39 protein-coding genes, 1 rRNA gene and 1 other RNA gene are annotated in these 45,590 nt (G+C 48.7%); 25 read left to right on the top strand and 16 right to left on the bottom strand.

The window, feature by feature from the left end; translation table 11 throughout:
- Both GX659_00750 and GX659_00745 read right to left on the bottom strand, forming a co-directional pair.
- Positions 1-433: ribosomal RNA gene (locus GX659_00750) — 16S ribosomal RNA — on the bottom strand; the annotation flags it as partial.
- A 380-nt stretch (positions 434-813) separates the two neighbouring features.
- Positions 814-2,016, bottom strand: coding sequence for a tyrosine--tRNA ligase (locus GX659_00745; GenBank protein ID NLD27319.1), 1,203 nt, complete (start codon positions 2,014-2,016; stop codon positions 814-816).
- Between the two features lie 301 nt (positions 2,017-2,317).
- Here GX659_00745 and GX659_00740 point away from each other — a divergent pair, with 301 nt between their 5' ends.
- Positions 2,318-4,006, top strand: coding sequence for a hypothetical protein (locus tag GX659_00740; protein NLD27318.1), 1,689 nt, complete (start codon positions 2,318-2,320; stop codon positions 4,004-4,006).
- 5 nt (positions 4,007-4,011) lie between these two features.
- Here GX659_00740 and GX659_00735 read toward each other — a convergent pair whose 3' ends face one another.
- The 12 genes from GX659_00735 to GX659_00680 form a co-directional block, all read right to left on the bottom strand.
- A complete protein-coding gene (locus GX659_00735; protein ID NLD27317.1) occupies positions 4,012-4,800 on the bottom strand; it encodes a TIGR00282 family metallophosphoesterase in 789 nt (262 codons plus the stop codon).
- Between the two features lie 24 nt (positions 4,801-4,824).
- The gene (gene rny / locus GX659_00730) at positions 4,825-6,393 is read right to left on the bottom strand and encodes a ribonuclease Y (protein ID NLD27316.1); all 1,569 of its coding nucleotides are present in this window, start codon (positions 6,391-6,393) and stop codon (positions 4,825-4,827) included.
- 78 nt (positions 6,394-6,471) lie between these two features.
- Positions 6,472-7,041, bottom strand: a complete 570-nt coding sequence (locus tag GX659_00725; GenBank protein NLD27315.1) for a 5-formyltetrahydrofolate cyclo-ligase — start codon at positions 7,039-7,041, stop codon at positions 6,472-6,474.
- Positions 7,042-7,264: 223 nt separating this feature from the next.
- Positions 7,265-7,456: non-coding RNA, 6S RNA (ssrS, locus tag GX659_00720), on the bottom strand.
- 27 nt (positions 7,457-7,483) lie between these two features.
- Positions 7,484-7,762, bottom strand: coding sequence for a cell division protein ZapA (locus tag GX659_00715; protein NLD27314.1), 279 nt, complete (start codon positions 7,760-7,762; stop codon positions 7,484-7,486).
- A 180-nt stretch (positions 7,763-7,942) separates the two neighbouring features.
- The gene (rnr, locus tag GX659_00710; protein ID NLD27313.1) at positions 7,943-9,949 is read right to left on the bottom strand and encodes a ribonuclease R; all 2,007 of its coding nucleotides are present in this window, start codon (positions 9,947-9,949) and stop codon (positions 7,943-7,945) included.
- A 273-nt stretch (positions 9,950-10,222) separates the two neighbouring features.
- Positions 10,223-11,602 carry a sigma-54-dependent Fis family transcriptional regulator gene (locus GX659_00705; protein NLD27312.1) on the bottom strand — a complete coding sequence of 460 codons (1,380 nt, stop codon included), beginning with the start codon at positions 11,600-11,602 and terminating at the stop codon, positions 10,223-10,225.
- Positions 11,603-11,835: 233 nt separating this feature from the next.
- Complete coding sequence (gene clpB, locus GX659_00700; GenBank protein ID NLD27311.1) at positions 11,836-14,415, bottom strand: ATP-dependent chaperone ClpB; 2,580 nt, start codon at positions 14,413-14,415, stop codon at positions 11,836-11,838.
- Between the two features lie 65 nt (positions 14,416-14,480).
- Positions 14,481-15,509, bottom strand: coding sequence for a DNA polymerase III subunit delta (gene holA, locus GX659_00695; protein ID NLD27310.1), 1,029 nt, complete (start codon positions 15,507-15,509; stop codon positions 14,481-14,483).
- Positions 15,510-15,511: 2 nt separating this feature from the next.
- The gene (locus GX659_00690; protein NLD27309.1) at positions 15,512-17,944 is read right to left on the bottom strand and encodes a leucine--tRNA ligase; all 2,433 of its coding nucleotides are present in this window, start codon (positions 17,942-17,944) and stop codon (positions 15,512-15,514) included.
- A 14-nt stretch (positions 17,945-17,958) separates the two neighbouring features.
- Positions 17,959-19,854 (bottom strand): asparagine synthase (glutamine-hydrolyzing), encoded by a 1,896-nt coding sequence (gene asnB, locus GX659_00685; protein NLD27308.1) that lies wholly within the window; start codon positions 19,852-19,854, stop codon positions 17,959-17,961.
- A gap of 4 nt (positions 19,855-19,858) precedes the next feature.
- Complete coding sequence (locus GX659_00680; GenBank protein ID NLD27307.1) at positions 19,859-20,848, bottom strand: glycosyltransferase family 2 protein; 990 nt, start codon at positions 20,846-20,848, stop codon at positions 19,859-19,861.
- 155 nt (positions 20,849-21,003) lie between these two features.
- Between GX659_00680 and GX659_00675 the strand changes: the two genes are divergently transcribed.
- A complete protein-coding gene (locus GX659_00675; GenBank protein ID NLD27306.1) occupies positions 21,004-21,780 on the top strand; it encodes a hypothetical protein in 777 nt (258 codons plus the stop codon).
- 6 nt (positions 21,781-21,786) lie between these two features.
- Here GX659_00675 and GX659_00670 read toward each other — a convergent pair whose 3' ends face one another.
- Entirely contained in the window at positions 21,787-22,479 is a 693-nt protein-coding gene (locus tag GX659_00670; GenBank protein NLD27305.1) for a hypothetical protein, read from the bottom strand.
- Between the two features lie 112 nt (positions 22,480-22,591).
- Here GX659_00670 and GX659_00665 point away from each other — a divergent pair, with 112 nt between their 5' ends.
- From GX659_00665 to GX659_00555, 23 genes are all read left to right on the top strand, one after another.
- A complete protein-coding gene (locus GX659_00665; GenBank protein ID NLD27304.1) occupies positions 22,592-23,452 on the top strand; it encodes a methyltransferase domain-containing protein in 861 nt (286 codons plus the stop codon).
- Positions 23,452-24,192 (top strand): 16S rRNA (uracil(1498)-N(3))-methyltransferase, encoded by a 741-nt coding sequence (locus tag GX659_00660; GenBank protein NLD27303.1) that lies wholly within the window; start codon positions 23,452-23,454, stop codon positions 24,190-24,192. Before GX659_00665 ends, GX659_00660 begins: the two co-directional genes overlap by 1 nt.
- 3 nt (positions 24,193-24,195) lie before the next feature.
- Positions 24,196-24,951, top strand: coding sequence for a hypothetical protein (locus GX659_00655; protein ID NLD27302.1), 756 nt, complete (start codon positions 24,196-24,198; stop codon positions 24,949-24,951).
- Positions 24,941-26,635, top strand: a complete 1,695-nt coding sequence (locus GX659_00650; protein ID NLD27301.1) for a hypothetical protein — start codon at positions 24,941-24,943, stop codon at positions 26,633-26,635. The genes GX659_00655 and GX659_00650 overlap by 11 nt, the downstream gene beginning before the upstream one ends.
- Positions 26,636-26,728: 93 nt before the next feature.
- The gene (locus tag GX659_00645; GenBank protein NLD27300.1) at positions 26,729-27,406 is read left to right on the top strand and encodes a lytic transglycosylase domain-containing protein; all 678 of its coding nucleotides are present in this window, start codon (positions 26,729-26,731) and stop codon (positions 27,404-27,406) included.
- A 118-nt stretch (positions 27,407-27,524) separates the two neighbouring features.
- A complete protein-coding gene (locus GX659_00640; GenBank protein NLD27299.1) occupies positions 27,525-28,031 on the top strand; it encodes a MerR family transcriptional regulator in 507 nt (168 codons plus the stop codon).
- A 3-nt stretch (positions 28,032-28,034) separates the two neighbouring features.
- Positions 28,035-28,901 (top strand): Fe-S cluster assembly protein NifU, encoded by an 867-nt coding sequence (nifU, locus tag GX659_00635; protein ID NLD27298.1) that lies wholly within the window; start codon positions 28,035-28,037, stop codon positions 28,899-28,901.
- Positions 28,898-30,052 carry a cysteine desulfurase NifS gene (nifS, locus tag GX659_00630; protein ID NLD27297.1) on the top strand — a complete coding sequence of 385 codons (1,155 nt, stop codon included), beginning with the start codon at positions 28,898-28,900 and terminating at the stop codon, positions 30,050-30,052. Before nifU ends, nifS begins: the two co-directional genes overlap by 4 nt.
- A gap of 150 nt (positions 30,053-30,202) precedes the next feature.
- Complete coding sequence (rplM, locus tag GX659_00625; GenBank protein ID NLD27296.1) at positions 30,203-30,619, top strand: 50S ribosomal protein L13; 417 nt, start codon at positions 30,203-30,205, stop codon at positions 30,617-30,619.
- 17 nt (positions 30,620-30,636) lie between these two features.
- Positions 30,637-31,062, top strand: a complete 426-nt coding sequence (gene rpsI / locus GX659_00620) for a 30S ribosomal protein S9 (GenBank protein ID NLD27295.1) — start codon at positions 30,637-30,639, stop codon at positions 31,060-31,062.
- A gap of 404 nt (positions 31,063-31,466) precedes the next feature.
- Positions 31,467-32,945, top strand: coding sequence for an RNA polymerase factor sigma-54 (gene rpoN / locus GX659_00615; protein ID NLD27294.1), 1,479 nt, complete (start codon positions 31,467-31,469; stop codon positions 32,943-32,945).
- Positions 32,946-32,962: 17 nt separating this feature from the next.
- Entirely contained in the window at positions 32,963-33,271 is a 309-nt protein-coding gene (raiA, locus tag GX659_00610; protein ID NLD27293.1) for a ribosome-associated translation inhibitor RaiA, read from the top strand.
- Positions 33,272-33,356: 85 nt separating this feature from the next.
- Positions 33,357-33,818, top strand: coding sequence for a PTS sugar transporter subunit IIA (locus GX659_00605; GenBank protein NLD27292.1), 462 nt, complete (start codon positions 33,357-33,359; stop codon positions 33,816-33,818).
- Positions 33,818-34,783 carry an HPr(Ser) kinase/phosphatase gene (hprK, locus tag GX659_00600; GenBank protein NLD27291.1) on the top strand — a complete coding sequence of 322 codons (966 nt, stop codon included), beginning with the start codon at positions 33,818-33,820 and terminating at the stop codon, positions 34,781-34,783. Before GX659_00605 ends, hprK begins: the two co-directional genes overlap by 1 nt.
- 1 nt (position 34,784) lies before the next feature.
- Positions 34,785-35,219, top strand: coding sequence for a PTS sugar transporter subunit IIA (locus GX659_00595; protein NLD27290.1), 435 nt, complete (start codon positions 34,785-34,787; stop codon positions 35,217-35,219).
- A 9-nt stretch (positions 35,220-35,228) separates the two neighbouring features.
- Entirely contained in the window at positions 35,229-35,492 is a 264-nt protein-coding gene (locus GX659_00590) for an HPr family phosphocarrier protein (protein ID NLD27289.1), read from the top strand.
- A 14-nt stretch (positions 35,493-35,506) separates the two neighbouring features.
- Positions 35,507-37,279 carry a phosphoenolpyruvate--protein phosphotransferase gene (gene ptsP / locus GX659_00585; protein ID NLD27288.1) on the top strand — a complete coding sequence of 591 codons (1,773 nt, stop codon included), beginning with the start codon at positions 35,507-35,509 and terminating at the stop codon, positions 37,277-37,279.
- 147 nt (positions 37,280-37,426) lie between these two features.
- On the top strand, positions 37,427-38,596 hold the full coding sequence (locus GX659_00580; GenBank protein NLD27287.1) for a methionine adenosyltransferase: 1,170 nt from the start codon (positions 37,427-37,429) through the stop codon (positions 38,594-38,596).
- Positions 38,597-38,612: 16 nt separating this feature from the next.
- Positions 38,613-39,236: a response regulator gene (locus tag GX659_00575; protein NLD27286.1), complete on the top strand. Its 624-nt coding sequence runs from the start codon at positions 38,613-38,615 to the stop codon at positions 39,234-39,236.
- A gap of 180 nt (positions 39,237-39,416) precedes the next feature.
- The gene (locus GX659_00570; protein ID NLD27285.1) at positions 39,417-39,686 is read left to right on the top strand and encodes a hypothetical protein; all 270 of its coding nucleotides are present in this window, start codon (positions 39,417-39,419) and stop codon (positions 39,684-39,686) included.
- Positions 39,687-39,699: 13 nt separating this feature from the next.
- Positions 39,700-40,263 carry a hypothetical protein gene (locus GX659_00565; GenBank protein NLD27284.1) on the top strand — a complete coding sequence of 188 codons (564 nt, stop codon included), beginning with the start codon at positions 39,700-39,702 and terminating at the stop codon, positions 40,261-40,263.
- Positions 40,264-40,458: 195 nt separating this feature from the next.
- The gene (locus tag GX659_00560) at positions 40,459-42,879 is read left to right on the top strand and encodes a hypothetical protein (GenBank protein NLD27283.1); all 2,421 of its coding nucleotides are present in this window, start codon (positions 40,459-40,461) and stop codon (positions 42,877-42,879) included.
- 15 nt (positions 42,880-42,894) lie between these two features.
- Positions 42,895-44,865, top strand: coding sequence for a calcium-binding protein (locus tag GX659_00555; GenBank protein NLD27282.1), 1,971 nt, complete (start codon positions 42,895-42,897; stop codon positions 44,863-44,865).
- A 308-nt stretch (positions 44,866-45,173) separates the two neighbouring features.
- Here the strand turns inward: GX659_00555 and GX659_00550 are convergent, their stop codons facing one another.
- Positions 45,174-45,509: a four helix bundle protein gene (locus tag GX659_00550; GenBank protein NLD27281.1), complete on the bottom strand. Its 336-nt coding sequence runs from the start codon at positions 45,507-45,509 to the stop codon at positions 45,174-45,176.
- Positions 45,510-45,590 lie beyond the last annotated feature (81 nt).

The following is a 45,590-nucleotide window of genomic DNA, read 5'->3' as shown; positions in this document are numbered from 1 at the left end:
GAAGGCCTTCATCACTCACGCGGCGTTGCTGCGTCAGGCTTTCGCCCATTGCGCAATATTCCCCACTGCTGCCTCCCGTAGGAGTCTGGACCGTGTCTCAGTTCCAGTGTGGCTGATCATCCTCTCAGACCAGCTAACCATCGTAGCCTTGGTAGGCCATTACCCTACCAACTAGCTAATGGTGCGCAGGCCCATCTATCGCCGATAGCTTCCATGGAGAGGCCATCTTTCCCCGGCACAATGAAGTGTAGGGCGTATGCGGTATTAGCTCCGGTTTCCCGGAGTTATTCCCCAGCGAAAGGCAGGTCACCTACGTATTACTCACCCGTGCGCCACGGTACTAGTTCCCCGAAGGAAACATTCCCGTTCGACTTGCATGTGTTAGGCACGCCGCCAGCGTTCGTTCTGAGCCAGAATCAAACTCTCCAGTTAAATTCTGTTAATAAAGACGCTTCATTTTTCAATGATGCGTTTGTTATCTTGATACTTCCCATCTCGAAAGATGGGAGCCCATTTAAACGGTATAATTCAACGTTTGCCATTTATGACTCGCTATTCAGTTTTCAAAGAGCAGACCGCAGAAAGGAACATTCCCTAGTCGGGAACTGCCTTAACTTCTTGATATTTCAGGCTTTTTAACTAGTCCCTCTGGGGATGCCTTAAAAGCGTGAGGCGTCTTCTACAGAATATGTTCCCCTGTGTCAACAAACATTTCATAAAAAAAACATTTTTTTCAAAAAAACGAAGGAAGCGGGCGACAGCTAAGACATCCATGTAAATCAAATAGTTACAAACACTCTCCAAAAATAAAAATCAGCTTACGATCAGCCTGGCGAACTTTCTCTTGCCGATCTGTAAAATGCAGGGTCCTTTTTTCGTCATCTTGAAATCGATTGCGTCTATTTTAGCGTCATCGAGCCTCACGGCTCCCTGGGAGATCATCCTCCGAGCATCCGATTTGCTCGAACAGAGTCCGAGCTCGGAAAGAATTTCGACGAGTGAAGAATGGCGGGAGATGGAAAATTCTTCCATCTCATCCGGCTTGCCCTTCTTGCCGAAAATCTCTTCGAATTCATCTCGCGCTTTGATCGCCAGCTCTTCAGAATGAAATCTAGCGACGATCTCCATCGCAAAATTTTCTTTAACAACTTTTGGATGAATTTTTCCGAGCGCCAACTCGCTTTTGAGTTCCTCTATCTCATTCATTGAAAGATTGGAAAGAAGTTCGTAGTAACGCCACATGAGCTCATCTGAAATAGACATGAGCTTGCCGAAAATTTCGCGCGGAGCCTCGTTGATACCTACATAATTACCATAGCTCTTGCTCATCTTCTGCACGCCGTCCGTGCCGACAAGAAGCGGCATGGTGAGCACAATCTGCGAACTCTGCCCCTCTTCCTTCTGAAGTTCACGACCCACCAACAAGTTGAATATCTGATCAGTGCCACCGATCTCGATATCGGCTTTCAGTACCACAGAATCATGACCTTGAAGCAAAGGATAGATGAACTCGTGAATACGAATAGGATGCCCCTGCGTATATCGCTTTTTGAAGTCATCTCTTTCCATCATGCGTGCTATTGTATATTTGGACGAAAGCCTAAGAAAGTCCGGCCCGCTCATCTTTCCAAGCCACTCTGAATTGAAACGCACCTCGGCATCCTCAATATTCAATATCTTAGAAGCCTGCTTCACGTATGTCTGGGCATTTTTTTTCACGACTTCTTCAGAGAGGGTCGGGCGCGTTTCATCTCTCCCGGATGGATCGCCGATCATCGCAGTATAATCACCCAGAAGAAAAATAACTTTATGCCCCAAATCCTGAAACTGCCGAAGCTTCTGCATTACCACCGTATGGCCCAGATGCAGATCAGGGGCGGTAGGGTCAAATCCGATCTTGACTCGCAAGGGGGTTCCCTTTTCAAGCCTTTTGATGAGTTCTTCTTCGCCGATCAGGTCGATAGCCCCTCTCTTTATGACCTTCAGCTGTTCCTCTACGCTGTGTTTTATCTTCATAGCTGGCGCAATCTACAGAAGATGGTGGGGCATGTCCAGAGGGAGATGATCGATGGCAGTAAGAGCTTGTCAATCGACCCTTTGCTGGCTTTAAAACTGTTCAAAGCGCTCCAACTTCACATTTTGAGAAGCTGCCGTCATTTTTCCGTCACCAGTATATGGATCAGCAACTTTATTCTGAAACGGAGAGGGATAAAAAATCATTATACCTTTTAATATTAATAGGTTATAGTTGGCAGCGAGGACAAGATCGATGGCATCGATCTTGCAAAATACTCTTCCAGCGATAAAGGGAGGGATCATGAGATATTCACCGATAAAAATTCTTGTGGCGCTTCTTGTGCTAGGGCTTAGCCAATCATGTCAGCTGATTTCCGGAATTTCATCTCCGAACACCATAGAAAATGCACAGATGACCTCGTACAGCTTCGATCAGCTGGTGACCTCCTTCATGCCATCGGATGGCTCCATCCTCACGCTCGACGGACATATGGTAATCACATTCACACCGATAGTTACCCTTCTCGATCATTCCTCGGAAGGGATTAAAATTACCAAAAAGAGCAATGGCGAGGAGATCCCATTTAGGAGTGGGATAGACTACAGAGAGGAACTTGGGGCCTATCAGATGACGATCGAAACCCTCTCTCTTCTCGAACCATATCGCGAATACGATTTGCAAATGACATCCGATTTTCTCTTCATTGCCGACGGGATCTATCAAAAACTTGGAGAACAGAAAAATACTCTAAGCTTCAGAGCTGCAAAGGCGGGAGCGTTGACCATATCAAATCACTTTCTGCCTGTGGTCAGTTCAATAGGTGATAAATTCGTAGTTGCCGGAAACAATGCTGATAGAGATCCTGAAGAGCTCACCCCAATGATAGGGATAGTTGGATTCGACGAGAATTCATTCAAGTGGAAGCTTGAGCAACTGATCCAACCGGAAAATACCACTGGCGGACCTGCTATCGCGCCGGGCCCTATTAACTATGAATTTAACTCAATTACGTCAATCGTGGTAGATAAGGACAGCGCTATCTATGCACTCGGTCATCAGAGAGAGAAAGGCGGCGATGAGTCTAGTTACTACTTGCACAAGCTTGAGTATGATGGCAACGCTCTCCAATTCAAAAAAACACTTCCAGTTGTTGGTATGAACCATTCCTACGCCCCCTGGAATGATAAAGGATTCGTAGGCCTACCAAATATGCGAATATTCGGAGATAAGCTCTACATCCCAATGACCGTCGAAATGCCTGATGATCCTGCTGGAACAAAGCGCAACGGTGCTTACATCCTAGTCGCCGATCTCGACCTTAATAATGAGGTTGAGGTAAAACCAGTTTGTGGGACTCACGATGGTGATAATAGCTGCGGAATAATGGATCTGCAATACTGCGATGGCACGTACTACGCAGCAGCTGCGAGCTACGACACTGATAATGGTTACATGTCCTTCATAATCCCTGTAGAAGGTCCAGATAATATCGGAGAGCCAGATCTCATCAACAACGCCGTTGACCTTCTGCGCTCGAAAGATCATCCCTCCGTTATCAACTCCCTTGAGTGCCTTAATGACAATATCATAGCTACATACCTTGAGGAAGAGGTCTCGTTGAGCGTGTCCAGCCTTAGCCCCGACGGTATGATTCTATGGGACCTTCCTATGACATGGGCTACATTTCCAATCAAGATAAATAGTAGAGGGTTGCCAACCTCCATCCCGTTTGGTTTGACAACAAACGGTAGTGACAAAATCTATGTTTCTGCACCCATACACCGGGGAACTACCCTGGATGTGGTGGATGCAAATGACGGAACTGTGATCAATCACTTTCTAGAGTTTTCCCCGCTCACATTCAATTACAATCTCTCTTATGGTGACAAGGTGCTCGCCACATCAATGCCCAACCTTGCTATGATCAACCACGATGGGAAAAAAACAAGAATAATCTTTTTTGATGAACGCGGAAATACCACTGAATGATGGTTCTAGTTTGTAGCCCTGACTCTCTCTATGGAGAGGGCCTTGCCTGTTTGGATGGAAAATTCACATAGCACAGCATTGAGTGCCAGACCTTCCTCCGCAACCTTGAACTTCTTCTTCTCACCGGTGAGGAATTTCAAAATTGCTACCTCTTTGGCAAGCCCTATCACAGAGGCGTGCGGCCCCGTCATGCCGATATCGGATATATAGGCGGTCCCGTTCGGGAGGATCTCTTCATCGGCGGTCTGGACGTGGGTATGAGTTCCGAGCAAGGCGCTTACCCTTCCATCGAGATGCCAAGCAAGCGCCCTTTTTTCGCTTGTCGCCTCGGCATGAAAGTCAACTATGATGATGTCTGAAATCGGCGAAATTTCCTTTAACAAGGTATCCATAGATTGAAATGGATTCATCGCCTTCATCCCCTTGTCATCCATGAATACGCATCCCTGCAGGCTGACGACGCAGACCCTGCAGCCTGAGGATGAAGTAAAGACCCCCCATCCCTTACCAGGGAGCGCACTATCGACATTATGCGGACGAAGTATCGGATGGGTTTCAAAATACGGCTTGATAGAATCATGCTCCCATATGTGGTTGCCAGTAGTCAGAACGTTAACAGGGCTCTGCAATATTTCATCGGCGTTTTTTGACGTGATACCTCGCCCGCCTGACGCGTTTTCGCCATTGGCAATGACAAAGTCCACACGGTGTTGATGAATAAGGCCGGGAAGCAAATCGTGAAAGATCTGCCGCCCCGGTCTTCCGAATATATCTCCTACAACAAGAATCCTGATCTTAGACATTGATTAAGCTCAAACTTATTTTGCGAACTCGGTCGCCCTCGTTTCACGTATGACTGTGACCTTTATCTGCCCTGGATAGGTCATCTCCGATTCAATCTTCTTGGCGATATCCTTAGAAAGCACAACAGCCTCGGCATCGCTGACCTGATCGTTGACGACCATTACTCGAACTTCGCGACCGGCCTGAATAGCATAGGCCTTGCTTACGCCCTTGAAGGACTGAGAAATTTTCTCAAGATCCTCGACCCTCTTAACGTAGGCCTCCAGAACCTCTCTTCTCGCCCCTGGCCTAGCCCCTGAAAGAGCATCCGCTGCGTCGATGACAAGGTCCAAGACCGTATTCTGCTCTATATCCTCATGGTGCGCACCTATTGCGTGAACCACTTCCTGATCCTCGCGATATTTCTTTGCGTATTCCATGCCGATCAAGGCGTGGCTTCCCTCGACCTCATGGCTCACAGCCTTGCCTATGTCGTGCAAAAGCCCCGCCCTTCTCGCCTTCGCTTCATCTATGCCCAGCTCCGAGGCCATCATACCCGCGATATAAGCGACCTCCTTGGTATGTTGAAGGACATTCTGAGCAAAGCTGTAGCGATACTTAAGCGAACCAAGAAGCTTCACCAATTCAGGATGCAGGTTCGGAACGTTCAATTCCAGGCAGAGCTGTTCACCAGCCTCCTTGATGGTGGCGTCAACCTCTTTTTCGGCCTTCTCAACCATTTCCTCGATGCGCGTAGGATGAATCCTGCCGTCGGCTATGAGATTCGATACTGCGATTCGGGCGACCTCTCTTCTGACCGGATTGAAGCCCGAGAGTATTACCGCCTCGGGGGTATCATCGATCACGACATCGATGCCGGTGGCCGCTTCAAGTGCGCGAATATTTCTTCCCTCGCGACCGATTATTCGTCCCTTCATCTCATCGTTAGGAAGCTGGACCACCGATATCGCCCTTTCGGCGACATAATCGGATGCCATCCTCTCCATCGCCGTAGCGATGATGTGTCTGGATTTTTTCTGTGCATCCTCCTTCGACCTCTCCTCGATCTCCAGTATGAAGCGTGCGGCGTTCTGTTTCGCCTCTTCAACCATCGAATCGATGAGCTGACGTTTCGCCTCTTCCGAGGATATCCCAGCAATCTGCTCAAGCTGTTTTCTCGTCTCCGTGACAAGTTCCATGTAGCGTTTCTCAAGGGCCTCGGCATGCTTTTTGCGATCGACATTCGACTGCTCAGCCCTATGAAGTTCCTCCTCTTTCTTCTCAAGAAGATTGAACTTCTTTTCGAGATTGTCCTCCTTGAGCTGAAGGCGTTTTTCCATCGCCTGCAACTCTTTGAGTTTTTCCTGACTTTCCCGCTCAAGCTCGCTTCTGGCCTTTAGCTTGATATCCTTGGCTTCAAGCTCCGCATCCTTCTTTATGTTTTCGGCGGAATATGAAGCTTCTTTAACCAACGCTGAGGCCTTCGCCTCGGCTTCCTCCATCTTACGTTTGCTAAACCTTCTTCTTATCAGCGAACCAACCAGCAGCCCTAAAACCACCGCTGCTACGACAAACATAATAAATTGCCAAAGTTCTACAGTCACAGGTACCTCCTATATGTGAATGCACGCCGAGCCCTCATGACTACCAGAAGGGATGCGCAGCGCGCTGTCCGTACAATTTCAGTCAATACGGATCATCCTCTTCTCAGTGATGATCCAGTCGACCCTGCCCTTGCCGGAGAGATGCGGAAGCTTTGAAACGATTTGAAAATCGTAGGCAAGCGCTATCCTCTCACCGCAAAATTCGTTCAAGCAGGTATCATAAAAACCCTTTCCAAAACCGATCCGGGCGCCGGCGAGGTCGTAGGCAACACCCGGTATCACTATCATATCCAGGGTATTTATATCCCTGAGAGAACTCTGTTTGCCTGTCGGCTCCATGGAACCATTTTCACGTCTCTCCAGCTCTTTTAGATCCTGAATGCGATAATATTTGACGGCATCGGCAACTCCCCTCGCAGCCGGAAAATAGAGCTCTTTCCTATTCCTATCGCTCTCCTCAAAAATTAAGGAGGTTCTTACCTCGTTTTGATAAGGGGCATAAAGGCCTATTCGCCTGGAAAGGCGGTACTCCTCTAGAATAAAAAACTTTTTTTGAATTTCCTTGCTGGCGGATTCAACAAAATCAGAGGAAAGCTCGTCGCGCGTGGAAAGCATTCTGTTGTAAAGCTGAAGCCTCGTTTCCATCACAACTCCCCCTTATCCAGTCTAAGCTCAAAAATCGAAGGGTTGATATAGCGGGGGATGGACTATTCGTAAATCGCAAATTATCCTATATAAATCAGCCAATTACGGCCGCAGCAACCCGCCATCAAACCATTTTCAACGCAAAAAACAAAACAGCAGGGTATCCTATAGTGGATGAAATAAAATTTTTCAACCAAGATCGGCGAAGAGTTTGAAAAACATAAAAAAATCCCCCGCATGAACCGTGTGGCATCGGTATTTATGAACCCGACCTTTACAGGTGGGTGATCATATCGCTGCTTTAGGCTTCCTCCAAACCATACGGTGGAGGCATGCACACCGCAGCAAGGGATAATCCCCTATTTTAAAATATCGGTTCTAAAATAGCGGATACCAAGCACAAATCCCGCAGGGGAAACTCTTGGCCATCTTGTAAAAGATCAAGTTATATCTGAAGGTCGATCAATTCTATCAGATCCTCTATCTTCTTTTCAACCTTGTTGAATCGCTCCTTCTTATCTCTTTGAAATTTAAAGTATTCGTCCGCAATATTCATGGCTGCCAATATAGCTACGTTCAGAGAAGCGACGGACTTGGTGTTCTGGAGGACCTCGTTGATCTTCTGATCGACGTATTTCGCAACATGCGTCACGTAATCATCGTCAGAATCGCTTTTGATCATGAACTTCTGGCCCATGATCGATATTTCCATAGTTCTTTTCACTGTATCGGCCTCCTCATTGAAAATTCGAGTCCATAATAATTCTTCATCTCTATTTGAGTCAAGCTAATTAAAACCCTAAACCCGTTTAAAAAAGGGATGTTGCAATGAAGTTCTGGAATTAAATTTAGGAATTTCATGATATAGGGCTTTAACTATGCTAGGGGAATGCTAGGCAAAATTTTAGACTGGAAGAGCTACTAACTCAAAATTTACTTCTCTGGCGGGTATATCTACACCGGCAACTTCGATCCGGACCTTATCACCTATGCGAAGTCTGCTTCCCCTCTTTTTCCCCACCAACTCCATCCTCTTTTCATCGAAATAAAATTGATCGTCAAAAAGTGAGGTTATATGGACGAGCCCCTCGACATAAAAATCCATTAGTTCGACAAAAAAGCCGAATTTCGTGACATGGCTTATTATCCCGTCGAACTCCTCCCCCACCTTTTCTCTCATGAAAAATGCGGAGAATAGCTTCGTCATCTCACGTTCAGCCTCCATGGCCCTCCTCTCGTTCAGCGAAGAAGTCTCAGAGATAGATATAAGCCTGGAAGATTTTATCCCTCTTTTCGCAGAAGTCAGAAGTCTATGAACCTCTAAATCTGGATATCGCCTGATCGGAGAGGTAAAATGACAATAGCATTCGGATGCCAGTCCAAAATGACCCAGGTTCTCACTGTTGTATGCCGCCTGCGCCATGGACCTCAGTATGAAATGATTGACCAGCCTCTCTTCAGGGCGCCCGCGCGCAGCCCGAATCACGCTGGCAAAGTGGCCAGCCTTTACAGTCTTTGAGAAAGGAAATTTATATCCAAGGTTGTAGAGAAAGAGAGAGAGCTCTTTTAGTTTGTCGGGCGGAGGAGGTTGATGAACGCGATATATACACCCTCTTTCATTCTCAGTTAGGAATCTGGCGACCGCCTCGTTCGCAACGACCATAAATTCCTCTATCATCATGTGACCGACATGACGCTCCGCCTTGACGATAGAGGATATCCCGCCATCCATGCCCATGACTATATCGGCCTCGGGCAGGTCGAAATCAACCGAGCCTCTCGCAAGCCTTGCAGCTCTTAAGGAATCGTGACAGTCCTTCATAAGGGATATCATCCGGTACAAATTCCCGTACTTAAAAATAGACTGCTCATCCTTATCGATCAGAATCTTCCTGATATCAGTATAGGTCATTCTAGCCCTGCTCTTGATAAGGCTCCTGTAAAATTTCTCCCGGCTGACGCGCCCGTCATTGGAAACTAACAGCTCGGCCGTTACCGTGGCTCGCGGTTCATCCGGGTTCAGACTGCATTTCTCATTTGACAATATCTCCGGAAGCATGGGGATGCACTGATCCGGAAAATATACGGAGGTCCCCCTTCTAAAAGCCTCCTGATCCACTTCGGAGCCCGGACGAACATAGAGTGAAACATCCGCAATGGAAACATAAAGCCTGTAGCCTCCGTCTGCCCTTTCAACATAGACGGCATCATCGAAGTCTCTGGCGTTCTCGCCATCTATCGTCACAAAGGGAAGATGAAGGAGATTAGCACGATCCTCGGATTCGAGCAGGGTTGATCTCTCTATCTCCCTGCATGTTCTTTCCGCCTCCTTTTCAACTGAGAGGGGGAAACTGCGAGGCAGCGAATGCCTGATGATAAGGGCGAGCTTCTCCGTTTTGTATTCCCCTCGCCTGCCCAAGACCTCCTTTACTATCCCCTTTGGAGGAGAATCGCCAGCGGGATAGCGCGTGATCTCGACAACCACGTTATCTCCATCATTTGCACTGGAAAGATCAGAAGCGTCGATGAGAATTCTATAACGCACCTTAAGATCGTCGGAGATCACCCAAAACTTTTCATGACGGCGTTCGATCCTGCCGATTAGTAGTTTTTTCTTCCTCTCCAAAATCTTTGAAATCCTACCCTCGGGACGCCGCCCGCCGGATGAGAAAATTCTCACCTCTACTATATCACCGTCCATCGCATCGCCGATATATCTTGCCGGCACAAATATATCTGAAGAATCGGGGTCGGGCATAACTACAAAACCATATCCCTCTCTATGGATGGAAAGTTCTCCAGCACGTTCCTTTTGAGAAGAGTTCGACATTCGAGAGACTCGATAAGATCCCTTTGACGGGATCTTTCCGAAATGAGGTTTGTTGCCGCGACTATTTCTTTTATTTCTCATAGGTAACCTCTGAAAAATCAGCAAATTCAGGGCGCCTCTAAAAACTATGCGCTTGTCATCCTCGTAACAGCCGTGACTTGTGACTTGTGACTGGTGACTCGCAACTGGCGAACGGTTGAAACGGGATTCCCGCCTGCCCCGCCAAAGGCGGCGGCTTAAGACCGCGGGAATGACACGCATGGTGTGTAGTAGCCAGCAATGCGCTCTATGAAGCCGAATCCATTCCGAGCCATTGCCGCATTATCGGCATCACAAGAATAAAATCAACATACATCACATCATTCCCAGATCCTTAAGCCGCGCATAAAGAGTGGTCCTGCCCATGTTCAACATCCGCGCAGTTTTTGACTTGTCCCCTCTACAATTCTCCAATGCGGTCCGTATGTAAATTTTTTCAGCCTGAGCCAGATACTCCTTCAATGTGATAGATGAACAGTCAACGGGACGATCTCCGTGTCTTTTTCCATTTGAATCAGGAACTGTTCCGTTCATGACCCATGATGGAAAGGATGATTCATCGATCAGATCCCCGCGGGAGAGGATTATCAGGCTGTGGACCACGTTTATCAGCTCGCGAACGTTTCCAGGCCATTGATATTCCACAAGCTTGACCATTGCGAGAGGAGTGATCTTTTTCCTAACCCCATCCCGACTGAATTTATTCATGGCATACTCAACCAGTTCGGCTATATCCTCCTTGCGATCGCGAAGCGGCGGTATATTCAACTGTATCACCCTTATTCTGTGATACAGATCCATGCGGAATTCGCCACGCCCGAGTTTTTCATCCAGTGAGACATTTGCCGCCGCAATGACTCTGAAATTCGCTTTGATAGTTTCATTGCTCCCCAAACGCGAAAACTCTTTTTCCTGCAGAACTCTCAATATCTTTGCCTGCAGATCCAGCCTCAGCGATCCTATTTCATCAAGAAATATGTCTCCTCCATCGGCGAGCTCAAACTTCCCTATTCTTCTCTTCTGGAGACTTGTATATGCACCGACCTCGGCCCCAAAGAGCTCCGCCTCCAAAAGCTGTTCCGGAATAGCAGCGCAATTGACCGCCACAAAGGGGCGCTGCAATCCCTTCCCCTCCTGATCGTGGATAAATCTGGCCAAAAGCTCCTTGCCAGTTCCGGTTTCACCCACGATAAGCACGTTGGCCTCATGATTTTTAAGCCGCGCGGCCTGTTCAAAGAGTCGACGCATTGAGGAACTTTTATAGATGATCTCCTGTCCGGCAATCTCCTCGTTTTGAGACTGAACCAAGGCTTGATAGCGCTCTTTAATCTTTTTTGATTCCCTCTGCTTTTCAAAAATTGCCAGAAGATCGTTCAGGTCGAAGGGTTTGGTCAGATAATCTATGGCACCGGCCCGGATAGCCTGAACTATGAGCTTGGGATCGCGTGCACCGGAAATCATCACGATATCGGGGTCGGGCATCATGCTCTTTATCTTTGGTATCGCATCTATTCCGCTTCCGGATTCCAATTTAACATCGAGAAGGATGAGGTCGGGGTTCTCTACCTCGGCAATTTTCAGCCCCTCCTCTATTCCCTCCGATACGAAGAGCCTGAACTGCTCTCGAAGTTGGAGCCTCAGCGCTATCAAAAAGTCCCTGTCGTCATCTATGCAGAGCAGCTTTCTCTTTCCCATAAACGGTCTCCTTTTTTTGGCCGGCACAAAGCAATATCCGTGCCGCAATCACGAGCCTTTTCAATTCAACCAGTTGTGATTGATTTTAGCCAAGATGTTCTAAATATAAAACACAAATATGTTCTAAAAACAGGATATGTTCTTATATTAGAACATTATATGGATTCAGATGGGAAAGAGATATCTAATGCTACACTTTATAATTATAGGATATATGCTTGATATTAAAGGAATTATTTAATAATGAGTTTGCCCCCCTCAAAGTCAGCCTTTTTATCATCCCCCTCCTTGAGATCCCCCTCCAAAATGGCGGTCGAAAGTGGATCTAGGAGGTACTTCTGGATAGCCCTCTTCAGAGGTCTTGCACCATAGACAGGGTCCCAGCCCTTCGAAGCAAGATATCCCTTGGCCGCATCACTCACCTCGAGGGTTAAATGCCTTGAGGCCAGCATGGTGAGAAGCTTTTTCAATTGTATATCCACTATCTCCCTTATCTGTTCCTCTTTTAACGGATGGAATATCACGAGATCATCAACCCTGTTTATGAATTCGGGTCTGAAGTGTTCCTTCATCGCAGCGAGAACTCTTTCAGTTACCTTTTCTGCATCGCCAGCCACATCCGTTATGTACTGGCTGCCGATGTTGGAGGTCATTATGAGCACGGCATTTGTAAAATTTACCGTCCTCCCCTGCCCGTCGGTCAGTCTGCCGTCATCGAGGATCTGGAGGAATATATTGAAGACATCCGGATGCGCTTTTTCAATCTCATCCAGCAAGATGACGCAATAAGGGCGCCTGCGCACGGCCTCAGTAAGATATCCACCTTCCTCATAACCGACATAGCCTGGAGGAGCACCGATGAGCCTCGCCACAGAGTGCTTTTCCATGAACTCGCTCATATCTATCCTGACCATCGCCCTTTCATCGTCGAAAAGAAATTCCGCAAGCGCCCTCGCTGTCTCTGTTTTGCCAACGCCGGTCGGCCCCATAAATATAAATGAACCGATAGGACGATTCGGATCCTGCAGACCCGCCCTTGAACGCCTCACAGCTGATGCGACTTTCTCGAGCGCCTCTTCCTGTCCGACCACCCTTTTTCGCAGGTTATCCTCTATGTGGACTAGCTTCTGAATTTCTCCTTCCATCATTCTGGAAACCGGAATTCCGGTCCATTTTGAAACTATCTGAGCGATATCCTCATCTGTGACTGCCTCGGTGAGCATTCTTTTATCCTTCTGCAGAAGCTCCAGCGATTTTTCCTCAGCTTCTATTTCCCTTATAATAGATGGAAGGATTCCATATTTTAATTCTGCTGCTCTGCTCAAATCCCCTTTGCGCTCCGCCCTCTCTTGCTCCGACTTTGTCTGTTCAAGACGCTCTCTGGCATCCCTGATGGCCTTTATTTTATCCCGTTCCTGCTGCCAGTGTGCCTTCAGAGAGCGAGAGCTTTCCCTGAGATTCGCGATATCCTTTTCAAGGATGGCAAGCCTTTCCTTGCTCGACTTGTCGCTCTCCTTTTTCAGGGCGGTACATTCGATCTCCTTTCCCATGATCTCGCGCTCTATCTCGTCTATCTCCACCGGCATAGAATCGACTTCAATGCGCAACTTTGAAGCGGCCTCATCTACAAGGTCTATGGCTTTGTCGGGAAGAAAACGGTCGGCTATGTACCTGTCCGAAAGGGTTGCAGCCGCTATAATCGCGGAGTCCTGAATTCTCACTCCGTGATGAACCTCGTAACGCTCCTTGAGCCCTCTTAGAATAGCGATAGTTTCCTCAACCGATGGAGGACCGACGTAGACCTGCTGGAACCTCCTTTCGAGTGCTGCATCTTTCTCTATGTATTTTCTGTACTCATTGAGAGTCGTTGCACCGATACAGCGCAGCTCACCCCTCGCCAACGCGGGTTTTAGCATATTTGATGCGTCTATCGCCCCTTCTGCGCCACCGGCCCCGACCAGGGTATGAAGCTCATCTATAAAAAGAACGACCTCTCCTCCACTTCCGGAAACCTCTTTGAGCAGGGCTTTCAGGCGGTCTTCGAATTCCCCTCTATATTTGGCGCCTGCCACAAGCGATGCGAGATCGAGGGAAAGAAGACGTTTGTCCCGCAGCGATTCAGGAATATCCCCTGACATTATTCTTTGCGCGAGCCCCTCGACGATGGCCGTCTTGCCGACGCCCGGCTCTCCTATTAAAACTGGATTATTCTTCGTCCTCCTGGAAAGAACGTGAATGACCCTGCGAATTTCGTCATCCCTTCCTATGACCGGATCGAGCTTTCCCTGCCTTGCCGCATCGGTAAGATCCCGGGTATATTTTTTGAGAGCTTCATATTTCCCCTCGGGATCCTGATCGGTCACCCTGTGGGGCCCCCTGATATCTTTCAAGACAGCAAGGACTACCTTTTTTGTAACGCCGCTAGCGCGAAGAATTTCACCTGCCTTCGAGGATTTATTCTCAGCTATGGCTATCAGGATATGCTCCGACGAAATGAAATCGTCTTTCAATGATGAGGCCTCCCTGAATGCCTCGTCAAAATCTCGTTTCAGATTAGACGAAATATAAAGTTGACCTGCAGCCGCACCGCTCACCTGAGGAAGCTTTTTAATTTCATCCATCAGAGAATCGGAGAGCGTACGACGATCGATGCCAACCTTGTTGAGTATGGAAGAAACGACCCCCCCATCCTGATTTATTAGGGCGACCAAAAGATGTTCCGGCGAAACTTCCTGCTGATTGAATTTTCCAGCGAGGTCCTGCGCAGATTGAACAGCCTCCTGGGCTTTGAGTGTAAGTTTGTCGAAACGCATCTGTCCTCCGTGAAGAGATATATGGTGTCGAAAATCTCTTTTTCAAGAAAGAGGGCCCTGCAAAATCAATTTTTTAAAACCGCCCGCCTATCCCTATCCCCCATTATGGATATCAGAGCTCTTTCAAGCAGCCTCTCATCTGGCAGCCTGCTTGATTTTATCTCCCGATCACATCGATGCAAAATCCGGAAAGCGCGCCTTAACTCAGCCCTCGAAAAATTTGCAGCCTGGGAAATGTATTTCTGAGCGAAGAATGGATTGACTCCGATATATCGCGCAATATCGGCACGATTATTCATTCGTCCGCTTATCTCCTTCGCCTTCGAAAGAATTCTGAAATGCTTTGTAAGGATATTGAGAAGAAGCAAAGGCGCCCCACCGTTATCTATTATGTTATGCAGATGCGCCATAGCCCGAGAAATACTACGTTCCCCCACAGCATCCGTCATCATGAAGACAGTGCGCTGGTGAGTTTCCGTGATGGACTGTTCAATATCCCTCACATCGACGAGCTTCTTATCACCTACATAAAGGACTATCTTTTCGATGGCGGACGACAACTGGGAAAGATCATTACCTACCATATCTGCAAGAAATGAAGCCGCCTGTTGAGAGATTTGCCGCCCGTGCCGTTTGAACTCTATATTCAACCAGTTGGGAAGTTTGTTGTCAAAAAGCGGCTTACATTCGATGATCGCTCCCCTCTTTTCCAAAACCTGTGCAAACTTCGTCCTGCCATCGAGCTTCTCTGCAATCAGGAGAAGGACGCTGCTATCGCACGGATCATTCAGATATGAAACAAGCTCTTCAATCAGCTCCTTGTCGAGTTTGTGAAGATTTTTAACCTGAACCAGAATTTTGCCCGCAAGGAGGGATGGAGTCTGCAAAGAGGGAAGTATTCTAGATGCGTCGGATGATGCGGCATCCAAAAGGATTGTTGAAAATTCGTTTCGTTCAGAACCGCAGATTTTTTCTTTTAATATATCAACAGCAGTACGGACGAGGTGATATTCCTCACCGACTATCGTATAGACAGGATGAATCTTGCCGGCCCTTAATTCCTTGTCCAATATTGTAACGTCCATTCTCGCCATTGTTATATCACTATGTTTACGAGCTTTTTCGGTATTACGATTATCTTCTTTGGATTTACGCCAGCTAGGGCCAAAGCGACCTTTTCGCTTTCAACGGCCATCTTCTTAAGCGCTTCATCTTCTATATCGGATGGGGCCTCTATTCTGTCGCGCAGCTTACCGTTGATCTGTACCACTACCGTCACCGTATCGCTTTTGATCAAGCTCGGATCATAAGAAGGCCAGCTCTGCCTGACAATCATTTCGGAATTACCTATCCATTCCCATATCTCCTCAGCCATATGTGGTGCGAAGGGTGAAATCAGAAGAGCCAGCATCCTGACAGCCTCTTTGCTTGTCTTTGCCACACCCTGCGCGATGATAAAATTCAGATATTCCATTATCGCGGAGATGGCTGTGTTGAAATGGAACCTCTCTATATCCTCGGTGACTTTCTTTATCGTCTTGTGCATCCAGCGCTTCTCTTCCGCCGATGAATCCGGGTCGGATGCGGAGTCGATATGCTCGGCGACAAATCTCCAGATACGCGCAAGAAATCTGAACGAACCGTCAACCCCCTGATCGTTCCATTCAAGATCCTTTTCCGGGGGCGCTGCAAAAAGAGAAAAAATCCTCATGGTATCGGCCCCATACTTGGCGATCATGTCATCAGGGTCGACGACGTTTCCCTTTGACTTGCTCATTTTGGCGCCGTCTTTGTAGACCATTCCCTGGGTCATGAGATCCTTGCACGGCTCATCGAGGGATATATAGCCAAGGTCCCTCAATATTTTGGTGAAATATCTGAAGTAGATCAGATGCCCCACCGCATGCTCTATTCCGCCTATGTACTGATCAATAGGAAGCCAGTATTCAACCTTTTCCCTGTCGAGCGGAGCAGCATCATATCTGGGGGAGGCGTACCTCAGAACATACCAGGATGATTCGACAAAGGTGTCCATAGTATCCGTTTCTCGCTTGGCAGGACCGGAACAGTTGGGGCAACTGGCGTTCACGAAAGATTCATCCTTTGCCAGAGGCGAACCTCCGGCACCCGTGAGGCTGACATCTCGCGGAAGCTTCACTGGCAGATCCACTTCCGGAACAGCGACTGCGCCGCATTTATCACAGTAGATGATCGGAATCGGCGCACCCCAATAGCGCTGTCTGGAAAGACACCAGTCCTTGAGACGATATGTTATCGATTTCCCGCCAGCGCCGATTGTGGCAAGGTGATCTGAAATCGCTGAGATCGCCTTTCTGGAATTCATTCCGGTAAATTCCCCTGAGTCCCTGAGAATTCCATCATCGACAAAGGCCGCCGTCATGGTAGTCGCATCGAGTTTCGAATTTTCGGGCTCTATAACAACCTTGATAGGAAGATCGTATTTCTTGGCAAACTCAAAATCCCTTTGATCATGCGCAGGCACGCACATGACCGCACCGCTGCCATAATCCATCAAGACGAAGTTTGCGGCATATATCGGCATCTTCATGCCCGTCATAGGATTTATGCAACTCTTGCCAATAAAAACCCCGTCCTTCACGTATTTGTCCTCAAGGCGGGCCTGATGATCTATCTTCGAGCTCCTCTCTATAAATGCAGATATCTCATTCCTTCTCGCAGGATCTTTCATCGCTTCATCAACTATGGGATGTTCACAGGAAACGCACATAAACGTGGCCCCGAAGAGGGTATCCGGACGAGTCGTGAATACGCAAACCTTTTCGCTGGAACCATCTATGGCAAAATCTACATTGGCCCCCTCGCTTTTACCTATCCATTCCTTTTGCATTATCCGGACGCGTTCCGGCCATCCGGTCAATTTTTCATCGATATCACGAAGAAGTTCATCGGCATAATCGGTAATCTTGAAATACCACTGCGACATCGATCTCATCTCTACGCTTGAATCGCAGCGCCAGCAAACACCCCGGCTGGCCTGCTCGTTAGCCAAAACGGTCTGGCACTTCGGGCACCAGTTGACCGGCGAGGTCTTCTTATAAACCCAGCCCCTCTCATACATCTTAGTGAAAATTAGCTGTTCCCATTTATAATATTCAGGATGGCACGTCGCTATCTCGCGATCCCAGTCGTACGAAAATCCAAGCCTCCTGAGCTGGCCGCGCATGTAATCTATGTTTTGGTAGGTCCAATCTTCCGGGTGAACCCCACGTTGGATCGCAGCATTTTCGGCCGGCATTCCAAAGGCGTCCCATCCCATGGGATGCAAGACTTTCACGCCCTTCATAATGCGGTACCTGGCAGCGACGTCCCCTATCGTATAATTACGCACATGCCCCATGTGGATTCGTCCCGAGGGATACGGGAGCATCTCGACGAGATAGTACTTTTCACCCTCCCCTCCTTCATCGACTTTGAAGGACTTTTCATCCTCCCATCGTCGTTGCCATTTTTTCTCTATATTTTGCGGATCGTAATTTCTCTCTTGCATTATCTTCTCCGTTTTTATTCGGGCCTGGCAAAAACCCTAGCACCCCAATTTTCAAGCCATTTCTCAAATATTATCAGGGTCCATAGTTTCTTTCTGTTATCCTCTTTGCCGCTCAAATGCCTGTCGAGGATTTCCGAAACATATTCTGGATTTAGAAATCCCTCCCGAGCTATCTTTTCAGAAGCAAGCAGATCACAGGTCATCTCCCTGATGGGGCCCTTTATCCACTTCGCCAGGGGAATTCCAAATCCCTTCTTCGAACGGCGTGCTATTCCCTTTGGAAGGATCTCCTCAAAAGATTTTTTCAGAAGATACTTCATCGTCATGCCTCTCAGTTTAAAGGTGTACGGAAGGCGGAAGACGAATTCAACCAGTTCATGATCCATAAACGGAGCTCTCGCCTCGAGAGAATTCCACATGGAGGCCCGATCCAACTTTGTAAGGATGTCATCGGCAAGATAGAGCTTTTTGTAAGAATAAAGAACGCGGTTGCCTTTGGAGGCTAGCATCGAATTTTTGAAATGACGCGCCGTATCTTCATAAAGCCCATGCGACGGGTTGAAAGAAAGAAGTTTTTTAAGCTCCTCCTCTGAGAAAGATCCCATCCATGTAGCATGACGAGAAATATCTTCCCTGCCGGCACCTTTGATGAACTGTTTTATTTTAAAATCCAGGCTTATATTTTCATCCGATGTGGGAAGATTGGAAATAAATCTTTCTATAACTCCATTCCTTATTAGCCGAGGAATTTTTCTGTAATAGTTGGCGAAACGCTCGGCTTGAAATGTGGGGTATCCAGCGAAGAGCTCATCGGCACCGTCCCCCCCTAGCGCAATCGTGACATATTTTTTGGTGAAACGCGAAAGCGCATAGGTCGGTATGATAGAAGCATCACCAAGCGGCTCATCGAGCAACGCCGTTACCTCCGGGAAAAGAGCTATCAAATTCTCAGGAGAAAGAACTTCCTCCCTGTGATCCGTCCCGAAATGTCTGGCGACCGACCTGGCATGGGATGACTCATCAAAAGATTTTTCGCTGAATGCAATTGAAAAGGTCTTTATCTCTTTTGCCTCACGGTGTCTTGCAATCATGGCGACCACTGAAGATGAATCAAGCCCGCCAGACAAGAAGACGCCGAGAGGAACATCGCCTATCAGCCTTCTCTGCACCGACTGGTCAAACAGCGCCATGAACCTATCGCGCGCTTCCGATTCGCCGATGTTGAGTTCTTCACCGACCGGAAGATCCCAGTAACGCCTTACTGATATTTTTCCGGCCTTGAAATGAAGAAGATGTCCCGGCTCGAGCTTGCTGATCCCTTCGAATATGCTATCGGGCGCAGGGACGTACTCATACGCGAAATATTTCGCGAGAGCTTTTTTGTTCAACGCTGGATGAAAACCTGGATACTCAAGCAAGGCTTTCAGTTCGGAAGCAAAAAGCAAAGCTCCATCATGATAGAGATAGTAAAGCGGCTTCTGCCCCATTCTATCCCTTGCCAGGATCAGCGTTTTTTCTTTATCGTCCCAAACGGCAAGGGCGAACATCCCTTTCAGATGGTGTACCAGACCAGCCCCATCCCTCTCATATAGATGAGGAAGGACCTCGGCGTCACTCCTGCTTTTCAAAAGGTGTCCGCCGGCCAAAAGCTCACTTCTTATATCCCTGAAGTTGTAAAGCTCTCCGTTGCATATGGACACGATCCCACCGTCCTCCGAAGAAAATGGCTGATGCCCCCCCTCCAGATCGATTATGGATAGGCGTCGCATGGCAAGTCCACAGCCCTTCCCCAGATAATATCCCTCATCGTCGGGACCTCGATGTATCATGGTCCTGTTGATTTTTTTAAGGATGGAGATGTCGATCTCCCGGCCTGGATCGTCAAAAACTATTCCGCATATTCCACACATCTGCTCACTCCGCCTCGGATTGGATGTTGACGGTCTTTTTAACGAGATAGGTCTTTTTCCCCTGAGATTCATGATACGTACGAACCTGAATTTCGGCGATCAGCCCCATCAGCATGAACTGCACTCCGAGGAAGAAGAGAAAAACGGCAAGAAGAAGAAACGGATTTTTGTGTGCATATGTGCCCGCAATAAATTTCTCAAGGATCACCTCCGCGGCTGAAAGGAGTCCCATCGAACAAAGCGCGAACCCTGCGCCGCCGAAGACATAGCCGGGTTTATTCAGGTAGCTTGAGAGAAATTTTACTGTCATGAGGTCGATCACGACCTTGAATATCCTGTTCAAGCCGTATTTCGACTTCCCCCGCGTTCTTGCGCGATGATTTACTGGAACCTCCACCACCTTCGCACCTACCATCGCGGCATAAGCAGGAATGAACCTGTGCATTTCACCATAGAGGGAAATGGAATCTATATACTCCGCCCTGTAGGCCTTTAAAGAACATCCATAATCCTTCAAGCGCACTCCGGTCACCTTCGAGAGAAGCTTGTTTGCAAGAATTGAAGGAATCCTCCTGGTGAAAATCCGATCCTTCCGGTTTTTCCTCCAGCCGGATACGACATCACACCCCTGGTCGATCATGTCCAGGAGTTTGGGAATATCCATCGGATCGTTCTGGTTGTCGGCATCGATAGCTACGTATATACGTCCCCTAGCGAAGTGAAAACCGGCCGCCATAGCTGCAGTCTGTCCATAATTTCTGGTGAACTGTATCAGCTTCACATCATCGTCGGCTTCAGCCAGCCTTTCAACCAAGCCATTGCTGCCATCGCTGGAGCCGTCATCTACGAACAGAATCTCAAAGCTTCTGCCGGTAGGGGCCAGCGCCTGTTTAAGCTCTTTGTACAGTTGTTCAAGATTCTCGATCTCGTTGTAAAACGGCACTATGACAGAGACGTCATAGGGTCTGCTGGCGGTTTCCTGAAACGGGTTCATCGGGCGCTCCTCCGACTAAATTTGCAAATGATTACCATCGGTTCTGATATCTGTCAAAAACAATTGCGGTCGACAGCGCTTGACAAGAACCCCTCTTTTCAATCACATCCAGCGACCGACCATCCATGAATAGTCGGCAGACTGGAGTTCCTACTATGATGAAAACGATAACGCTGTTAGTTGCCCTCCTGCTGGCATCGATAGCCACCCCTGCATCCGCGGCGAACGAGGCAAAGATAATTTTCTGGTATCCAGGCGAAGCTGGAAACACCGCAGAGGCCCAGCCGTTGATCGATCTTTTCTGCGATACGATAAATGCCCAGATCAAACCTTTTTCGGTATCCGGGAAATACTTTAACAGCGTGGCCGGAGGACTGGAGTTCATCTGGAAGGAGCACCCTCAACTCGCCATCATAAGCCATCCGGCGCTGGTTCAGGAGGGAGCAAAGCTTGGAAAATATGAGACCATACTCGCCACCCTTCCGGAGCCATCCGGCAAGCCCTTGGAACAGTATTCGCTCGTAGGGGCCACGCCAACTTTACAAGATGGTGCTGAAATCGTTACGAGTGAGCCATTATCGGAAAATTTCATCCGCGAATACCTCTTCCCAAACCTCCCCAAAAAGATATCCTTAAGGAGCAGCAGCCAAATCCTGCTGGAGCTGCAACGGATAGGCAGCGGAAAGAAAAAGGGGTACGCAATTCTCACACCATCCGAGGCATTCTCCCTGAAAAGAATCCCTTCCGCATGGAGCAAGTCGATAAAATTTATTTCTCACTCAAAGGAGGTGCCAAGCGCAAGCCTTGTAAGCTTCGACAACAGCTGGAAAGGAATTGCCCAACTGAAGGCCGTGCTGCTGAGGCTCTCCTCCAACCCTGCGAATTCCGAGCTCTTGGGTGAACTGAGACTCAAAGGATTCGCTGAACGCTGAGTTCCTCTACCATCCCTTGAGCACTGCAGCAAAAACTCCTCCAGCTATCAGAAACAGGATGATGGCTAAAAAGCTGCAGCAAAGCAGCATGGGAAGAAATACCGCCAGAAGGCTCTTGCCGGTAGTCGTCCCGTGTGCCTCACGCAGCCCTATGAGATCCAACGCGATCCCCCATATGTAAGCAGCTATACTTCCAATGACTGGAACAATCTGCAGAACCTGAATTCCAGATGAATAGCAAACCACCCGAAATGTGGTCGTAAAGTCTCGAGTGGCAGCGCCGAGTATCAACAGGCAGATATGGTACATCCCCGCTTTTATCAGGTTGCCTGAAATGGATAGGATTGGAAGACCTACTATGAGGAACAGAGCCAAAAAGAGAATTCCGACAGGAAGACCTAGAATAGCAGCGACAGCATCGGCTGCCGCATGCTCGGTCAGGCGCTTAGCCGCTCCGGAAAAAACATGAAAGCCCAACTGATATGCCGCTGCGCTCATCACCATGATGTAGAAGAGAACCAGTGAAAAAAGCAGAGGGCGCTTCACTCCCGCACCGGCCCCCACTCCTTTAAAAAATGAAGTGGGGTGAAAAAGCATCTGCTGAAGAGTTTTCAAAGAGGCCTCGATCCAGTTCCCCTCTTTTTCGAATTCCAACGCAGGGGCATCAGCGCACGCTGCGGCCTGCTTCAACTCCTCCATGGTTCCCCCTTGAGAAGCCCGTGCAACGTTTAAGGTCAAAATGGGGCTCATATTTCTTGATGACAAAAGTATCACATGATAGAGAGGGCGGTCAAACAGACTGGCGGTTATAATGGGAAAGCTTTGGCATATTGCAAAATTTGAATCCCCCAAGACCACGATCGAGAAGCTCACCGTTTTTTTACACGACACCGAAGTGGCGGGAATAATGGAGGAGGATAAAGAAGATACTACGCTCCTTACAGCCTACTATGATCCGGATCGGTTTGATTTGATAGAACTCAAAAAAATCTTCGACCAATTTCTCATCTTGCCGGAAAATTCCAAAGTCAGAGCGTCATATGAAACAGCCGAGCTAGACGACTGGACAGAGAGCTGGAAACAGTGGTTTTCGCCATTTGAAATAGTCCCAGGGATCACGATATCTCCAACATGGGAAGATGAAGCCGTCCCGTCCGAAAATAAAATAATAATAGATCCAAAGATGGCATTCGGAACAGGGCTGCATCCCACCACCAAACTCTGCGCTTCAGAAATCCACAGGCTCAGCCGCAGGGGTGAGCGAAGATCCCTAATAGATGTCGGAACAGGCAGTGGCATATTGGCGATGGTCGCCGGAAAGCTCGCGTTCAGTCCGATTTCCGCAGTCGAAAACGACCCTGTCGCAGCGGAGATAGCCTCGGAAAATTTTTCGCTAAACGGCATGCCGGAGATAAAGGTTTTAGCCGACATCTCCATGGTGAAAAAAAGGTACGATGTCGTGGTGGCTAACATACTCCTATCTACCCTGACAGAGCTCAGGGATGAATTGTTAAATATCCTGGCACCGCGTGGAAGCATTGTACTCTCCGGAATAACTCACGATCAGGCCGATGATATTCTAAAGATTTTCTCGGAAACTCTTTCGCTCCGGAGGCACGACAAAATGGGGGAATGGAGTTCGATGACATTCACAACAGAGGAATCCGAATAATGCCACATTTTTTTATCGACAAAAAAATAGCCCCTCCCTGTAAAATCGAACTGCTCGGCGGCGATGCGCATCACATCAGCAACGTGCTTAGACTAAGAGCCGGAGATTGGATCGAAATTTCCGACGGACTCGGGAATTCATTCAAGGCCGAAATAGACGGCACATCCAGCAAAGCTGTAAGAATATCCGTCAGGAGCGCTATCAAAAAAGCAACTCGGACAGAACCGCCCGTACTGGCCCTCTCGATCTTCAAAAGCGAAAAATTTGAAATCGCCATTCAAAAAGCCGTGGAGCTGGGATGCAGGCGAATCATTCCGGTCAAGTGCGAGCGAAGCCTGCCACATCTGGCAAAGTCCTCCGCCTCAAAGAATGAGCGGTGGAACAAAATTGCAATCGCCGCAGCGAAACAGTCGGGGCTTCCAATTATTCCATGCGTTGAAAAAATGCTTCCCTTTGAGACCCTATGCAACACGGAGATGAAATCTGAAAACAGGGCCATGCTCTACGAGGGAAAGGCGCTAATGACTCTCCCTGAATATTTCAAGTCATCGAAAAAAAAATCAGGACATCTTCTGCTGATAGGTCCGGAAGGCGGGTTCGCTCCAGAGGAAGTTGAAATGGCCTCCAAAAGCGGGATCTCCAGCGTATCGCTTGGACCGCAAATCCTCAGGGTTGAAACGGCCGCCATAGCAGCAGTGACGATATGGCAGTATGAACTTGGCAACATGAAAGGCAGTTGAAATATGTCCAAGAAGCCGCTGATCATAGCCCACCGAGGGGCCTGCAGAGAGGCTCCTGAAAACACCATCCCGGCGATCTCCAGAGCGGTTGAACTCGGCGCTGACGCCATCGAAATAGATGTGATGCTGACATCGGACGATGTTCCTGTAGTCACACACAATGAAGATCTCTCCATCCTCACAGGTTGTAAAAAAAATGTGGGAGATATCACTTTTCGGGAAATACGGGAGTTGGATTTCGGCATTCACTTCTCTGATAAATTTGCCGGAACTAAAATTCCAACTCTGGAAGAAGTTCTATCGGAGATTCGTTATAAAAATATTGATTTGATCGTTGAAATAAAAATCCAGTCCGGGAAAATATCCAAAGCGGCAAGGGTGATAGGCGACATCCTGCAAAATTCTGAGATGGCTGACAGGATAACAGCTTCGTCGTTTAGCGTGAGAATGCTCTACGAGCTCAGCTGGAGCTATCCGAAGCTTCGTCGCGCCTACGTCATAGCTTACCCGGCTTTTCTCTTTTTTATTCCAAAAACTTTTGCTAGACTCACGCATCTTTCGGGGATTCATGGAAACATAAAAACTCTTTCAGCCCGCGCAGCCAAACGGGTACGACAGATCGGCTGCCCTCTTTACGCGTGGACCGTGAACACCTGCGATGAAATTGAAAAATCAATTTCTCTGGAAGTTGATGGGATATTCACCGACGATTTGCTTTTCGTAACCGAGTACATAGGGGGAAAAAGAGATGGAACCTGACATACAGAGGACAGACCAGACTGACCTGATAGACGTCGGCGACATAGAAACCCCGCTTGGAGATGACTGGACCGAGCCTCCCACGCCCGCAGCTCCCGACAGTTTTTTCGGATCGGGTAAAAACGCGGAAGATCCCGGCACACCCTACCCCGCTGAATTAAGAGATCGTTTTGCGGCCTTCTCGATCGACCTCATGGTCCTATACACAGCCTACTGGCCCCTGATGTTATTTTATAGAGCCATCGCATTGGGAAGCGCCGCAGGCCCTATCCCAGCCGCGGGGATTCACGGGATACTGCTAAACGGCATCTTTTTACTCATCGCCCTGCTTTATTTTGTACTCGGGGAATTCATATTCTCAGCGACTCTCGGAAAAATGCTCTGTCGCCTCTCCGTCATGAAAACGGACGCAGCCGAAATGACCTTTCTCTCCACTCTGGCCAGAAATATTCTTCGTCCGCTTGATATAATCCTTTTCCCCACCCTTATTTTGACGGGGCTAATGGAAAACACCCCTTGGAGCAGAAGGCTCGGCGATCTGGCAGCCCGCACCATGGTTCTCAAAAGGCCGTCTCGTTTCAGAAAACAGTTCGCCCTCTCTCTTGAAATCATAGCATCCGCCACAAGACGAACCGCAGCCTTCGCGATTGACATAGCGATACTTGCAGTCCTGCTTTCAGGCTATGCGCTCCTGCTTAGCCCGGAAACTCCCATATCGAGCATGATCCAGATACTCTTTCTGCCGATAATCCTCTTCCTATTTTTCGCAATCCCCGAGATCATATCACATTCCTCGCCCGGTAAATGGATTTTGGGGCTCAGCATATCCTCCGAAGAAGGTTTCGCGGCCGACCTCCCTTCTGTCGTAATAAGAACCTTATGGCGCCCCTTCGACAACAACTTCATGGGATTTGCGACCGCCCTCTTTTCATCTAGAAAACAGAGGCCGGGAGACTCTTCCGCCAACACGATTGTAATAAAGGCGGTGCGGGAGATGAGCGGATTTTTGATCCTTGCCTTCTGGCTGATAATATCCGGAACCTTTCTCTACTTCGGACTAAACAACCCCTACAATCTGACAAGGTCCGATTTCAAAATAAATTTTCTCCCTTCCATCGACATGACAGCTTCGCTATCCTCTGCACGCGCTGAACCCCTTGAAGAGCTCGGGGTCGTGGACTTCCAGTTTTCCGAAGGGATACATCGCTCGCCAAGGCAGCCCTCGATATATCAACCCGGGGAATCGGTCTACATGACATTCGACGTCGATGGTTACATGCTCGGCGATGGAAAAGCGTGGATTCAGGAAGATCTCAGTATCACTTATCCGGATGGAAATGTCGGACTCAAGCTTGAGAATATAAACGAGTTCAACTCCGAGTTAGAGCGCTCGGGTGCCATTCGTTTTGAAAATAACATAGCGCTTCCGGCGGACGCTCAGCCCGGAAGATATACGGTCACCTTGAGCATAAGGGACAGAAACGCCAGCAAAGAAATCAAGGAACAGCGCTTCTTCTATGTCACCCCGAAGGAAAGCTCTATCCGGGGAGAAGAGCCCCCATCGGATGAAGAGCCAACCCCAACAAATCAGGCAGAAGGAGAGGAACCCGAAGAAAAACAGGATGAGGAATCGGAAGATTCTGAAAATTTGTCTTTAGATACACAGCCTTACGAAGAAGATTAAAATACAAATCTAGACTGACTTTGGGTATGGTATTTGCATATCTGCACCCCGGATAGATGGCATAACAGGCGCCATCGATCATGGAGAAGGCAGATGAGCGAGCAGATAAAGGCACAGAGAATAGCGGAGCAGTTTGGAAGCTTCCTTGAAAGCAAGCGTGTTTCCAGGAGAAGCTCACTCCCCTTCTCACAAGAGGTGGTAAAGAAGCTCCCCGCCAAGGAATCCAAAGAAAGACCTCAGTTTTCCGAAAAAATACGGGCCGCCAGGAGGGAGCAGCCACCAAGGCTGGCAAAGTCCAGAAAAATAACCGAAACACAGGCCAGAAGGCTTGCCAGCTACGCCCCTCACATAGAGGAAGCAGCCCGCAAATATAATGTGCCGGTTGAGCTTATCTGCGGCGTAATCCTTCAGGAATCCGGTGCTCAGCACAGGGCCGTTTCCCACTGTGGGGCAAGAGGATTGATGCAGCTTATGCCCGGAACCGCAAAAAGATTCGGGGTTACAAACTCCTTTGATCCCAAGCAGAACATAGATGGCGGAACCAAGTACCTTCGCTGGCTCCTGAATAAGTTTAAAGGGGATATGAGCCTTGCCCTGGCCGGATATAACGCCGGCGAACACAACGTAGAAAAATACGGCAACAAAATCCCTCCATTTAAGGAGACTCAGAACTACGTTCCGGGGGTCATGGCATATACTCAGACTATGATAAATATATTTGTAAGCCATAAGGCAGCCCCCCCTCTCCCCGAACATGCAAGAAGAGTATGATATAAAAATCAAGTTATTAGTATTAAACACCTAAAAAACGACTTTAATATTTAAACCATCCCCCAGCACTGCAATTTAAACATTGACGTTAACGTTAATGTTGGCGTACACTGCCGACATGAATATGCAACAAAAAAAGTTATTTATAGGAGAGCTATCAAATCTGACGGGGCTCTCCCAAAGGACGATAAGGTATTATGAGGAGCTCGGATTTATAACCCCTCTGCGCAGCGATGGCGGCTTCCGTCTCTATTCGACAGAAAATATAGAGCTGTTAAAACTCATAGCCAGATTTCGCGATCTCGGAATCTCGCTATCGGAGATCAAGCGGATACTCTCCCCCGGAGCCAGCATAGCGGACCCGGAGACGATCGCGGCATTTCAAAAGGCCCTCGACGATATGAAACAGGAATTCGAACGGCAGATTACAAAGCTATCGAATGGAATATCCGAAATAGATGCGCTCCTGGAATTTCTCTCGCAATGCAAGGGCTGCGAGGGAAAGGAGAACAATTCCTCCTGTAAAAATTGCTTGCTCAAGAGGGATTCTGGCGATCAAAGCGTCAAAACAATCATGACATCGTTGGTCGGTATCGATGAATTCACAACTGAAACTGGAGCGTAAATTATGTGGAACTATACGGAAAAAGTCGTCGATCATTTTCTTCATCCGAGAAACGTAGGTGAAATAGAAAATCCCGATGGAATCGGCGAGGTCGGATCGCTTGCCTGTGGCGACATGCTGAGGCTAACTTTCCGTCTCGGCTCCGATGGAAAAATCGTCGATGCAAAGTTTAAGACCTTCGGTTGCGCATCGGCAATAGCGTCGAGCTCCGCCCTGACCGAAATGATAAAAGGGAAAACCCTTGAAGAGGCCCTCTCCATAACCAACAAGGAAATAGCCGACTACCTCGGAGGTCTTCCAGAGGAAAAAATGCACTGTTCGGTCATGGGTAGAGAGGCGCTCGAAGCTGCCATAGAAAATTTCAACGGTGAAATGCACAGGGTGCACAAACTCGAAGGCGAAGTCGTTTGCAAATGCTTTGGCGTAACAGAGCCTGAAATCAGGCGGGTCGTAAAGGAAAACGAACTGGAAACAGTCGAACAGGTTACAAATTACACCAAGGCAGGCGGAGCCTGCGAACAGTGCAAAGGAAAAATCCAGGAGGTAATTGACCGGGCACAGGCCGATCTGATGAAGGACAAGGGGAAAAGAGCGAAGAGCGAACCAAATAAAATTCCCGTGGACGGCATGACGAACCTGCAACGACTCCACCTCATAGAAAAAATAATTGAAAACCGCATTCGCCCCGCCCTTCAACAGGATCACGGCGATATAGAGCTGGTGGATATCGATAATGATACCATATTGGTGAAACTGCGTGGAGCATGCAAGAACTGTCCCTCGTCATCAAACACACTGCGTAGCTTCGTGGAAAAGGAGATCAGGAAAGAGGTCTCACCGTACATGAAGGTCGAGGAGGTGAAGGAATGAGCATCGTGTATGTGGACAACAATGCGACGACGAAAGTCGCTCCCGAAGTCATAGATGCCATGCTCCCTTTCCTGAATAATTACTGGGGCAATCCCTCCAGCATACATACCTTTGGCGGACAGGTTGCCAAACACATAGATGAGGCAAGAGGCTCGATCGCTACAATACTTGGGGCATCCAGCCCAAGTGAGATAATCTTCACCAGCTGCGGCACAGAAAGCGATAACGCTGCTATAAGATCCGCGCTGGCGGCAAGCCCCGAAAAACGCCATATCATTACATCGAGCGTCGAACACCCTGCCGTCCTCAATCTTGTAAAAAAATTGGAAAGAGATGGATACGGGGCGAGTTACCTGAAGGTGGACGCTGATGGAAATCTTGATATATCGGAACTTGAAAGAGCAATAACCAGCCAGACCGCAATAGTTTCGATAATGTGGGCCAACAACGAAACGGGAGTGATCTTTCCGATAAAGAAGATAGCCGAAATCTGCAGCGAGCGCGGAGTCCCTCTGCATGTCGATGCGGTCCAGGCTCTGGGAAAACTGCCGATCAACATGGCTGAAACGCCGGTCACATACCTCTCCGTATCGGGACACAAAGTTCACGCCCCAAAGGGGGTCGGCGCCCTCTACGTAAGAAAAGGAACCCCCTTTCATCCCCTCCTCATCGGCGGACATCAGGAAAAGGGCCGACGCGGAGGAACCGAAAACGTCGCCTCTATAGTAGCCTTTGGAAGGGCTTGCGAACTCGCGATGGATGACATGAAATCCGAGATACGAAGGATGGAGCTCCTGCGCGATCGCCTCGAAACAGGGCTCCTCAGCTCGATTAAAAAATCATTCGTCCATGGGAATACGAAGAGCAGGCTCCCAAACACCACCAATATAGGTTTCGAGGGAATTGAAGGGGAAGCCATCCTCCTCATGATGAACGAGCATGGAATCTGCGCCTCATCGGGCTCCGCCTGCACCTCGGGGTCGCTGGATCCTTCGCACGTGATGATCGCGATGGGTATTCCTTTTACAAGGGCGCACGGATCCATCCGTTTTTCGCTATCCCGCTATAATTCCGACGGTGAGATAGATTTCATACTGGAAAAGCTCCCCTCGATCATAGAGCGCCTCAGAGCCCTTTCGCCATTTTGTTAAATCCCTTTTAACTGCAATATTTCCCTTGACTTACCCCCCTTTTTCCCTATAGATTTTCGCGCCCTTCGAGCAAAGGGTTTTTTCTTTGTTTTTCAATAAGTTAAGTTACAGAGAGAGTTGAATATGAACAGTTACAGCAAACAAACGACTATGGTGACCAGGGAAAATGCCACCAGGAACTGGGTTTTGGTGGATGTCGAAAATCAGGTGGTCGGGCGCGCTGCATCCAAGATAGCGCAGATCCTCAGGGGAAAACACCGCCCTGAGTACGTCCCCCACCTCGACAACGGCGATTTCGTGGTGGTCATAAACGCCGCGAAGGTGAAGTTCACGGGCAAAAAGCTCGAGAAGAAGAAATACTACCACCACACCGGATTCCCAGGCGGCATTAAAGAAATAACCGCTGAAAAGCAGCTCGAGAAGCACCCTGAAAGGGTTCTCGAACAGGCGATATGGGGAATGCTGCCCAAGAGCGCTCTTTCGAAGAATATGATGAAGAAACTGAAGATCTACGCGGGTACAGAGCATCCCCATGCTGCGCAAAACCCGGTGGCAATCAACCTTTAATCGAAGAGAAGACAAATATGGTTCAGACAAGAACAGCACAAGCAGGAGCTAAAAAGAAAAACGAATTTCTGGCGACTGGAAAACGCAAGACCTCTATCGCGAGGGTCAGGCTTTCACCAGGGGAAGGAAAAATAGATGTCAACGGCAAGGAGATGAAACTCTACTTCGCTCGCCCCACCCTTCAGATGGCTGTGGACAGACCCTTTGAGGTGACAGGAACCGCCGGAAAGTTCGACGTGCTTGTCAACGTCATCGGAGGCGGAATTTCCAGCCAGGCCGGGGCGGTAAGACACGGAATTTCCAGGGCGCTGGTCAACATGAATCCCGACCTGAGAAAACCCCTCAAGACAGACGGCCTTCTCACCAGAGATGACAGAATAAAGGAACGCCGCAAGGTCGGACGCCGCAAGGCACGCCGTCGTCCGCAGTATTCGAAACGTTAATATTCGAATTTCAGCATATCCGACGAGAAGGGAAGCCACCCGGCTTCCCTTCTTTTTCCCTCCTCTGCCAAAAAACGTATCAAACAAATTGCTGAAGTTTTTCCTAACTCCATGAGCCCAATCGAATTAAGTAACCTCTGAAAAATCAGCTTTATGAACTACGACCATGGGTTTTACGACGCAAAAACACGAAAGTTTACTCCGGTCGATAAGCTGATCGTCACTTAAAATATGTTACCCATGTCCCCATAATGAAATTTCACCTATGTTTCCAGTTGCACACAGATGAATCGGTAAAATTACATATTACCTGTAATTCTCGACAGTTCTGCCTAACCTCAATCGAGGTCGGCAATTGACTTTTACCTCTTCTGGAACTATCATGCAGGGAGAAAAGGTAGCTCATGCCCCTCGAACTGAAACAAAGCTTAAAGCTTGCACAGCAACTAGTAGTAACTCCTCAACTCCAACAGGCGATAAAACTCCTGCAGCTCTCTCAAATGGAGCTCTCCAGCCTCGTTGAGAAAGAACTGCTTGAAAATCCAATGCTTGAAGATGCGGAGGCCACTCCCGACGACTCCGAGGCGGAAAAGAAAACACAATCGGAAAAACACGAGGAGACCCAATCCGGAGAAGAAAACAGGGAACATGAGAATGAGGAGATAGGCTCCAAGGAGGGGGACCTCAAGGAGCCAAAGGATTTCGACTGGGAAAACTACCTCAATATCTATAATGCACCGGGCTATCAGGTGGAACGCGAGGCCCGTTCCGCCGATGATATGCAGCCCTTCGAAAATGTGCTGCGTCAAACGGAATCCCTTCAGGGGCACCTGCTCTGGCAGCTTCATCTGTCACAGTTCAGCGAGGAAGAACGGCTGATCGGAACGGAGATCATAGGCAACATAAACGACGATGGTTATCTTCAGGCTACGATCGAAGAGATCGCTTCCAAGTCCAACTCATCTCCTGAGCAGGTATTGCCAGTTCTTAAGAAAATCCAGGAGTTCGACCCAAGCGGCGTCGCTGCAAGGGATCTTAAAGAATGCCTGCTCATCCAGTTAAAGATGCTGGGGCACGATGACGAGCACCTCATGAAGATGATATCGAATCATCTTCATGAGTTGGAAAAACACGATTATTCCGCCATTGCCAAAAAACTCTCGATCGAGCTGGATAAGGTAAAAACTTTGGCACGCATAATCTCCGAGCTGGAACCCAAGCCCGGACGCCCCTTCGCTGAAAACGCGGCACACTACATAGTTCCTGACGTGTACGTAAAAAAAATCGGCGACGAGTATCTCGTCACGCTCAATGAGGATGGCATGCCGAAACTTCGCGTCAGCAACTTTTATCGGCGAGCCCTAATGAAGGGATCCAATGTCGGTCAGCATACCAAGGAATACATTCAGGAGAGAATGCGCGCAGCCATGTGGCTGATCAAAAGCATACACCAGCGTCAACGCACCCTGTATAGGGTTTCTCACAGCATAGTTAAATTCCAGCGTGAGTTCTTCGATAAGGGAGTCGCGCACCTCAAGCCCCTGGTTTTAAGGGACGTCGCTGAAGATGTTGAAATGCATGAATCCACCATAAGTCGCGTCACAACGAATAAATTCATGCACACCCCACGCGGGATCTTCGAACTCAAGTTTTTCTTCAACAGCGGAATAAACAACATCGATGGCGAAGGGGTCGCTTCCGAAGCGGTAAAGCTGATGATCAAAAAATTCATCGAGGCGGAAAACCCCAAAAAACCCCTATCCGACAGACAGCTCGTCGACCTTCTTAAACAGAAAAATATCGACATAGCCCGCAGAACGGTTGCCAAATACAGAGAGATGCTTCGCATACTCCCCTCTTCCAGAAGAAGAATGCGGGACTGACCCAGGAGGAACTTACCATGACGCCACTTGAAACGACATTCACTTTCAGAAATATGGATTCAACCGAAGCGCTGAAGGAGCACACCCTTAAAAAGCTCAAAAAAATCGGCAAATACTTAGTCAACCAGAACGCCATCGCTCACATGGTCTTCAAGGTGGAGGGTCCCAGACACCTGGCTGAGGTCACACTCAACGTAAAAGGAAAGAGGTACTTTGGTACCGAAACAAGCTCCGATATGTACGCCTCCGTCGAGGGGGCGATTCACCGCCTAGAAAGCCAGCTCAGCAAGGACAAAGAGCGTGTCACGCGCCGCAAAGGGAAATGACCACTACCCAGAAACGGCTTGCTTTTTAAGGGTATCTGCGATAGCTAGCCCCATTCAAAACTGTTTTAAAACAAGGTGATAGCTTATGCATTTAGTCGAGGTGCTCCGTCCTGAGATGTTTTGGCCGGGGCTTAACTCCGATACGAAGCCCGAAGTTATCAACGAGCTTTCGGAGAATATATCCAGCATAGCCCCTTCCCTCGACCCGGCGAAGGTCGCTGAAATTCTAATGGATAGGGAAAGGCTTGGAAGCACCGGTATCCAGGATGGAGTAGCAATACCGCACGGAAAGGTTCCCGGATTGGATAAAGTGGTAGTAGCGTGCGGCACCAAGCCCAGCGGAATAGAATTCGATTCCCACGATGGAAAACCCGCACAAATTTTTTTCGTTCTTCTAGCGCCTGAATTCGCCGCCGGACACCACCTCAAGGTTCTCGCCCGTCTTTCGAGGCTGCTTAAAGAAGAGCACATTCGCAAAGCCCTGCTCGATGCCTCCGATGGAAGTGAAATGTATAAACTACTAGTGGATGAGGATAAGAACATCTGATGCTTAATATCCCGGTAATCAATTTGCTGAAGGACACAAAGCACAGGCTCCACATGGAGCTGATAACCGGCAAGGGCGGACTTGGCAAAAAGCTGGTCATTCCGAGAATTCAAAAACCGGGGTTAGCACTGACAGGGGATAGCTCCAACCTGCATCCGGGAAGAATCCAGATCTTTGGACGCGCCGAGATGGATTATCTGAACAGCCTCTCCCCTCAAAAATTAAAGAAGGTCCTCGCCGCCATGCGCGGCATCGACATCGCCTGCATCATTATAACCAGGGGAGCCAGCCCGCAACCCCTACTGAAAGAATTCTGCCGCAAGCAGCAGATCCCTCTCATTAAAACGAAGCTTCTGACATCCACATTCGTGAACAGGATAACCCGATTCATGGAAGAAAGCCTCGCTGCTACTTCCTGCATGCACGGTGTTTTGCTGGACATCTTTGGAATCGGTGTGCTGATAGTTGGGAAAAGCGGCATCGGCAAAAGCGAATGCGCACTGGATTTGATATTACGCGGTCACAGGCTGGTCGCCGACGACGTCATCAACATAAGAAAACGCCCCCCTTCCAGCCTGTACGGTTCAGGGTCGGAAATAATAAAGTATCACATGGAAATAAGGGGCCTCGGCATAATCAACATCAGAGACCTTTTTGGGATCTCCGCTGTCAGAGACAAGAAATACATCGAAATGGTGATTGAGCTCACTGAGTGGAATCCCGAAATAGAATACGACAGGCTGGGGATAGACGAGCAGCGTTACACGATCCTCAACGTATCGCTGCCGCTAGTTCAGATACCGGTCCGCCCCGGAAGACATCTCTCAGCAATAATAGAAGTAGCCGCCAGAAATCTCCTGCTAAAATTGGGCGGCCATCACTCGGCACAAAAATTTCAGGAAAAACTTTCTGAACACATAATGATGGAAAGTCAGGGGAAGAAGATATGGGGGGAATTGGAGTGATATGATAGGCGTAGTGGTGGTATCTCATGGAAATATAGGCCGCGAGATGGTCAGCGCAACAAAGAGGATAATTCCCGAAGCGACCAATATGTGCAGCGTGTCAGTGGAATCCGATAACCCGCCTGAACTCATACGCAAACAGATCGCCGACGCAATACAGTCGGTGGATACAGACAACGGCATTCTGATACTCACTGACATGTTTGGAGGAACTCCTTCCAACATATGCCTCTCCTTTCTCGAACCGCACCGCATCGAGGTCATATCAGGATTCAACATGCCCATGCTCATAAAACTGGCCGCAGCGAGGGAAGACGCAGGTTTCGACGATACGGTGCATTTCATACACCAGTACGGACAGCGAAACATAGTCATAGCAAGCAACGTATTGAGCGGCTTCAAAAGAACCGAGGCCGGAACAAAAACCGACAGATAGGATGAACCAATGACACAGGTATTCGAGATCAAAAACAAACTGGGTTTACACGCCAGAGCCGCCGCCGCGTTCGTAAAAATAGCGAACAGGTATTCATCTGAAATATTGGTCCAGAAAGATGAAATGAAGGTGAATGGTAAAAGCATCATGGGGGTCCTGATGCTCGCCGCCTCCAAGGGAACAAAGATCGCGGTAACCGCAAAGGGACACGACTCGAAGGAAGCGCTCGAAGCGCTCCACAACCTCATAGAAAACAAGTTCGGGGAAGAATAATACAGGGGAAACCGATGAAAACACGCAAGTTCAGATCGGTTGCTACTTCCCCTGGCATAGCCATCGGCAAAGCTTTCAGATTGCAAAGTCGCAGCATTCCCTACATCAGATACTGGATCAAGAATCAGTCCGTCGAAGAAGAGGTCATCCGCTTCAAAAACTCCTTGAGAAAATCTCGCGAACAGCTGGAGGCGATACAGGGAAAGATGTGCAAATTCCAGGGGCATGATCAGATAAAAATCCTGGAATCTCACCGCATGTTTCTGCAGGATGACATGCTCGTTCAGTCGGTCATAAACAACATCCGCGAATATAAAATCAATGCCGAATGGGCGCTAGATAAAACGCTGGCGAACCTCAAGCTCTCATTTCTAAACGTCGATGAAATTTATTTCAGAGAAAGACAACATGACATAGATTATGTCGGACGTAGGATAATGGACAACCTGATGGGGGAAACAAACATTTCACTTTCGGAGCTCCCCGACGGCGACCTGATCCTCATAGTTCAAGATCTCTCCCCCGCCGAGGTCGCAAATCTCGCCAAGGAAAAAGTGAAGGGCTTCCTCATGGAGGGCGGCGGAGAAACCTCGCACACCGCTATCATATCAAAGGCGCTTGATATCCCAGCTCTGTTCGGAATCAAGGGTGTTTTCGATGAAGTGCTTGATGGTGAGGTCGTCATCGTGGATGGAATGAAAGGGATAGCGATAGCCTCACCCTCTGCGAAGGAGCGCGATCACTACGTTTCAACACAGGAAAATTATCTGGCGATAGAACAGATACTGATGCAAGACACCCATCTCCCCGGCTCAACCAAAGATGGATTCAAGATCCACATCGAAGGGAACATGGAGCTCGTCGAAGAGATATCCTCACTGATCAATCACGGCGCAGAAGGAATCGGCCTCTATAGAACAGAGTATCTTTTTCTGAACAGACTCGACGAACCCTCTGAAGAGGAACAGTTTAAAAATTATGTCGAAGTGCTCGAAAGGCTGGCCCCACGACCGGTCACCATAAGGACGATAGATCTCGGCGGCGATAAAATGCCTCTTGGCCAGAGATATGACCTGCAGGCTAACCCGGCGCTGGGGTTTAGAGCCATAAGGCTTTGTCTAAAAGAAATTCCAATTTTTAAAGCCCAGCTGCGCGCCCTGCTTCGCGCATCCAGATATGGAAATTTGAAGATCCTGCTTCCCATGATAAGCAGCATGGAAGAGATAATTCGTGCCAAAGAGATCATAAACGAGGTCAAAGCCGATCTCGACAAGCAGAAGATAGCCTATGAAAAAAATATTCCAATCGGGATAATGATCGAGATCCCATCCGCAGTGATGATGGCCAACGAAATGGCGAAGGAGGTCGATTTTTTTTCGATAGGAACGAACGACCTCGTGCAGTACAGCCTCGCAATCGACCGCATAAACGAGCACGTTTCGCACCTGTACAACCCATTTCATCCGGCAGTCCTCAGGATGATACATAGAACCGTTCGCGCCGCAAAAAAAGCCGGCATACCGGTCTCCCTGTGCGGAGAACTCGCCGGAGATCCTCTCGCCATAAGCCTGATGGTGGGAATGGAACTGGACTCGCTATCTATGAACCCGATCTCCATACCCAGGGTGAAAAAAATCCTAAGATCGATATCGAAATCCCAGCTGGAAAAACTCGTTCCAAAAATTCTCACGCTTTCAACCGGCGACGAGGTCCTGAAATATCTAAAGAGGCGCACGAGCGGAATCCTCCCCGGAGAAGTGAAAAAACTGCACATAGTCGGCAGCTGAAATTCACCTGAAAAGTTGCGATTAGGATCCGAAATGTTTAAAAAGATCAAAACGTTAGCCGCTAAATCCTCCTTGACAGCCTGGATACGCTCTGCTTATAGTGCGCAAAATTTTTTCGGCAGCTCAAAGCGGAAAGGAAGTACAAAAATGTCAATGAAATCATATCTTTTTACCTCAGAATCGGTAACCGAAGGGCACCCGGACAAGGTGGCCGACAGGATATCCGACTCCATCTTGGATGCTATTTTGGAAAAGGATAAAAACGCCCGCGTCGCGTGCGAAACCCTCGTCACGACAGGCTTGGCGATGGTCGCCGGCGAAATCACCACGACTGCCAGAATCGATTATCCGGATGTGGTCAGAGATGCCATCCGCGACATCGGGTATTGCCATCACTCGATGGGCTTCGACTGGGAAACCTGCGGAGTCGTAATTTCCCTCGATCGCCAGTCCCCCGACATCGATATGGGAGTAAGCGAAGGCAAAGGTATATTCAAGGAACAGGGCGCTGGCGATCAGGGACTCATGTTCGGATTCGCGACAAACGAAACCGAAGAGATGATGCCGATGCCTCTGGTCTTCGCTCATCGCCTGACCAAGCGCCTGGCCGAGGCGCGCAAGAACAAGGAGATCGAATTTCTTCGCCCGGACGGAAAATCGCAGGTGACGATAAAATATGAAAACAACCGCCCTACTCACATAGACACGATCGTTCTATCGACCCAGCACAAGCCCGACGTCTCACACGAGGAAATAGAAAAAACGCTGATCGAAAAGGTCGTTCGTACGGTTCTTCCCACAAATCTTTTGGACAGCAGTACCCGCTATTTGATAAACCCGACAGGTTCTTTCGTGCGCGGCGGTCCCCATGCCGACTGCGGGCTGACCGGCAGAAAGATCATAGTCGATACCTATGGCGGACAGGGGAGCCATGGCGGCGGCGCATTCTCGGGAAAAGATCCATCGAAAGTCGACCGTAGCGCATCTTATATGGCACGTTATATCGCGAAAAACGTCGTAGCGTCCGGCGCCGTCGACCGCTGCGAAATTCAGATAGCCTATGCGATAGGATATCCGGAACCGGTCTCCGTGATGCTCAACGGTTTTAGCACCTGCAAAGTCGATCCCGAGAAAATACTCGTGGCGATCAAAGAGATATTCCCGATGAAGCCCGCAGGCATCATCAAGCACCTTGATCTTCTGCGCCCGATTTACAGCAAGACATCGGCTTACGGTCACTTCGGCAGGAATGACCCGGATTTCACTTGGGAAAGAACCGACAAGGTAGAAGCGCTGAAAAACATGCTCAACATCTAACACCATCGAGGTTCAGATGAACTCGAGGAGTCTCGGAAGACCCCGTTACGTTTTAATAGTTGAGGAAAATCCTCATCATGCCGAGCTCATAACCGAGGTCCTCGATCGGCATTTTTCCCCGATTATCATAAACGCGGTTGACTCGATAGAAGACGCCCTCGATTTTCTCGGGCAATCGGCCTACGACATAATCATCACAGCGGGTATGCTGTCAGGAAGTCAGATAACGATCCATCTCCCAAAAATCGTTCAAATCGCCGCGGAGACTCCGATAATAGTCATCAGCGGCATGGGGGATGAAAAGTTCGCAGCCGAGATAATCAAGCAGGGAGCGATTGAATATCTTTCGAAGACTAGGGAGACCCTGGAAAATCTGCATATCGTCCTGGAAAAACATTTTTCCACAAGCGGCAGGCGGCATTACAAAAAACAGAAATCCTATCACGGGGCAAAGAAGAGCGCCTCCCCTACGCCATCGGAAATAATCAAAGAGGTCGACAGGCTCACGCAGCAGGCCCTCTCCATAGCGCGACCGAAAAAACGCAAAAGAACGAGGTCTGTCGAAGATATCGAACAGCTCGATAAGTTATTAGGTCAGATAAAAAAACTCAGGGAACTCGCTTCCAAGCTCGTACCCTGATGACTTTCTCCCTCAGTTTGTGGCCAGAAGCACCCTTTCCAACCATTTAAAGCTTAACTTAATACATTAGATAGCCATGATAACATCCCAACTAATAAGGATTTTATTACCTATGTCATTTATGGCAGCCTATTTGCATACCTATCGCGCGGGGATACAACTCCCCCGGAGGATCACGATATGAAGGACACAGAGATAAGAGCGAACAAAATCGTTTCTATGCCATCGGATGAGGCATCGATTTCAGCCCCGCCAGAGACAAAGGTTGTGGCACAACCGGAGGTCAAAAGAGAGGAAGCAACAGACCTCTACGACTCCCTTCAAAGTAAAAAGGAGCTCTTTAAGATGTTAGAATTACAAGGTTATTTGAATAAATCCGAGGCTGCTCCGATAAAGGATGAAATCGACAGGGCTCTAGCCGATCTTGAGGAAATAATAAAGCTATGCTGATTGGAGAACTTCTATGAGCGCAGAATTAAAAACTAAAGTTTCGATTGTCCACCGGGATGAGTTTCGAAACAGGGCTGAAGAGAAGAATGGAGAAAAGGCCCGTTCTATTCAGACCATGAAGGTGGATAAATATGAAAAAATGACACAGGAGGGGTATAAAACACTCGTATCCGGCAAAACTGCCTCCTCCTCCGGCCCCACGATAACAAGGGAAGATGCAATCGCCGAAATTCTGGACGGCCTGGTGATACCGGATCAGTACGTGGAGCACACTCTTCCATATGTACCTAATTTTCAAAGAGAAATTTTGGTGCTGACGGAGGGCAAGAACATGTCGGCGGTGGTCGAAAGATATTCCGCCCTTAAAAAGGTCATAGAATCGCACATCTATGAGGCGAAAAAGCTTTTAAAACCCGAAAATATGAGCCAGCTCCCAGCATCTCTAATCCCCGATGTGCATGCCCACTTGGCAGAGCTCAAAAACACCCTTGCGGACTGCGTAAAACAGCTTGAACTATCCAAGGTCTATTACAGCGCGGAAATAGCCGATGCCAGAGCCAAAGATGAAGAGGAATGATCCTGATTTATCACTGAGGACTGCTACCCCCATTTACTGGTTTAAACTCCACAAGATGCGATCATGCTTATAGAGTCTGATATCTTTTTTATAAAAAGTTCTTTTATTTTCAATATGTTAGTTAGGTAAGGAAAACTCCGGTTTTGGCAAGATATTTGCAATATATTGCCTCGGCAAAAAGACTGTGAGGTTACTATGCATATAAATGATCTCAGAACTTTCAAAGCGCATCGAATAGAGGCTGATAAGAACAAGTCGGCCTCTAAAACTGCTGAGGCGGACCAGTCGACGATCGATTATTTTGAAAACGCCTTTGGTGGCGAATATTCGGCTGACGGAAGCGGATCCACCGCCTTCACGGGGAATTCCAACCCCTTGGACGACTACACATGCGGCGATATCAGCAACGGTCAGGTTTCATCCGATCCCAGCGCCGATTCGCTGGACTGGCTCGCAAGCGCCCCGCCTACCCTCAACGATCTTTTAGCCAAGGATGAAAGGGCGGTTGCCTATTTGGATATTGCAAAGGCGAAATACGAAAAATTCATCTCCGACATGGAAACTCTTAAGGCCTCCTACAAGCAGGCCCTCGACTCCGGGACGCTCGGCGCCTCTGAAATTGCGCTTATCAGCAAACGCATGGAATTGGTGAATGCGGCGATAGGCCGTGGAAATCAGGAGATCGAAAACACCAAGAAGATGGAAATGACCCTCGACGCCAACTATAAAAACGAGCTTGTAAACGGCAAAGATCTCAACAATGACGGCTGGATAGGAAAGCCCTTCCAGGCGGGATCCTACATAGTTCAGAAAAACGACGATGGAACGACAACCCTGGTCGATCCGGTGACCAAAAAGGCCATCCAGTGCCCCTTTTTCGATCCCGAATACAAGCCGATGCTCGCCAGCGAAAATAGCGCGGTAAAGATGGTCGATATCTCCGATGTCTACGGAAGTGACAACGCCTCTGGAGAAATCACCAAGGACAGCAAGGGAAATTACGTCCGCGAGAACGGCAACTTCGACCTCTGCATGGAAATCGACCCCTCAAAACTCGACAAGACTTCCGGCAACTATCTGGGCGCTGCGGTCGATATCGGAATCCCCCAGACGATCTGGGTGAAAAGGGATCCTGAAAGCAAGAGGGACTCCTTCAGCTATATCAAGGACGGAGATGGAAGTTTAAAGATGGAAGCCTATGACAAGTGGAACGCTGACGGCGGAATCCACCAGGAAGTCCCTGGAAATATTTCAAAGTACATGCAGGTCGAGATTACCGAAGCATTCCTAACCTCGCATGACAGCGGCGTAACCGACCTTAGTGGCAACAATCTCTACTACCATATCCTCGAGCTTAGAAATGGCATGGACGTAGTTGCAAGGATAAGGATCGGCGGGAAAATGGAAAAAAGCGCCATCTCCGCCAAATGTATGAATGGGGATTACACTGCGGCATCCTCGGCGAGCATAGCGCTCAATGGCTCAATGAGAACCAGGCCGGTTAAAATCGATGCAGGACAGTTCATATCGACCTGCCGTCATCAGATAGACGAAGGAAAGCTTATCGATGAGCTCGGAATTAAAAAGCCGGCGGCCAGCGACAAAACAAACGCCGATATGGCCTTTATGGAAACGCTCGGAGCCTTCACCGGTACATCCCAGGTTGCCAAAACATTTGACCCCACTAAAAATGAATGGGTAGACAACACCGAAACCGGGTACAATTTTACCGACTTTTACACCACTGGCATAAGCGACTGCTACGTCCCAGAATCAACGCTGCCCACAAAAGAGGACCCGTTAAGAAGCTTCCAGACCGGAGTTATCATGTACGACGTGAGAGGCGCGATAACGGGCAGCAATTACAACGACATAATAAAGACCCTGGGAGCCAATGAATATACGAAATACGCCGAAGGCCAAATTCCCGAGGATCTGCGAAACTTGCGACCAGGCGACGCCTTTTGGAACAACGTAGTCGAGGCAAATGGCGGAAACAGCATCGTCGTAGCCGGCAAGGGCAACAATACCATAACCAACGCCAGCCTCGTGTGGATAGATGCCCAAGGTTCTAACAACTGTACCAACATAGTCCAGATTCCAAGCCTTCACTCCGCAGAACGCGGAGAGAAAGGGTCCAATCCTAAGGCCTACGTGAAGATCATAGGGGGAACCGAGGCATACATATCCAACCCAGAAGAGTATAACTCCGCCAACCACGCAAATGACAAGCCCGAAAATGGAGAGGCCGAATACGATAGATGGAAAAACAGCTACGACGATGATTTTTTCGATGTAACCTCTTCACAAATATACTCACTCCACGACTTCTGCGAAAAAGAATGGGGAGGAAGAGGCATACCACCGGGAAAGGGAAATCAGGTTCCCGATGAGGTCATGATGGTAAGCACGATGGTCAGGGATGCCAAAGAAAAGATAGAGAATGAACTCAACAAGGAAGCCGATATAAATAGCGACATTCTTGAGGCATCGTGGGAAAATGTGATGGCTGAAAAGACCATGTTGGATGACGAAATGAACGGGTTTTTCTCGAAAATGTTCGGAGAGATGAGCACATTCGAGGAAGAGGCCAGCGACCCGACACTGGAACTGTAAAAGAGAGGCGTTGATATGAAGATAAATTCAATCAAAACCAAGGCGATCGATACCAGCGGATTAGAGCAGATGGGCGGGACTTCATCTAGCGGATCCGCCAGCGCCTCCGGAGTTGAAGGCGAAATACTCGCAAGGCTCGAACAGATGGACGCCTTCGAAAAGGAATACGGCGAATATCTCAGCGATGAGAAAAGGGCCCTCTTTGAAGAACTGAAACTCACCCTCAACGCCACCCTTACGGCGATACGCACCAACGGCCTCGGCGGTGCGGGAGGAACAGCAGGTACGGGAGAAGACTCAATTTGGGACTGGCCTCAGGGGCTCAACGTCGGATGGAACGGAATCCCGGAAGACAGCATAAAGCAAGATGCCAACGATGCGGCAAAGGTCGCCTCAACGGCCGAAGGCGGGGAATACATGGGAACGATCATCCCCCCCAACAGCGGCAATCCCCTTAAGCCCACAGTTTACGGTTTTCAGATGGGCGAAGACATGAGCGAGGTATATCTCACCTCCTCCGGCAAGGATCTGATACTCACTGTTATTTACGAAAATGGCGACAAAAAATCCTGGCTTATAAAGGACGGGTCAGTAAGAAAAGAACCGCTAGTGATATCCGCTCTCGGCCTGAAGGGGCCCGTGGTCATAGACTGCAAAAAAGCCTACCTCGCCGAAGGCCAGCTCTACCTTCATGGCTCGGAAGGTGACGATATAATATTCGGCGCACAGAGCTCTACCAAGATCGTTGGATGGGGCGGCAACGACACGATCACGGGCGGCGCCAACAACGACCAGATATGGGGCGACGAGCACTACGAGCTCGCCGGATCATACAGCAAGCGCTATGGCGGAGAGGACACGATAAACGGCGGCGCCGGCTATGACACGATATACGGTGGCGGAAAGAGCGACACGGTATTTTCCACCGACAAGGGGGAAGGAGTAACCGAACACGAAATCACCGTAGAAAATGCCTCTGCAGGCGCACCATCTAACACGTCATGGATAGAATCGGAGCAGTGGATAAACCAGGGCACTACGGGGGACGGAACGATCATATATACGAACGAAGGCAACGGCGAAGGCGGAACGATCGACCTCGACATGCCTCCGGGATACACGATGGCGTTCGGCGATATCGACTCCGATGGAAAATCTCTGGTCATAACATTCGTCAATGAGGCAGGAGAAAGCTTCAAGGTAAAATTCGAAAATTTCTTCAGCGGAAGTTTTCATGGTGAGAACCCCGAAGATGCGATTGTAAGGCTTAACTTCAGAGGAAGCGATGGCAACGATATCATCAGCTTCGACAGGATACCGGCCGCCATTGTAAAGACCCAGATTATCAACATAGAAGGCGGTAACGGAGATGACATCATCCTCGGCGTAAAAAATCAGCTCTGGGCGCAGGGCGTGGATGTGAATAATCTGGAGGAAAGCAATAGAACGAGCGCCGGCGAAATAAACGTATACGTAAATGGCCATGAAGGCGGCGTCTTCTCGGGAAATAACGGGGATGACCCCACAACCTACGGCGGATATAAGGCCGAAGGCAAAGGGGACCACGTCTTCATAAGCGCCGTCGATGGCGAAGAACAAAGCGGCACGATCACGATCAACCCCCCGGAGGGATTCGAATACGGATATCAAGGAAAGGATGGTAACGGGAATACCGTTATAATCCTGGTTGACCCACAGGAATCCGGACCGGCTAAAACTTTGGTGATAAAGATAGACCATCGGATTGATGGGGCCCAAGTATTAGTTAAAAGTTCCGTAAGCACCACCGAGGATGGCATTACGGAGACAACAGAGGGCAATATTTGGAATCTCACCGAGATAAGCCTCAGACCCGAGGACTATGTGATCGACAGCGGAAACGGAAACGATCTCGTGGTAGCACCCACCTACGGCAGCAGGACCAATTCCAATAACAGCAATGAAACCATACTCATCGGAGAGGACGAAGGGGAAAACGAGGAATAAAAAACCATCCTGAAAGGACAAAACGGGGGCGCCTATCGCGCCTCCGTTTTTTTTATTCAGCAGATGAGTATGACAAATTGTACAAATCAAGACCCGATCAAACAGATCTGAAAACCAATTATAATAAGGTTCTGCATTCACTTCTATTTTGACGGGGTTCCCCTTTCGTCGACTGGGCGCACTTCGCCTCCCTATCCGTCGTCATAAATATTCAAATAGTAGTCTGATTTGAAAAACGATATTTTTCGCTCCAGACAAATCCTACAAAATCGGATTAAAGATCAGCGATTAGCGATCACGACTGACGATCACTTCAGTTTGTAGAGCATCCTTACCGCCTGAAGCAGCGCGGATTGAAGCTCCTCGTAGATGGGCTTGCTGATATATCCATAAGCTATGGCGACATCAAAGATCGAGGATACTTCGGTAGCAGATCCTATCGCGATATCGAAAAACCGCCTTCTCTCCTTTAGCGACCTCCTGCCATTTCCCTCCGCGATATTAAGTATAACGCTCGAAAGGGCCCTTTTAAGCTGATCCACGAGATAGCCTGACCCCGAGGGCCATGATCCGATTAGCTCTGGCATCCTTTTTGCCACCCCAAGGCAAAGATTGTAGCAGTGAAGCCGCTGATGTCCCAACATAACGCCTCCCTTTGTGATTTTAATTTCAAAACCTCCCGACCGGTTGAGAGGTTTTGAAATTAAAATCACAAGGAGGGGGTT

The organism is Myxococcales bacterium (assembly GCA_012513515.1).
In the GTDB taxonomy this organism is placed as follows: domain Bacteria; phylum UBA10199; class UBA10199; order 2-02-FULL-44-16; family JAAZCA01; genus JAAZCA01.
Note: the sequence above shows the minus strand (reverse complement) of the source record. Positions and strands in the feature narration are given on the sequence as shown.

Bases quoted from the DNA above. Each gene is read 5' to 3' on its own strand.
- GX659_00745 (NLD27319.1), bottom strand. From the start codon at position 2,016: ATGAAGATAAAACACAGCGTAGAGGAACAGCTGAAGGTCATAAAGAGA.
- GX659_00740 (NLD27318.1), top strand. From the start codon at position 2,318: ATGAGATATTCACCGATAAAAATTCTTGTGGCGCTTCTTGTGCTAGGG.
- rnr (NLD27313.1), bottom strand. From the start codon at position 9,949: ATGAGAAATAAAAGAAATAGTCGCGGCAACAAACCTCATTTCGGAAAG.
- GX659_00705 (NLD27312.1), bottom strand. From the start codon at position 11,602: ATGGGAAAGAGAAAGCTGCTCTGCATAGATGACGACAGGGACTTTTTG.
- clpB (NLD27311.1), bottom strand. From the start codon at position 14,415: ATGCGTTTCGACAAACTTACACTCAAAGCCCAGGAGGCTGTTCAATCT.
- holA (NLD27310.1), bottom strand. From the start codon at position 15,509: ATGGCGAGAATGGACGTTACAATATTGGACAAGGAATTAAGGGCCGGC.
- GX659_00690 (NLD27309.1), bottom strand. From the start codon at position 17,944: ATGCAAGAGAGAAATTACGATCCGCAAAATATAGAGAAAAAATGGCAA.
- asnB (NLD27308.1), bottom strand. From the start codon at position 19,854: ATGTGTGGAATATGCGGAATAGTTTTTGACGATCCAGGCCGGGAGATC.
- GX659_00680 (NLD27307.1), bottom strand. From the start codon at position 20,848: ATGAACCCGTTTCAGGAAACCGCCAGCAGACCCTATGACGTCTCTGTC.
- GX659_00675 (NLD27306.1), top strand. From the start codon at position 21,004: ATGATGAAAACGATAACGCTGTTAGTTGCCCTCCTGCTGGCATCGATA.
- GX659_00670 (NLD27305.1), bottom strand. From the start codon at position 22,479: ATGGAGGAGTTGAAGCAGGCCGCAGCGTGCGCTGATGCCCCTGCGTTG.
- GX659_00665 (NLD27304.1), top strand. From the start codon at position 22,592: ATGGGAAAGCTTTGGCATATTGCAAAATTTGAATCCCCCAAGACCACG.
- GX659_00660 (NLD27303.1), top strand. From the start codon at position 23,452: ATGCCACATTTTTTTATCGACAAAAAAATAGCCCCTCCCTGTAAAATC.
- GX659_00655 (NLD27302.1), top strand. From the start codon at position 24,196: ATGTCCAAGAAGCCGCTGATCATAGCCCACCGAGGGGCCTGCAGAGAG.
- GX659_00650 (NLD27301.1), top strand. From the start codon at position 24,941: ATGGAACCTGACATACAGAGGACAGACCAGACTGACCTGATAGACGTC.
- GX659_00645 (NLD27300.1), top strand. From the start codon at position 26,729: ATGAGCGAGCAGATAAAGGCACAGAGAATAGCGGAGCAGTTTGGAAGC.
- GX659_00640 (NLD27299.1), top strand. From the start codon at position 27,525: ATGAATATGCAACAAAAAAAGTTATTTATAGGAGAGCTATCAAATCTG.
- nifU (NLD27298.1), top strand. From the start codon at position 28,035: ATGTGGAACTATACGGAAAAAGTCGTCGATCATTTTCTTCATCCGAGA.
- nifS (NLD27297.1), top strand. From the start codon at position 28,898: ATGAGCATCGTGTATGTGGACAACAATGCGACGACGAAAGTCGCTCCC.
- rplM (NLD27296.1), top strand. From the start codon at position 30,203: ATGGTGACCAGGGAAAATGCCACCAGGAACTGGGTTTTGGTGGATGTC.
- rpsI (NLD27295.1), top strand. From the start codon at position 30,637: ATGGTTCAGACAAGAACAGCACAAGCAGGAGCTAAAAAGAAAAACGAA.
- rpoN (NLD27294.1), top strand. From the start codon at position 31,467: ATGCCCCTCGAACTGAAACAAAGCTTAAAGCTTGCACAGCAACTAGTA.
- raiA (NLD27293.1), top strand. From the start codon at position 32,963: ATGACGCCACTTGAAACGACATTCACTTTCAGAAATATGGATTCAACC.
- GX659_00605 (NLD27292.1), top strand. From the start codon at position 33,357: ATGCATTTAGTCGAGGTGCTCCGTCCTGAGATGTTTTGGCCGGGGCTT.
- hprK (NLD27291.1), top strand. From the start codon at position 33,818: ATGCTTAATATCCCGGTAATCAATTTGCTGAAGGACACAAAGCACAGG.
- GX659_00595 (NLD27290.1), top strand. From the start codon at position 34,785: ATGATAGGCGTAGTGGTGGTATCTCATGGAAATATAGGCCGCGAGATG.
- GX659_00590 (NLD27289.1), top strand. From the start codon at position 35,229: ATGACACAGGTATTCGAGATCAAAAACAAACTGGGTTTACACGCCAGA.
- ptsP (NLD27288.1), top strand. From the start codon at position 35,507: ATGAAAACACGCAAGTTCAGATCGGTTGCTACTTCCCCTGGCATAGCC.
- GX659_00580 (NLD27287.1), top strand. From the start codon at position 37,427: ATGTCAATGAAATCATATCTTTTTACCTCAGAATCGGTAACCGAAGGG.
- GX659_00575 (NLD27286.1), top strand. From the start codon at position 38,613: ATGAACTCGAGGAGTCTCGGAAGACCCCGTTACGTTTTAATAGTTGAG.
- GX659_00570 (NLD27285.1), top strand. From the start codon at position 39,417: ATGAAGGACACAGAGATAAGAGCGAACAAAATCGTTTCTATGCCATCG.
- GX659_00565 (NLD27284.1), top strand. From the start codon at position 39,700: ATGAGCGCAGAATTAAAAACTAAAGTTTCGATTGTCCACCGGGATGAG.
- GX659_00560 (NLD27283.1), top strand. From the start codon at position 40,459: ATGCATATAAATGATCTCAGAACTTTCAAAGCGCATCGAATAGAGGCT.
- GX659_00555 (NLD27282.1), top strand. From the start codon at position 42,895: ATGAAGATAAATTCAATCAAAACCAAGGCGATCGATACCAGCGGATTA.
- GX659_00550 (NLD27281.1), bottom strand. From the start codon at position 45,509: ATGTTGGGACATCAGCGGCTTCACTGCTACAATCTTTGCCTTGGGGTG.